The organism is Mesorhizobium waimense, from assembly GCF_003601975.1.
Lineage (GTDB): Bacteria > Pseudomonadota > Alphaproteobacteria > Rhizobiales > Rhizobiaceae > Mesorhizobium > Mesorhizobium waimense.
This window is the reverse complement of sequence record NZ_QZWZ01000019.1, coordinates 1-56,026: the sequence shown is the minus strand read 5'-3', so window position 1 is coordinate 56,026 and position 56,026 is coordinate 1. Positions and strand designations below refer to the sequence as shown.

The window sequence follows — 56,026 nt, the reverse complement described above, 5'->3', positions numbered from 1 at the left end:
AAGAGCATCAAAGTGCCGGGCGACAAGGTGCTGCCGGTCATCCTCGCCGTCGTGCTCTACGTCCTACTGCTGATGACTTACCCCTGGTATACGCTGACCGCGTCGGTCGCCGGCTACCTAGCCTTCCTTCCGTTTAGCGTGCGCGCCTATTCCAGGCGCGCCAAGCGTGAGGGCGAGAAGGTGCCGCCTTCGGATATCGGCTGAGCCGCTATAGAGCGGTTCTGCGCTTCAGCGAAACGATAAACCGCTTAAGGCCGCAGGCTTCGAAGCAACAAATCACACCAGGCCGCCGCAAAGCGTTCGTCGCTGATGTCGATGGCGCGCTCGCCCCAGATCGCTTCGAAGACGCGGAACATGGCGACGCTGCCGACGATGACGGCGGCGACCGCCTGGCTGTCATGTGCACGCAACTCGCCTTGCCGCTCGTGCTCCTGCAGCCATTTGGCGATGGCAAGGTATGTGCTTTGCATGATCTCGCCGCGCGCCGCGCCCTCCAGCTCCGGGAAATGCTCGAGATCGCGCCACAGGATCCTGAGCACATCGCGGTTGGCTCCGAGCCTTTCCAGCATGCTTTCTACGAGTCGCCGCGAGCCCTCATCCACCGGCAGCATCATCTCGCCGAGCTCGGCCCGACTTTCCCGCGCCTCTCCGACGAACCGTTCGACCGCCGCGGCAAGCAGCGCTTCCTTGGAGGGGAAGTGCTTGTAGAGCGCGCCGGAGCCGCGCGAGAGGCCCGCGGCTTCCTGGATGTCGGGAACGCTGGTGCGGTCGTAGCCGCGTTTGGCAAAGAGCCGAATGGCTTCGCGCAATATTCGCTCGCGTCCGGTGGATGGCGGTTTCATGGTTGCTCCTGGCTCAGTCGAAAACAGCGACGCGGGTTCGCAACGGACGATAGCATCGGATTGATTAGGCCTTTGCGGACCGCGCATGCCAACCTTGCTCGGAAAGCCACGCCTTCCAGGTCCTTTCGCCAAGCCGCTGGTCGGTTTCGACCAGGCCCATGTTGCGGCTCATCTTCCGGCTTACCGGCAGCGGCAGGACGAGACGCCTCAACCCAAGCGCATCGCGGTATTGCCGGGCGAAACTCGAGAATGGCATCACCTCGGGGCCACCGATCTCCGTGCGCACGCCACGCTGCCCGTCGTTGACGGCCTCAGCCAGATAGCTGGCGACATCGCGCGTATCGACGGGATTTGAGAGCGAGGTCGGCAGCGGCCAGACCGGCAGCCATTTCAACCCGCCAAGCATCTGCGCCAGAAGGTAATAGAACGGCGTCGCGCGGATGACCGACCACGACAGCGATGACTCCCGCACAAGCTGCTCGCCCGCAAGTTTTACGCGAGCATAGGGCAGGGCGCTGAATTCAAGGCCGACGATCGACACGAAGATGAAATGGCCAATGCCAGCGCGGTGCGATGCAGCGAGAAGGCGTCGCGTGCCCTCGACATCCACGCTTGCCGGGCTGGAGAAGAAATCGACCGGCCTCATACCGCGCCTGGCGATCGGCGAGAGCGTTGCAGCATGGACGACGGTATCGACACCGAGAAGGGCGTCATCGATTCCTTCGCCCGTTGCGAGATCGCCCACTGCCCATTCCACCGAGCTGTCCTGCCCGGCTTTTCTGGCAAACAACCTGACTGTGTGGCCAGTTTCTGTCAGCGTCGGCACGAGATCATGGCCGAGATGTCCAGTCCCGCCGGTAACAAGGATTTTTGTCATCGAGGTTCTCCTAGCTGTGCAGGAGCGGCGAGGTCAGGACGTCATTACCACGCGGCGCGCCTGCTCGAGATGCAGCGTTCAGGCTGCTCATCTAAGGTAGGGAGTGAATACTCTCTCACCACTGGTTTGTCTATTCGCATTGCGCGCGGCACGACCGCGCACCTCTTGCACCTCGGAGGCTGTGGATCGGCAATGCAATAGCCCGCTGGGCGGCACCATGCCGCCGGCGGACGCGTGTTCGAGATTGGTTGCTGGCGGGGAGGCCGAAATTACGCCGCAGCGCTCAGCCCCAGCCGGTCGATCGCCAGCCTGCGGGTCGAGACATAGTCGGTCTTGCCCGAGCCCAGCACCGGGATCTCCTCGACCTTGACGATGTCGTTGGGCACCATCAGCTCGGCCGCGCCCGCCTGCTTGCCGAACTTGCGCAGTTCCTCCGGGTCGGCATCGTCGGCGGTGGTGACCAGCACGATGCGCTCGCCGCGCCTTTTGTCCGGCACCGCCACTGCCGCATGGCGCTCCTCCGGCCACAGCGACTGCACCAGCATCTCGACCGCGCCCAGCGACACCATCTCGCCGGCGATCTTGGCGAAGCGCTTGGCGCGGCCGCGAATGGTGATGAAGCCATCGCGGTCGACCGAGACGATGTCGCCGGTGTCGTGCCAGCCGTCCAGCGGCTGCAATTCGCCGGGGCGATCAGCGGTCATGTAGCCCATCATCAGGTTCGGCCCGTCGAGCCAGAGACGGCCGGCATCATCGATGCCTTCGACCGGCTCGAGCTTCATGCGCATCGCCGGCAGCGGCCTTCCGACCGTGCCATCGCGGCCATGGATGGCGGTGTTGACGGCAACCACCGGGGCTGCCTCCGTCAGGCCGAAGCCTTCGATGATCGCCGCCTGGAAACGCTCGCGGTAGACGCGCCGCGTCTCCGGCTTCACCGCCTCGGCGCCGGCAACGACGAAGCGCAGGCTGGAGAAATCACCGTCCTTGGCGGTGCGCGCATAATTGGCGAGGAAGGTGTCGGTGCCGAACATGATTGTCGGTTTCACCTTGCGGGCGATCTCGGGGATGATCTTGTAGTGCAGCGGCGACGGGTAGAGGAACAGTTTCACCCCGGTGACCAAAGGCAGGATGGTGCCGCCCGTCAGCCCGAAGGAGTGGAACACCGGCAGCACGTTGAGCAGAATGTCGGCCGGCGAGATGGTGATGCGGGCCTCGGCCTGCATGGCGTTGGCGTGGAGGTTGCGGTGCGACAGCACCACCGCTTTCGGCGTGCCTTCCGAGCCCGAAGTGAACAGGATCACCGCCGGCTTTGCCGCATCGTGCGGCTGCAGCGGAAAACGCCACAGCACTGCTGCGGCCAACTTGTCCAGCGCCGTAACGCTTTCGCGCACGTCCTCCAACCACAGCAACCTGGCGCCGCCCGCCTCGACCGCTTTGACGATGTCGTCCAGCCCGGCCTTTTCGATGAAGGCGCGAGAGGAGACGACAGTGCGGATGACGGCCGTACGCACGGCAGCGGTGACGCTGGCCGGCCCGGCGGTGTAGTTGATCATCGCCGCCACCCGGCCGGCCGACAAAAGACCGACGAAGGACAGCACCACGCCATTGGCGTTGGGCAAAAGCAGGCCGACCGCTTCACCCGGCGCCGTCACCGCTTCGAAGCGGCGGCCAAGCACGCGCGCGCCGATGAACATTTTTCTGTAGCTCATCGCGCCCGAGATGACGTCCTCAATGATTGGATGCGAGGCGCCGACACGGTCAGCAGCGTCGCGCATCGCCAGGAACAGGCCGCGATCGAGATTGCTGCCGAACAGCCGCGCCTCGGCGACACGGTCGAACAGCGCGTTGGTGTTCGAGGCCTGGTCGGGGTTGCGCGCCACGAGTTCGGCGATCGTCATCGGCTCCAGCACGCTTATCGACAGGCGCGGAAACCAGTGGCGCGGCGCCCTGTCCGCCGGCGTCAGCGACACCGGCAGGTCGCGCGCGCCGGCAACGAAGATCGGTACGATCCTGGCATCGGCCTGCATGGCGATGCGCGTGATGGCGCGAAACAGTCGGAACGCCTTGACGTCGGGCTCGACCGCTTCGGGCAGATAGACGGCAAGGCGGCCCTTGCCCTTCAGCACCCGCACCAGCCGGCGGCTGACGAAGACATGTTCGGCATTGAAGGCAATGGTGCGGCCAAGCTCGCGCCACGGCTCCAGCCAGGGCGACCTTGCCGAGGCATCGTCGAGGATGTGCAGCGTGTCTTCAGGCAGCAGCGACAGCATCAGCGCCGGCTCGAAACGCGACTGGTGCGAGACCACATAGATCACCGGCGCCGACGCGTTGCGGGCGATCCTGATGCGCTCGTCGGCGACCCGGTAGGCGAGCTTGAACGGCACGTAGAGCAGCGCCTGGGCGAAACGCAGGCCAAGGCGGAATTTTTCCACCACGCCGATCAGCAACCAGGCCACAACGAGGCCCGCAAGCAGCGCCAGTGTCAGGACCATGCCGCGTCTCTCCCAACGTCCTCCATGCCGCGGCTCTTTGACGGCCGCTTCGGGGGCAGAGCCTAGCGGAAGTGGGGGCGGCGTCAATGTGGACTGAGTGCCCTCTGACCTTCTCCTCGTGGGGTCCGAAGGACGGGGCGAGACCCGCGGCTCGCCCCGGGGCGGTGGCCGAGCGAAAGCTCGGTCGGATGAGGGGTGTCGGAAGGATCGCTGCTTTGAAGTCGTAAGCGCCTAAAATCACTTGATTCTTTGACGCTGCGTTTCTTCCAGCACCTCTCATCCGTCTCGGCGCTGCGCGCCGATCCACATTCTCCCACAGGGGGAGAAGGGAAGAGGTGTTACGCCGCCTTCAGCCTCCCGCTAATAAACCGAAACTCCTGCGTCTTGCCGCCATAGCCATAGGCGGCCGCCGGCACTTCGTGGACGAAGGCGTAGCTTTCTTCGTGCACGGCACCGAGCAAGCGGCCGAAGGCGGCGAAGATCGCCTGGAGATAGGCCTCCAGCTCGAGCTTGGTGTTGGTGCCGTCGACCACCTTGATGTCGAGCCAGAAGGTGTTGGCGCCGTACTCGGCCAGCGACTTGCCGCCGGCGAACCAGTGCTGCGGGTCGAGATAGGAGATGGCGACCGCGGTGATGGTCGGGTCCTTGCGCAGATGCGTGGCCGTCAGTTCGGTGACTTCCTTGGCGATTGCCGCGGACAGTTTGGCGTCGGGCTTGCCGGTGACGCTGACATTGATGATTGGCATTGTTTTTCTCCTCGGGTTGCTGCGGCGTCGTTCGCCGTTGAGAAAACCATGTCACGATCATTGAATCAAAAAAATCGAATTGTTTTCAATTGAAGATTCGATAAAGTCGAATTATGCAGACACTCGACCCCGACATTCTCAAAACCTTCCTCGCCTTCGTCGACGGCGGCTCCCTGGCGCAGGCGGCGTCTGTCGTCGGCCGCTCGCCCTCCGCTGTGACGGCGCAGATGCAGCGGCTGGAGGAGATCGTCGGCGAGCCACTGCTTCTCGCGCAGGGGCGGGGGCGTGGCCTGACGCCGGCCGGCGAGGATCTGGTCGGCCATGCCAGGCGCATTCTCGCCGCCCACACCGAAGCCTGGCTGGCGCTGAAGGGCGCGCGCGCCGATGGCCGCGTCGCCATCGGCACCACGCAGGATTTTGCCGACAGCGGCCTGCCGGAACTGCTGCGGGCCTTCGCCGTCAGTCATTGGCGGGTCAGGATCGAGCTGCGCGTCGGCCGCTCCGCCGAACTCACGCATGCGCTGCAGGCCGGACAGCTCGATCTGGCCATCACCATGCGCCAGGCCCCGGCGCCGGACGAGGTCGGCGTGCTACGCGAGCCGATGCTGTGGCTGTGCTCGCAAAAGGGGTTGGCCGCGCGGGAGGAAGAGGTACCCCTGGCGCTGCTCGACCCGAATTGCGGCTTTCGCGAAGCGGCCCTCGCGGCGCTAGATACCGTCGGCCGCCGCTACCGCATAGCCGCCGGCAGCGCCAGCCTCGCCGGCCTGCGCACGGCGGTCAATGCCGGCATCGCGCTGACCTTGCGCACCGCGCGCTTTGCCCATTCCGGTATCGTCGAAGCGCCGCGCGAATTCGGCCTGCCGCCGGTTCCATTAGCCGAATTCGCCATCCGGCTGCGCCAGGGCGCCGATCTGCCAGCGCGGGATCTGGCCGAGCTGCTCGTTGGCAATCTCGCCCTGACAGGTGTTGGAGGCTAATCCCCAAAGAAAAAGCCGACCTTACGATCGGCTTTAAGTAGGACGGGTCGAGGGGTTTGGGGGGACTTGGGGGTGACCCGTCGCAGCAACAATGCCCGAGTCGGATGATGGTTCCGTGACTGCGAAAATATTTTAGCCGTCGGCTGCGCGCCGCCTGGCCACCAGCCAATCGCGTCCAGCATGGGCAAACACCGCGCACAGCACGATAGCACCGCCGATCATGCTTGCGGCCGGCGGAATCTCGGCCAGGAACAGGAAGGCAAACAGGATTGCAAACGGCACTTCGGCCGAACCGAGCAGGCCGGATTCGGGCGCCGGGATCAGCCGCGAGCCCTCTGTCCACAGGATCGAGGCCATCGCGAAGGAGGCGCCGAACGTGGCAAGCAGTACGGCGTCCCGGACCGAGACGGCCAGCGGATCGGTGACGAACCAGCCGAACACGAACAGCAGGAAGGCCGACACAGCACCAGCCCAGACCACCGGTGTGTCGCGGAAGGCGCGCACCATGATCATGTAGAGCGCGCTGCCGGCGGTCATCAGCAGCGCCAGACCATCGCCAAGCAGATGGCCGGTGCCGAAGCCGGAACCGACCATGATCGCCACGCCGCACAGCGACACTGCGGCGGCGGCCAGCGTTTGCATGCGGAACGGCTCGCGCACCAGGATGAAGGCAAGCAGCGCGGTGGTGAACGGCGCCGTCGCATATATGACCGCGACATTGGCGACATAGGTGAACTTGAAGGCGGCGATGAAGGCGATGCTGGCAAGCGCCCCTTCGACCGCCAGCAGCCAGCCGCGCCAGCCGAGCCGCAGGCTTTCGCGCCCGCCCGAGCGACGGCGTTGCCACAGCACATAGACGGTGATCAGGATCGAGCCGACAAAGCCACGCCAACAGGTGATGGTCAGCGGGTCGGCATGGATCGATTTGGTGAGAACCCCGGTAAGCGCAAAGAAGGCCGCCGAGGCCGACACCAACATGATGCCGAGCGTGCGCTCGGCGGCGGTGTCTGTGGGTGGCATGCTCAGAACCTCTGTCATTTCAGGAGACTACGCCGTCTTGTCCTGACACCATCCTGTCAGCAGCGATGCTTTGCCCCACATTTCTGAGCCATATCCTACAGCCGCTTGCGGAAATGCTCGTTGCCGACGATCAGCAGGCCGGCACCGATGATCAGCGCCGCCCCCAAAAACACTTCGCGGCGCGGCACGTCGCCCCAGATGGCGAAGCCGAGCGCGAAGGCCCAGACCAGCGACGTGTATTCGAACGGCGCCACGATCGACACTGGCGCCCGCTTCACGCCTTCGAACAGCAGGTACTGCGCGACGCCGCCGAGCGCGCCGACGCTGATGAGAAGCAGCAGCTGGCCGCCATCGGGCGTCTGCCACCATATGAGCGCCGGCACTGCCGAAAACAGCAGGAAATAGAAATTGTTGAGGACGAGCTGGATCATCGTCCGCTCCTGCATGGCCGTCTTGCGCAGCAGCACCACGGCGATGCCCCACAGCAGCGCGGCCGCCAGCACCATCAGGATCGGTATGGACAGGCCGAGATGGGTGGGGTCGCAAGCTACGAACACCCCGGCAAAGCCGATCAGCACCGCCACCCAGCGCAGCAGCGGTACCTTTTCGCCGAGCATGAACACCGACAGCACGGTGACGATGATCGGGGCGGCATAGTAGATGGTGGTGAGCTCGGCCAGCTGAAGAGTGCGGGCGGCGTTGTAGTAGCAAAGCCAGGCAGCAAGCGTGAAGGCGCTGCGCACCAGCATCGGCCGTCTGATGGGCGAGCGCGCAGTGTCGGCGAACACGCGCCGCCCGCCGATCACCGCGCAGCCGGCCAGCACGGTGATGCTGCGGAAGAACATGATCTGCCAGACGCTGATGCCGACGACGAGCAGCTTGATCGCAGCGTCCTGCGTCGAAAACAGGAAATAGGCGCCGCCGGTGAACAGGATGCCGGCAAGCACCCTTTCGCGGGTTTCCAGAATGGCGATGTCGGCCATGCGACGGGTCCGGCGGCTGTCGAGAGAAGGAAGCCTGCCCAATCAAGCCCCGCGCTGCAGGCTATACGGGCGAGACCCAGCGCGGCGCTACGCCAGCGGCGGGGGGTTGCTTGGCGAACCGCGCTGTCGCGATGCTCACTGAGTTGCCTGATAAAGCTCCGAAGCGGCCTCCTTCAGCGCACGCCGTCCGTCAGGCTTGAAATACATCATGTGCCCGCCCTCGATGACATCGAGACGGATGGGTTTGGCATTGGCGAGCGACGGAATCTGGTTCACCAGGTAGCGCGAGGCGAGATAGGGCGTGACGAGGTCGGTGTAGCCGTTGACGATGACGATGCCGAGCGCCGGGTTCAGCGAGCGCGCCCGCTGCAGATCGTCCATCACGCCTACATAGCCTTGTCGCGAGGTACCATAGTCCCAATTGTGGCTGATCTCGCCATTGAGCAGCCGATAGCTGACATCGGTGCGAAAGTTCAGCTCGTCGCGGGCATAGGCGACGAAGGCCGAGGTCAGCACCGGCACGCTGCGGTCGAGCACCGGATCCGGGCCGGCGATGCGGGCGCTTTCGGGCGCAATGTCGGCCGTCGCGATCGTGCCGTCATAGGGACTGAGCACCTTGCCGCTGGCGCGGGCAAACTCCCTTGCGAACAGGCCGGTCGGGATACGGGCGAAATTCCGCTGGACGAGTTCGAGCGGCAGTCCGGTTATCTCCGCCACGCGCTGGCTTGCCAGCCGCCCGCCCTGCTCCAGCCCGCTGGCCAAAGCCGTAAGGTAGTCGCCCATCGCATAGTGCTCGACTTCGGCGAGCTTCTCGCGCAGCGCATCGCCGCTGACGCCTTCGGCGCGCAGGCGCACCGCCGCGAGCGAAGGGAGTTCGAGCGCCCAATGCAGCGGCTCGAATTCGTCCGGCTGCACAAGCATGAATTCCAGCGCCGGCGAGATCAGCACGATGCCGTTCGGGCTGATGCCGATATCCTCTTGCAGGGTCCTGGCGAGCAGTGCCGCGCGGAACCCGCCATAGCTTTCCCCGGCGAGGAAGAGCGGCGATCCGGTGCGGCCGTTCTGCGCAAGAAAGAGCCGGATGAAGGCGCCTATCGAACTGGCATCCTGGTTGACGCCCCAGAAGTCGTGCGTGTCCTGGCCCGGAGCCTCGCGGCTGTATCCGGTTCCGACCGGATCGACGAAGACGAGGTCGCTCATGTCGAGCCAGCTGTCCGGATTGTCGATGAGTTTTTGCGGCGAGGGCAGGAACTCCCCGTTGGCGCCGGTCGCGATGACGCGTGGGCCGAGCGCACCGATATGCAGATAGGCGGACGCCGCTCCCGGGCCACCGTTGAACAAGAAGGTGATGGGCCGCTGCGGCTGCTCCGCTGCGTTGTCGGGCGACCGCAGCGTGTAGGCGACATAGAAGATCTCCGCCGTGGCCTCGCCCTTGCCGGAAAGCAGCGACAGCGTGCCGGCCTTCGCCTGATAGTCCAGCTTGCGCCCGGCAATGGTAATCGAATGGTCGGTGGTCTGCGGTGCCGGCAGCAGCGACAGCACGCCGCCCGTTGGTGCCGGCCGCTCCGCTGTTTCAGCCAGGACAGGCTGCGCACCGATGGCAAGAAGCAGAAGGATGAGAGGTAGCAGTTTCAGCTTGAACGGCATGACACCTCCGGGAACGGCTCCCGCATAGGTATGTTCGGAGCGATCGAAGTCAAAGGGCACCGGCCAGAAGATTTCCGCTCGCTCATTGGTTGACCGACTTGTTTACAATTGTCCGGCAATATGCCGGCAATTGTCCGATATTGTTTCGCTCACGGCATGAGGCCTGGGCTTTCGGCGCGCCGCTTGCATGAGGGCTAAAACGCGGGCGCCGCCAGGAGCAGTGATGATCTCGTCCGTCAATTCCGCAGTCCTGCTGACCTCGCGGTCGGCACTGCCCACATCGGCAGGGAAAACCGCTTCTGCCGGTCTAGATCTTATCGCAATGGCAAATGGCCGCTCCGGCCCGAACACCGACGAGGCCGCCGGGCAGATGGCGCAGCTTCGGCCAAAATTTTCCGACTCCATGTTCAGCGTGAACAGCCTCGACAGCAACAAGCTGAAGATCGATCTGTTCGGCAGGGTGGGCAAGGTGTTCAAAGTCGATCGGGCTGACTATGGATCGTTCAATTCCTATGCCCCCGCCGTCAAGCAAGCCATCGCCGCGATAAAATCGCAGGCCGGCGGCGCTCAGACGATCGCCATGATTGAAAAGAGCCTGGGGCTTGATAAGCTCGGCGTGTCGCTGGAAACGGTCGTCGATGCGATGGGTGACCCTGGCGGCGACGCCGATGACAAGCTGGATGCGGCGCTGAGGAAGCAGACTGGGGAAGCAGCGGAGGTCAAGCCAAGCGCTACCCAGCCCGAGATCCATTTTGATGAACTTGGCATCTACGCCTTTCACAACGATCCAGTGTAGACGAACTCAATCCTTCCCGAACGCTTTCTCCAACTCCGCAATATCTATCTTGACCATGCCGAGCATGGCTTCGGTGGCGCGCTTGGCGCGTTCGCGATCGGGATGCGAGACCATGTCGCCGAGCAGGCTGGGCACGATCTGCCACGACAGGCCCCAGCGGTCTTTCAGCCAGCCGCATTGCTCGGTCTGGCCGCCATTGTCGAGGAACGCGTTCCAGATGCTATCGATCTCGACCTGGCTGTCACACTCGACCTGGATCGAGAACGAATGGTTGAACGGATCGAGCGGGCCGGCTTCGAGCGCGGTGAAGTTCTGGTCGTCGAGCACGAATTCGATGACCTTGACACTGCCGGCAGGGCCGCTCGGCGTCTCGGCCGGAATTGTCGTCGTGCGGCCGATCGCCGAGTTGGGCATGGTCGCGACATAAAACCCCACCGCTTCCCGCGCGTCCTTTTCAAACCACAGATGTGAGGTGATTTTGGCCATGTCGGAACCTCCTTCCTGTCCATCAACGACCAAAGGACGTTCCGGTTTCGCCGAATCCGACAACGCATCGGAGCATGGGGCAAAGCGCCGGGTTGCTTCGCACCGCCGTATCCAAGGGGCCAGCAGCCACTTTGGATTCGCTCACATGCAGCGGCAGACAGTGCTATCAAGACTGTCGGAAAGGGAGCAAAATGGACGCGACCTCACTCAAGGCTATGCAGGCGCCGCTCAAGGAAGCCTATCGCGATGATGCCTCGCAGGCGCTGATCACGCTTCGGGCCAGAGGCTCCATCGACGACCAGTCGATCGCCTGCAAGGTGGAGACGGGCAGGGCGTTGGCCATTGCCGGCCTGCACCCGGCCACGGGCGGCTCGGGCCTGGAATTATGCTCCGGCGACATGCTGCTGGAGGCGCTGGTGGCTTGCGCTGGAGTGACGCTGAAGGCGGTGGCTACGGCGCTGGAATTCAGGCTTGGAGCCGCAACCGTCGAGGCCGAAGGCGACCTCGACTTTCGCGGCACGCTCGGCGTGGCTAAGGATGCGCCGGTCGGCTTCCGCACCATCCGGCTCAATTTCAGTCTCGACACCGACGAGCCGCAGGAGCGCATCGATGCGCTGCTGAAGCTGACCGAGCGCTACTGCGTGGTGTTCCAGACGATCAGCAACAAGCCGGAGCTGACGGTTTCAGCGCGGCGCTGACGCTGCAATCTCGCCCCCTTGTGGGGGAGATGCCTGGCAAGGCAGAGGGGGGCGCTGTCCCGCCAGCGTCTCAGCCCTGTTCAATCAAACCAAATCGCTTCGCAACGGATAGGTCAAGTGAAGGTCAGCGATCCTTTGCGCCCCCCTGTCCTGCCGGACACCTCCCCACGAGGGGGGAGATCACGCTCTCCCTACTGCGCTGCCGGTTCTTCGGCATCGCCTTCGTCGGTGAACGGCGAGGCGCTAGGCACGCAGTTCACCGCCCAGCCGGCCGGCGTCGGCTGCTTCTGGTATTCGGTGATGGCGTTGATGCACTGGTCCCGGGTGTCGAAGGTGCTGGGCAGTACCACCATGCCGCCCTGCGGGCCGGCGATCACCAGATACCAAACAAGTGCGACGCTGGGAGCAGCCATGGGAATTCCTCGCTTTGCTGTTGTGGGAGTCGCCGCGACCCTAGCAACTCCAGCCGGGTGGCGGAAGCGCGTGTCGTGCGCGTCGTTCCGCCACGGCATCACAGCCGCGTGATGTCAGCCGTTCCCGAGCGCCGCTCAGTTCACGGCAAAGCAGTAATAAAGCCCATCGCCGCCGGTGCCCTGCAGCGCCTCCTGGCTGCAGCCGCCGCGCGAGGCATGCGAGGAATTCCACGACTTGGCCGCCGCCGAATCGTCGAGCCCGGTGCGGTCGTGATGGCCGACCATCGCCACCCCTTCCGCGCCGCTCATCGTCCAGTCGCCGCAGGTCTGGTCGGCGACCTTGGTGCCGTCTGGCTTCGAGCCGGTCAGCACATCATGCCGGTTCGGCTTGTCGCCGCGGCCGTTGACCACTTCGCCTTTTTCATTGAGCGCCGTCTCCTTGCTGATGGCGTTGGTGTCGCCGTGCAGCGAGGCGACGTCGTCGGCGATCTTGACGCCCTTGGCATTGACCCATGGGCCCTTGCCGATGCGGTCGCGCGCATCGGCATCGCTGGCCGAGAGATAGGCAGCCCAGGTCTTGCCGGTAACCCCTGCAGCCTCGGCCAGCGAGGCGCAATGCGCATCGGCGCCCTTGAGGCCGCCAAGGTCGGCGCCCTTGCCGGAGCCGACGCTGGTGACGAAGAAACTCATCGTCGCGCCCTGTGAATAGGCGACGCCGGCGGCTGCAAGCAAAGTGGCGGCGGTGGCGAGAAGCAATCTGCGCATGGTGGTCCTCCGTTCTTCGGGTTTCGAATGTCTCTACATTCGAAGAACGTCGCCGAGCGCGGAATTCTTCCGCCTGAATTGCCTGTTTATTCCGGCTGCCGGTAGGCGACGAAGCGGTTGTGCTTCGCCTGGAAGATCAGCCCGGTCTCTTTCAGGTCCGGGCTCGCCAACGGCACGATGCGTTTTGCGATCTCCGAGGGATGCGGCAGCGTTTCCGGATCCTCGCCTGGCACCGCCTGCGCGCGCATCGCTGTGCGGGTGGCGCCGGGGTCGGCGGCATTGACCCGCAGCGGCAGGCTCTGCGTCTCATGCGCCCAGGAGCGCATCATCGTCTCGACCGCTGCCTTCGAGGCCGCGTAGGGCGCCCAGAAGGCGCGCGCCGAGTGCGCCGCGTTGGAGGACAGGATGATGGCGCGGCCGGCATCGGAAAGCCGAAGCAGCGGGTCGACAGAGCGGATCAGCCGCCAGGTCGAGGTGACGTTGATGGTCATCACCTTCTCGAAGGTTTTTGCCTCGACGTGGCCGATCGGCGAAATGACGCCGAGCACGCCCGCATTGGCGACGAGGATGTCGAGCTTGCCCCAGCGCTCATGGATGGCGCCGCCCAGCCGGTCGATGCCGGCCATGTCAGAGAGGTCGAGCGGCACCAGCGTCGCTTCGCCCTTGCCGGTTTTGGCGCGTTCGGCCTTGATCTGGTCGTCAAGCTCTTCCAGTCCGCCGACGGTGCGCGCGACAGCAATCACATGCGCGCCGGCGGCGGCAAGTTCCTTGGCGATGAAATAGCCAATGCCGCGCGAGGCGCCGGTAACAACGGCGGTGCGGCCGGAGAGGTCGAGGGTCATGCGATAATTTCCGTGAAGTGCCTACGCCCCGCTCGTCGCCAGCAGCGACAGCGTGCGCACATTGTCGTGGCCTTCGAAGTCGAGCAGGCGCGTCGGGTACTGGCCGGTGAAGCAGGCGTCGCAGAATTGCGGCTGCTCATTGTCGCGGCTGGCCTCGCCGACGGCGCGGTAGAGGCCGTCGATCGACAGGAAGCCGAGCGAATCGACACGGATGAACTCGGCCATCTCCTGGATGGACATGCGCGAGGCGAGCAGCTTCGACTTCTCCGGCGTATCGACGCCGTAGAAGCAGGAGGCGCTGGTCGGCGGCGAGGCGATGCGCATATGCACCTCCTTGGCGCCGGCATCGCGCACCATCTGCACGATCTTCTGGCTGGTGGTACCGCGCACGATACTGTCGTCGACCAGCACCACGCGCTTGCCCTCGATCATGCGGCGGTTGGCGTTGTGCTTGAGCTTGACGCCCATATGGCGGATCGAATCGCCGGGCTGGATGAAGGTACGGCCGACATAATGGTTCCGGATGATGCCGAGCTCGAAGGGAATGCCCGCGGCCTGGGAAAAGCCAATCGCCGCCGGGGTGCCGGAATCCGGCACCGGCACGATGATGTCGGCATCGACCGGGCTTTCCTGGGCGAGTTCCGCGCCAATGCGCTTGCGCACCTCATAGACGTTGCGGCCTTCGACCGAAGAGTCCGGCCGCGCGAAATAGACATATTCGAAGATGCAGAAGCGGGTCTTCTGCTGCTCGAAGGGGAACAGGCTCTCGATGCCCTTGGCGGTGACGACGACCATTTCGCCAGGCTTCAGGTCGCGCACGAAGCGGGCGCCGATGATGTCGAGGGCGCATGTTTCGGAAGCGAGAATCCAGGCGCCGTCGAGGTCGCCCAGCACCAGCGGGCGGATGCCCAGCGGATCGCGGCAGCCGATCATCTTCTTGGCCGTCATCGCCACCAGCGAGAAGGCGCCTTCGACCTGTCGCACCGCATCGATGAAGCGCGAATTGAGATCACGCTCCTTGCTGGTGGCGACCAGATGCAGCAGCGTCTCGGTGTCGGAGGTGGACGAGAAGATAGCGCCCTGCTTCTGCAGCGCGCGTTGCACGGTCATGGCGTTGGTCAGATTGCCGTTATGGGCGACGGCAAAGCCGCCATCGGCAAGCTCGGCGAAGAAGGGCTGGATGTTGCGCAGGCCGGCGCCGCCGGTGGTGGCATAGCGGGTATGGCCGATGGCGCGGTTGCCTTGCAGGCTGTCGATCACGCGCTGCTTGGTGAAAGTGTCGCCGATCAGGCCGACATGACGTTCGACATGAAACTGGCTGCCGTCATAGGAGACGATGCCGGCGGCTTCCTGGCCGCGATGCTGCAGCGCATGCAGGCCGAGCGTGACGATAGCGGCGGCATCCTGCCGGCCGAATATGCCGAACACGCCGCATTCGTCGTGGAAATGGTCGTCGGCCTCGGCGGAAAGCACGTCGTCTGCGTCTGCCATGTGGGGCTCAAGCTCCGCTAAAATCGCCATATAAGGTGATAGCGCGTCGAAAGCAACGCATGCCGCGCGGCGTTCACATCATCGTCAGGCCCGGCCCTCGTTAGCCAGGCGTCAGTTTGCCGGCGCCGCGGGCGGGGGATTGGCGGGTTGGGCCGGTGCATTGTCGGCCGGCGCATCGCTCTCGCTGTCGTCGGGCGCCGGGGCATCGTCGCCGGCTGCCGGCGCTTCCGTTGTCGGCGCGGCGGGGGCTTCGGTGCCGGCCTCGGGTGCGGCCGGCTGATTCGGGTTCAGCTTCTTCAGGATGGCGTTTTCCGGATCCTCGGGCAGCAGGCTTTCCAGCTTGGCGCCGATCTGCTCCAGCAGCGGCCGCGACTTGGCGTTGGCGACCCAGGCCGGAGCCTTGGCGCCGGCCAGCCAGTTGAAGAACAAAAGCGCCACAGCGACGACCAGGATGCCGCGCGCCGCGCCGTAGAGGAAACCCAGCGTGCGGTCGAGCGCGCCGATCCTGGAATCGATGATCCAGTCGGCGAGCTTCATGGTGATGACCGAAACGACGATCAGGGCGATGATGAAGACGATGCCGGCGGCCGCCGCCATGGCGATCTTGTCATTGTCGACATAGGGTTGAACGTAGGGCAGAACCGGTTTGTAGAAGAAGAAGGCCGCTGCCGCCGCCGCTGCCCAGGAAACCACGGACAACACCTCGCGGGAGAAGCCGCGAACCATGGCCAGCATCGCCGAGACCAGGGTGAAGCCGACGAGAATTCCGTCAAGCAGCGTAATCGGCATGTCTTTCGCCCCTGTCTTTTTTCACGGCTCGACGAGCCGCGTCACTCTTCCTCGTCGGCGCGGCTGCGCCGTGAGCCGGCTATGCGCGCCACGAGATCGGCAAGCTCGGTGGGCTGGAAAGCGTTGGCTCCGATCCCCCCGGCCCCATTACCACCAACAAGTTCCTCACTGCCCAAGGGCAGAACCGCGCTTCCAAAACCCAGCTTTTCGGCCTCCTTAAGGCGCTGTTGCGCATGCGCAACCGGCCTCACCGAGCCCGACAGGCTGATTTCGCCGAAATAGACGCAATCGGCCGGAAGGGCAAGACCGGTGAGCGACGAAACCAGTGCTGCCGCCACCGCGAGATCGGCGGCCGGCTCCGAAATCCGGTAGCCGCCGGCGACGTTGAGATAGACATCGTGGGTGCCGAAGCGCACCCCGCAATGGGCTTCCAGCACGGCAAGCACCATCGACAGCCGCGCGCCGTCCCAGCCGACGACCGCGCGGCGCGGCGTGCCGAGCGAGGAGGGCGCGACCAGCGCCTGGATCTCGACCAGCACGGGACGCGTGCCCTCCATGCCGGCGAAAACCGCGGCGCCTGGCGATTTCGCATGGCGTTCGCCGAGGAACAGCTCCGACGGGTTGGCAACCTCGCGCAGGCCCTTGTCCGACATTTCGAAGACGCCGATCTCGTCGGTCGGTCCAAAACGGTTCTTCACCGTGCGCAGGATGCGGTAGTGATGGCCGCCTTCACCCTCGAAATAGAGCACTGCGTCGACCATGTGCTCGACGACGCGGGGACCGGCGATCTGGCCTTCCTTGGTGACGTGGCCGACCAGCACGATCGCCGCGCCTGTGGATTTCGCATAGCGGATCATCGCCTGGGCGGCGGCGCGCACCTGGGTGACGGTGCCCGGCGCCGAATCGGCCATGTCCGTCCACAGCGTCTGGATCGAATCGAGGATGACCAGGTCCGGCCGCTTGCCGTCGGCGATCGTTGCCAGGATGTCCTCGACATTGGTCTCGGCGGCAAGCTCGACGGGTGTGTCGGCGACGCCGAGCCGCTGGGCGCGCAGCCTGATCTGGGCGACGGCTTCCTCGCCCGAGACATAGACGATGCGGTGGCCCTTGGCCGCCAGCGCCGCCGCCGCCTGCGTGAGCAGCGTCGACTTGCCGATGCCGGGATCGCCGCCGACCAAAAGTGCCGAGCCGCGGACAAAACCGCCGCCGGTGGCGCGGTCGAGCTCGCCGATGCCGGACACGATGCGCGGCGCGTCCTCGATGTCGCCGGACAGGCTGGTCAGCACCACCGCACGGCCCTTGCGGGCATTGCGCGTGTTGGCCGGGCCGGAACCGATGCCGCCGGCCGTGCCCTCCTCGACGAGCGTGTTCCACTCGCCGCAGGCATCGCATTTGCCGGCCCAGCGCTGATGCGCCGAACCGCAATTCTGGCAGATGAACTGGACGCGCGATTTAGCCAAGGAGCCGCACCCAGTTTTGAACGAAGGCCGACCGCGACTGTCCGCGTTTCCGAGCGTGGTTTGGGGAGCGTGGATGCAATTCAGTTCTTCTTGGCGAGGGCGCGAACGTCGGCAAGTGCCTCATCGAGCACCTTGGGATCGGGCGGTAGCATCTGTGTGTCGTAAATGGAGATCATGCCTTGTGTCTGGCCGGCAAGTTCAGGCATTTCTTTCCGTGTCGTCTCATCAATCCCGTTCACATAAAACAGGAAATGCTGCCCGGCCAGAACGGGTACACCGCATCCTCCCATGATCAGCGTGGTCGTAGAGATTGCACCATTCGCTTCAGGCTTGCCCTTGAACACCTCTGCTATCTCGTAGCGCACGTTGACCAGTATCCGGCCATCGCCCATATCGGCTGGGGGACCTCCATCCTTTGTTGAGCTAAGCTCCGTCGCCGTCACCAGGCCATGGAACACCAGGGCGGCTTCTGCAAACGCTCGCTGTGGCGTCCAGCCTGCAGGCATGGAACAGGCGGAAGCGATCCCGGGCAGCGCAACCGCGCCGAACAGCGCGAGTGACAAAGAAAGAGAAAGCCTGAAACGCTCGCCCATGCCTACTCAAACCTGTCCGGCAGGTGGTGTTCCTCGGCAAGGTCGGAGAAGCGGGTGAACTCGCCGTGGAAGGCGAGGCTGACCGAGCCGGTCGGGCCGTGGCGCTGCTTGGCGACGATGACCTCGGCCTTGCCGCGCATTTCGTCCATGTCGTGTTGCCACTTGAGGTGCTCGTCGGTGCCGGGCTTCGGCTCGCGGTTCTTCAGGTAGTATTCCTCGCGATAGACGAACATCACCACGTCGGCGTCCTGCTCGATCGAGCCTGATTCACGCAAATCCGACAGTTGCGGGCGCTTGTCGTCGCGGCTTTCGACCTGACGCGACAGCTGCGACAGCGCGATGATCGGCACGCTGAGTTCCTTGGCCAAAGCTTTCAGGCCGGTGGTGATCTCGGTGATTTCCTGCACGCGGTTCTGCGAAGACTTGGCGCTCGATCCCTGCATCAGCTGGATATAGTCGATGACGATGAGGTCGAGGCCGCGCTGACGCTTCAGGCGGCGGGCGCGAGCGGACAACTGGGCAATGGAGATACCGCCGGTCTGGTCGATGAACAGCGGGATCTTCTGCATGGTCTGCGAACAGGCAACCAGCTTCTCGAAATCCATCTCGGAAATCTCGCCGCGGCGGATTTTTGACGACGGGATTTCCGTCTGCTCGGAAATGATACGGGTGGCGAGCTGCTCCGACGACATTTCCAGCGAGAAGAAGCCGACGACGCCGCCATTGGCGGCCTTGAACGAACCGTCGGCCTGCTGCGCCGGCACATAGGCCTCCGCGATGTTGAAGGCCATGTTGGTGGCTAAAGACGTCTTGCCCATGCCCGGACGGCCGGCGATGATGATCAGGTCGGACGGCTGCAGGCCGCCCATGCGGCGGTCGAGGTCGCGCAGGCCGGTGGCGACGCCCGACAGATGCCCGTCGCGCATATAGGCGGCATTGGCCATGTCGACGGCGGTCTTGACCGCATCGGTGAAGCTTTCGAAGCCGCCATCGTAGCGGCCGGTCTCGGCCAGCTCGAACAGACGTCGTTCGGCATCCTCGATCTGCTCGGAGGGCGCCATGTCGACCGGCGCGTCATAGGCGATGTTGACCATGTCCTCGCCGACGGTGATCAGCGCGCGGCGCGTCGCGAGGTCATAGATGGCGCGGCCATAATCGGTGGCGTTGACGACGGTGACCGCTTCAACCGCCAGCCGCACGACATATTGCGCCACCGTCATGTCGCCGACCTTTTCGTCGGCCGGCAGGAAGGTTTTCAGCGTGATCGGCGTCGCCACCTTGCCCATGCGGATGAGCTCGGACGCGACCTCGAAGATTTTCCTGTGCAGCGGCTCGTAGAAATGGCCGGCCTTGAGGAAGTCGGAGACGCGGTAGAAGGCATCGTTGTTGACGAGGATGGCGCCGAGCAGCGCCTGCTCGGCCTCGATGTTATTAGGTGCCTCGCGATAAAGCGGTGTTTCCGCCACGCCGAATTTGCGTGCTGCCTCAGCCATGATGTCCCCGAATTTCGATCCCGCATTCTCGATATCAGAACGGACAAAAGCCGGTGCTGACTTATCTGCAACAGTCCCTGTCCAACCGGCTTTGATGCCCACTGTTCACAGGAGAACCACACCGTCCACAGGACAGAACCCCCGCGCTCCGATTCCTGTTGACTCAGCAAGGTCGTGATTCTGCACATGGTAGAACAAATAAAGAACGAAATCAACTTGCGGACGAATTCAGCCGCTAGACGGGATCGCCCCAGTCCAGCCGCCGCGCCACCTTGAAGGTGTCGCCGTCGCGCTTGGTGAAGAGCTTCTCGCCGGCGCGGCCGTCCGGCTCGCATAGCTTGAGCACAACTTTGCCGGAGCCGGATTTCGGCGGTGCAATGACCCGCGCGGCGCGCAAAGGCGCTGGCTGCCGCGAGGCCGCGACGTAAATAAATTTCTCGTCCTCCCACGGCACGTCGGCGTCCTTGGCCCGCCTGTGCAGCCGCGAGCGCGCGACGCGGCGGGAAAAGTGGCACCAGTCGGGCTGGGCAAGCGGGCAGGGTGCCTCATGCGGGCACGGCGCCAGAACATGCGCGCCGACTTCGATCAATTGCCGGCGCGCCGCAAGGATGCGCTGCCAGCCGGCTGGCGTGCCCGGCTCGACGATCAGCAGCGTGTCGGCGGTCAGTTGCCAGAGCCGGTCGATGAGTTTAGGCAGCGATGCCGGCGTGATCTCGTCCAGAACGTAGGCGCAGCTGACCAGATCGGCCGGTTTGAGGTCGACAAGGTCGATGGTGACGTCGCCGGCAATCCACGAAGCCTTGGCGGTGACCGCGTCGACGGCCAGCGTCTCGCCGACCTTGCGCACCGCGGCGCTGGCTTCCAGCAGCACCGCCGCTTCGAGGTTAGGCCAGAGATCGGTCGTGGCCCAAAGCACCGTCCCAGGGCCGGCGCCGATATCGAGCAGGCTCTTCGGCGCGAAGTCGGGGCGGGCGTCCGCCAGCGCATCGAGGCTGGCGCGCACGGCGGCGTAGGTCGCCGGCAGCCGCGTCGCCAGATAGGCCCTGACCGCCATCTCCTCGGCCATGTGCAGGCGGCCGTCGCGCAGTTCCGCGCGGTAGCGGTCGGACAGCGTCTTCGCCGCCTGCTTGAGGACCGGCAACGGCACCTTGTCGAGCAGGCGCTCGACGCCTTGGCGCAACTGAGCAGGCAGTTCCACGGCTCAGGCTTCCCTGTGCGCTAAAAGAATGACCGAGGCGCCGATGATGCAGAGTGCCGCCCCTCCAAGATCCCAGCGGTCGGGACGCACGCCTTCCACCAGCCACAGCCATCCAAGCGACGCCGCCATGTAGATGCCGCCATAGGCGGCATAGGCGCGGCCCGCGGCATTCGTGTCGACCAGCGCCAGCAGGAAACCGAACAGCGCCAGCGAGACGAGGCCGGGCGCCAGCCACAACGGCGACCTCTCCAGCCGCCACCACGCCCAGAACGAAAAACAGCCAGCGATCTCGGCAAGCGCGGCAGCGATGTAGATGAGGTAGGTCATCAAAAAAGGTCTCGCAATGACGAGACCTTTTCCATGCTTGGGCAGGTAATGGCAAGACCAATGGTCGCCGGGCTGGCGCCCTTCTACTCGCGGTCCGCAACCTTGCGGCGGCGGGTCGGTTTGGCGACAGGCGCCTGTTGGCGATGGCCCATGTCGCGCATTTCAAGGGCCTTCTCGCATTTGCCCATGTAGTCGCGCGTCATCGGCAGCGTGTCGTTCTTCTTGGCGAGCTGGATCTGGAAGATTACCAGGTCCTGCCAGCGGAAGGCGGCCTCCGAGGCGGCCAGATAGAACTCCCACATGCGACAGAAGCGCTCGTCATAGATCGCCTTGGCCTTGTCGCGATTGGCGGCGAAGCGCTCGCCCCAATGCTTCAGCGTGTCGGCGTAGTGCAGCCTGAGCATCTCGATGTCGGTGACGACGAGGCCGGACTTCTCGATCGCCGGCATCACCTCGGAGAGTGCGGGAATGTAGCCGCCCGGGAAAATGTATCTGCGGACGAAGGCGCTGGTCGCCCACGGCACGCCGGAGCGGCCGATCGTGTGCAAGAGCATGACGCCGTCCGGCTTCAAAAGCGTCGCCGACTTTTCGAAGAAGGTGCGGTAGTGGTTGACGCCGACATGCTCGAACATGCCGACCGAGACGATACGGTCGAAGCGCTCGTTGAGCTCGCGATAGTCCTTCAGGTCGAAATGGACGCGGTTTTGCAGGCCTAGCGCGTGCGCCCGGTCTGTGGCGACACCGTGCTGTTCGGTCGACAGGGTGACACCTTGGACATCGACGTCGAAGGATTTCGCCAGAAAGAGTCCGAGCCCGCCCCAGCCGGAGCCGATGTCGAGCACGGTCTGTCCGGCCTTCAGCCTGAGCTTGGCGGCAATGTGGCGCTTCTTGGCGGCCTGCGCCTCGTCGAGCGTCATGTCGGGCTGCTCGAAATAGGCGCAGGAATACTGCATGTCCTCGTCGAGGAAGAGCCGGTAGAGATCGCCCGAAAGATCATAGTGGCGCTGCACGTTGCGGCGCGCGCGGGAAGCGGTGTTGATCTGCTGCAGGCGGCGGAAGGCATGGCGCAAACCCTCGATCGCCTTCGACCAGGTGGCGTCGATGCCGCCGCTGCCCATGTTCTGGAAAGCGATGCGCATCACGCCGAGCACGCCGCCTTCGATTATGTCGAGTTCGCCGTCCATGTAGGCTTCCGGCACCGCCAGCATCGGATCGAAGGTGATGGCGCGTTCGGCATGCCTGGTCTTGATGTGCATGTGGACCGGCTCGCCGCTGCCGTCGCCGAAAACCACGGTCAAACCCTTGGGGCCTGTTACCTTGAGATTGCCGGTACGCACAAGACGGTCGAGAACGCGCTTCAACAGAATATTCATGACCAAATGTCCCCTCACGGTCAGACAGGCTGTCCTATTCTGCTACAAGATATAGGGGCTCGAAAAGTTCCTTTTGGCATAAAAAAGCCCGGGCGCGAGGCCCGGGCATTGGTCCAGAAATCCTGGAAGCCGACAAAACGTACGGAGCGCCGCCTGGGCGCGCCGTCGCGCGTGATCAGGCGTTTTCTTCGCCGCCTTCGAACTCGGCGTTCGGGTCGAAGAAGTTCTCCGGCCGCGCATTGTCGTTGATGTCTTCGCCATAGATGGCTTCGGCGGTGGTCAGCGTCTCGCCCTTGGCCTGACGCTCCGCTTCGTCCGCCGTGCGGGCGATGTTCAGCGTGATGGTGACCTCGACTTCCGGATGCAGCGCGATCGCCACATTGGTCACCCCGATCGTCTTGATCGGCTGGTTGAGCTGGATCTGGTTGCGGTTGACCGTAAAACCTTCCGCGGTCAGCAGGTCGGCGATGTCGCGGGTCGACACCGAACCGTACAGCTGGCCGGTCTCGCCGGCCGAACGCACGGCGATGAAGCTCTTGCCGTCGAGCTTCTCGGCAACCTGCGCGGCTTCCGACTTGCGCTCTAGGTTACGGGCTTCGAGCTGGGCGCGCTGGCCTTCGAACTTCTTCTTGTTGGCGTCGTTGGCGCGCAGCGCCTTGCCCTGCGGCAGCAGGAAATTGCGGGCAAAGCCGTCCTTGACCTTGACGGTGTCGCCCATCTGGCCGAGGCGGGAAACGCGTTCGAGAAGAATGACTTCCATGGTTTTGTTCCTTCGTTTGGGCGCCCATCGCAGGGGCTCGGCGCCGAATTGGTCTGGAACAGGTCAGGAAGCAAAAGGGGCGTTGCCGCCGGTGTCGCTGTCCTGCCTGTCGCGGCAGTTAGAGGCTTTTCACCTCAACCCGGGATTTGACGTTCAACCCTGCGGCGCCCGTCGCCGTGGGAAAAGAGCGGGCGGCGAGCCGCCCGCATCAGAGAGATTAGCGAACCACGTAGGGCAGCAGGCCGAGGAAGCGGGCGCGCTTGATCGCCTTGGCGAGTTCGCGCTGCTTCTTCTGGCTGACGGCGGTGATGCGCGACGGCACGATCTTGCCGCGCTCGGAAATGTAGCGCTGCAAAAGACGCACGTCCTTGTAGTCGATCTTGGGCGCGTTGGCGCCGGAGAACGGGCAGGTCTTGCGGCGGCGATGGAACGGGCGCCGGGTCGGGATCTGATTGATGTCGACCATTATTCTGCACCCCCTTCAAGGCCTTCGCGCGGACGGCGCGGACCACGATCGCCACCGGCGTCGCCGAACGAGCGCGGCGGACGATCGCCACGGTCGCCGCGATCGCGGTCGCCGAACGAGCGCGGACCACGATCGCCACGGTCGCGGTCGCCGAAGCCGCCGCGTTCCGAGCGCTCTTCGCGCTTCTGCATCATGGCCGACGGGCCTTCCTCATGCGCCTCGACCTTGACGGTCAGGAAGCGCAGCACGTCCTCGGACAGGCCCATCTGGCGCTCCATCTCGTTGAGCGCTGCCGGCGGGCAGTTGAGGTCCATAAGCGTGTAGTATGCCTTCCGGTTCTTGTTGACCCGGTAGGTGAGGGACTTCAGTCCCCAGTTCTCGACCCGGCCGATGGACCCGCCATTCGCGGAGATGACGCCCTTGTACTGTTCGACAAGCGCATCGACCTGCTGCTGCGAGAGGTCCTGCCGGGCAAGGAACACATGTTCGTAAAGAGCCATAGTGTATCAGTGCCTTTCTTCGTTTCTCTCCCGGATCCTCGCGGCAAAAGCCTCTGCAACTTCTCTGGCCGCTGATCCCCGGTAAAGGGGGGGCGGGAAGAAAGGAGCATTTCGAGACGGTCGAGAGCGGAGACACGGGAGGCGGAAGCGCTTCTGGCTTCACACACCGCTTTTCGAAAAAAGCAACGGCCCTCCGTTCAGCCCCCAGCAAGGACCGGCAGATTGCGGGCGTCTATACAGCAATTCCCGGGGAAGGCAAGGCCGGGCGGCGTTGTGTGTCGTAAGCACATGAGTTGTCCGGATTAGGTAGCACATGAGTTGTCCGGTTTTATCTGCAGCCCGATGGAGGCTGAGGATGAGACGGACAGCATGGCTACAGGGCCGGAGAATGCAGAAGTTTCGGGACGTTTTGAGCCGTTGGAATGGCGGCGATCTTTCGATGATGGAGGCTGGTGAGTTGCTTGGCATGTCGGAACGGCAGTTTCGGCGTTATCGCGACCGCTACGAAGAGGCTGGGGAAGCTGGGTTGCTTGATCGGCGTTTGGGCAAGATTTCGACGCGTCGGGTGCCTGCGGAAGCGCTTGAAGAGATGCTGGAACTTTATCGTCATCGTTACCTTGGGTGGAATGTGAAGCATTTCCACGAGCACCTGCTGCGCGATCACAACTTCAGCTGGGGCTACACCTTCATCAAGACGCAGCTTCACGCGGCGGGCCTTGTGGAACGGGCCAAGCGGCGCGGTGCTCACCGGCGCAAGCGCGAAAGGAAGCCATGCGAGGGGATGATGCTGCATCAGGCTGGCAGCCGGCATGCCTGGCTTGAAAGCCAGCCGATGCTCGACCTGATCGTGACGCTGGACGACGCGACGAGCACGATCTATTCGGCCTTCCTGATTGAGGAGGAAGGCACGGCGTCGAGCTTGCAGGGCCTTCTGGAGACCTTTGTCGCCAAGGGATTGCCGTCGAGCCTCTACACCGATCGCGGCAGCCATTATTTCGTGACGCTCAAGGCCGGCGAGGCGGTCGACAAGAGCCGGCTGACCCAAGTCGGGCGGGCGCTGCGGCACCTGGGCATCGAGCATATCGCGGCCTATTCGCCTGAAGCCAGACGCTCCGAGCGGATGTTCTCCACCTTGCAGGACCGGCTGCCCAAGGAGCTGGCACTAGCCGGCATTGCTGATATCCAGGCCGCCAACCACTTCATCGCACAGACCTATCTGCCGGCTCACAACGCCCGCTTCGCCAGGCCGGCCACGGTTGAAGACAGCGCCTTTGTCGCCGCCGACCCGCAGCAACTGGCGCAGATCCTGTGCATCGAGGAGGAGCGCGTTGTTGCCCGCGACAACACAGTCGCCTTCGCGCGGCTGCGATTGCAGCTCCCGCACAGCCCGATCCGACATCACTTCGTCAAAGCAACGGTCAAGATCAGGCACTACCCGGATGGGACGCTCGCGGTCTTCCATGGGCCACGCTGCATTGCTCGATACATGCCCGACGGCGCCGCAATCCAAGAGCCACGCTGTACCGGCAAAGCCGCGTGAACCGCTTCGACGCAAAACTGAAGCGGACAAATGATGTGCTACCAAACCGGACAACTTGACTAGCTCCCGACAGGCCGGGCGGCGTTGCAGACCGCGTCCTTGGCGTCGCAGGGCCGAAGACACCAGGCTCAGCTGGTGTGGGCGACCGCCTTGTCGACCGTTTCGGGGAAGAAGTCGGGCGCCGCGCGGCGCTTGCCGAACATCATGTCGTATTGCAGCAGGCGGAAATCGTTGATCGCCGGGTCGATCTTCTTCTGTCGCGCCCAGTCGGGCGTCGCCTCGCCGGCCGGCGTCAAGAGAAGGTTGCGGTCGACGACGCGGTAGCGTTCGCGCAGCGCGCCGAGGAAGCCGGTGTAATAGGGGTGCGTGATGCCGGCCGTGGTCAGGATGTGATAGGGCAGGAAGGCCGGGCTGACCGCGCCCATGTCCTCGGCCGGACCGGTGCGGTTCGACCAGATGATCAACGGCGTCTGGTGATGCTCCAGCATCTGGTCGGCCGGTTCCTTGCGCGGCGCGACATTGTCTTTCATGAATCCCGTCTCGACATAGACCGGTCCGAGCGGCGGCAGATGGTCGCCAAAAAAGGCGATCACCGTCGGCCGCTCGCGTTTCCTGGCCCACTCGATCAGGCGCTCTAGGCCGCGGTCTGCATCGGCGGAGCCTTCGGTGTAGCTGAGCAGCGATTCCCGCGCCCAAGTGCTGATCGGCGCCTGCACCTTGTGGGTCGGATTGTAATAGCGATACGGCTCGTAGGGGCCGTGGTTCTGCAGGCTGACGGCGAAGAAGAAGACCGGGTCTTCGCTGGCATCGGCCTCGCGGATGATCTCGTCTGTCATTGCTGCATCGGAAGCCAGCGGTCCGCGCTTCTGCATCGGCGGCAGCGTCTCTTCCGAGCGGAAATCGTTGAAGCCGAAATCGGCATAGACCGCGCCACGGTTCCAGAACCAGTTGGTGCCGGGGTGAATGGCGCGCGCCCTGTAGCCTTCGCTCTTCAGGAAGGTGGCCAGCGAAGGCGTCGGCGAGCGCACATATTGCTGGTAGGGGATGCTGCCGGCCGGCAGGAAGGCATTGGAAAAGCCGGTCAACGCCTCGAACTCGATGTTTGCGGTCATGCCGCCGAATTCAGGCGAGAACATGTAGCCCGAGCGCAGCGCCCGCACATTGGGGATCGGATCCGGCGTGATGGTGACGCCGGGCAGCTTGGTCGGATCCCAGAAGGATTCGCTCATGACGATGATGATGTCGGGCTTCTCGGCCGGCACCGATGCCGTCACTCCGGGCCTGTCGATCGCCGCGATCGCCTTGTCGGAGTAGCCCGCCGGCGCCGAGACATGCGCCATCGGCACATTGAGCGCGAAGGCCAGCGCGAACCCGTTGGACGCGTAGTTTTCCTTCTGGTCCCACATGATCGGGATGATCTGCAGCCGGTCGCGGGTCCACGAGAAGGTGGCGTAGTCCATGATCGAGACGAAGAAGGCGAGCAGCGGCACGGTCAGCGTCAGCCTGGCGAGACGGCCCTTGCGGCTGAGGATCGGAACCCGGCGCCGCCACTGCCGCCAGCCATAGACGAGCAACGACAGGCCGCCGACGATGCCGATCGCGATGGCGAGAGCAGTCATCGGCCGCTCGCGCACCAATAGCGGCATCAGCGACATGATCTGCCTGGAATACAGGAAATCGGTCGGATAGAGCGGGTCGCCGAGATAGTGCGATTTCTGATGACCGACAAAGGCCAGCACCAGCGTCAGCGGCGCCACGATCATCAGGCTCTGGTGGCTGCGGCCGAGTACGGCATCGAGACCGACCAGCACCAGCGCGAAGACGATGATGGTGGTCCAGCCCGGTTTGAAGGGCTGCAGGAAGAAGCCGACCGTGCCGTAAAAGTCGCCGCGCACGATCCATTCGATGGCAAAAACCAGTATGGCGGAGGCGAGCAGGCTGATCAGGCCATAGCGGACGACGGGCCACTTCCGCCCCGGCAGATAGCCGGTGGACGGATCGCCTTCCAGAAACTGTGGCGCGGGTTTGGTCACGCCTTTCCTGATCCTTGCCACTTCACTTCCCCCGGCCCACGCAACGCGTCTTTCCACTCGCGTCACTGATCTGTCATAGAACTGTCATGCAAAAGCTAGCGGCTGTGGCGAAAATAAGAAGAGCCAGCAAACGATTCGTGAGCGGTTTTCATCAGGTGTGATCGCCAAAAAGGCTTTCGGAACAGGGACTCGGCCGGTTTTTCCGGCCGCAACGAAGGCTGAAACGCTGCCCGCGGGCTTGACTTGGCCGTCCGCCTTGCGTCACAGGCAGGGAAAAACCAGCCTCTGGAGAAGCCAAAATGGCCGTCGCATTCACCTTTCCGGGACAGGGCAGCCAGGCTGTCGGCATGGGCAAGGACCTGGCGGATGCCTTTCCCGAAGCGCGCAAGGTCTTCGAGGAAGTCGACGACGCGCTCGGCGAAAAGCTGTCGAAATTGATCTGGGAGGGCCCGGAAGAGACGCTGACGCTGACCGCTAACGCCCAGCCGGCGCTGATGGCGGTGTCGCTGGCCGCTATCCGGGCGCTGGAGGCGCGCGGCTTTTCGCTGAAGGACAAGGTGTCTTACGTAGCCGGACATTCGCTCGGCGAATATTCCGCCCTTGCCGCCGCCGGCTTCGTTTCGGTGGCCGATGCGGCGCGGCTGCTGCGCGTACGCGGCAACGCCATGCAGGCGGCGGTGCCGGCCGGCGAGGGCGCCATGGCGGCGATCATCGGCCTGGAGCAAGCCGTTGTCGAAGCTGCCTGCACTGAAGCCGCCAAAGACTCAGTCTGCCAGATCGCCAATGACAATGGCGGCGGCCAGCTGGTGATTTCGGGAGCCAGGGCCGCGGTCGAACTGGCGGCGAAACTGTGCACCGAGAAGGGCGCCAAGCGTGCGCTGATGCTGCAGGTCTCGGCCCCCTTCCATTCGGCGCTGATGGCGCCGGCGGCCGAGATCATGCGCGAGGCGCTGGCCGGCGTGGCGAAGAACGCGCCGGTTGTTCCCGTCGTCTCCAATGTCACGGTCACGCCGACCAGCGACCCCGACGAGATCGCGCGCCGCCTGGTCGAACAGGTGACCGGCCGCGTGCGCTGGCGTGAAACAGTGGAATGGTTCGGCGCCAACGGCGTTGCGATGCTCTACGAAGTCGGCGCCGGCAAGGTGCTGTCGGGACTGGCACGACGCATCAACCGCGATGTCGCCACCGCCGCCGTCGGCACGGCGGCAGACGTCGAGGCGGCGCTGGCGACGCTTGCATAATCCACTGGCGATTTGACCCCACCCATGTGAAGGGTGTCCTCTGAGATTCAGGAGACAAAAATGTTCGAACTGACCGGCCGCAAGGCGCTTGTCACCGGCGCAACCGGAGGCATCGGCGAGGCGATCGCCCGCGTGCTGCATGCGCAGGGCGCCATCGTCGGCCTGCACGGCACGCGCGTCGAGAAGCTGGAGACGCTGGCCGCCGAGCTCGGCGACCGGGTCAAACTGTTTCCGGCCAATCTGTCCGACCGCGACGAGGTCAAGGCGCTCGGCCAGAAGGCGGAGGCCGATCTCGAAGGCGTCGACATCCTGGTCAACAATGCCGGCATCACCAAGGACGGCCTGTTCGTGCGCATGTCGGATGCCGACTGGGATGCGGTGCTGGAGGTCAACCTCACCGCCGTGTTCCGGCTGACGCGCGAGCTCACCCATCCGATGATGCGCCGCAGGCATGGCCGCATCATCAACATCACCTCGGTGGTCGGGGTGACAGGCAATCCCGGCCAGACCAACTACTGCGCGTCCAAGGCCGGCATGATCGGCTTTTCCAAGTCGCTGGCGCAGGAGATCGCCACCCGCAACATCACCGTCAACTGCGTCGCCCCGGGCTTCATCGAATCGGCCATGACCGACAAGCTCAACGACAAACAGAAGGAGACGATCATGGCGGCGATCCCGACCCGGCGCATGGGCACCAGCGCCGAAGTCGCCTCCGCGGTCGCCTATCTCGCTTCCAACGAAGCGGCCTATGTGACTGGCCAAACCATTCATGTGAATGGCGGCATGGCCATGATCTGACGGACCAAGGTCCGGCGGTTGTGAAAACAGCCATTTCGGCTTGGACCTCGGCCATTTTTCGTGTAATGCGGCCCGCAACCCGGCGGTTCGGGCAAAAACCGGTCCTGTTTGTTGTGTTTCCGGCGGGACCATCTTTCAGCTTGATTAGCGGCATTCCGCCCGCTAACGAAGACAGACAACCAAAAGACGAGGATGCCCCAAATGAGTGACACCGCAGAGCGCGTCAAGAAGATCGTCATCGAGCATCTTGGCGTCGACGCCGACAAGGTGACGGAGCAGGCGAGCTTCATCGACGATCTGGGCGCTGACAGCCTCGACACGGTCGAACTCGTCATGGCGTTCGAAGAAGAATTCGGCGTCGAGATCCCGGACGATGCGGCCGAGACCATCCTGACCGTCGGCGATGCCGTGAAGTACATCGACAAGGCCTCGGCCTGAGGCTTTTCGCAGGCATCACCGGGGAGGACCTGCGATGAGGCGTGTCGTCGTCACGGGCCTTGGCCTGGTTTCGCCGTTTGGCATGGGCTTCGAGCATAGCTGGAAGGAACTGCTGACCGGCCGCAGCGCCGCCAAGCGCGTCACCGAGTTCGAAGTGGAGGATCTTGCCTGCAAGGTCGCCCACGTCATTCCGCGCGGTGACGGCTCCAATGGCACGCTCAATCCCGAAGCCGTGCTCGAGCCGAAGGAGCTGCGCAAGATCGGCGACTTCATCCTGTACGGGATCGCGGCCGCCGACGAAGCGCTGAAAGATTCCGGGTGGGAGCCCCAGACCGATCCGGAGCGTTGCGCCACGGGCGTCATGATCGGCTCCGGCATCGGCGGCCTCGCGGGCATCGCCGAGAACGCGCTGATCCTGCACGAGCGCGGACCGCGCCGCATCAGCCCGTTCTTCATTCCGGGAAACATCATCAACCTGGTGTCCGGGCAAGTGTCGATCCGGCACGGGCTGAAGGGCCCCAATCACGCCGTCGTCACAGCCTGCTCGACCGGCGCGCATGCCATCGGCGATGCTGCTCGGCTGATCATCTTCGGCGATGCCGACGTGATGCTTGCCGGTGGCGCCGAGTCGCCGGTGACCCGGCTTTCGCTTGCCGGCTTCGCCGCCTGCCGGGCGCTGTCGACCGAGCGCAACGAGACACCGGAAAAAGCCTCCCGTCCCTATGACCGCGACCGCGACGGCTTCGTCATGGGCGAGGGCGCCGGTGTCGTCGTTCTCGAAGAGCTCGAACACGCCAAGGCGCGCGGCGCGAAAATCTATGCCGAGGTCACCGGCTACGGCCTGACTGGTGACGCCTACCACATCACGGCACCGGCCGAGGATGGCGATGGCGCGTTCCGCTGCATGACGGCGGCGCTGAACCGGGCCAAGCTGTCGCCCGCCGACATCGACTACATCAACGCGCACGGCACCTCGACCATGGCCGACACGATCGAGCTCGGCGCCGTCGAGCGGTTGGTCGGCAACGCGGCGTCGAAAATCTCGATGTCGTCGACCAAGTCGTCGATCGGCCATCTGCTGGGTGCAGCGGGTGCGGCTGAGGCCATCTTTTCGATCCTCGCCATCAGGGACAACGTTGCGCCGGCCACCATCAATCTCGACAACCCGGAACGCGAGACGGCGATCGACCTTGTGCCGAACACGCCGCGTTCCAGACAGATCGACGTGGCGCTATCCAATTCCTTCGGTTTTGGCGGCACCAACGCCTCGCTCGTCTTCCAACGCTACAATGGCTGAACGACGGGCCGGCAGGCGCTCCCGCGCCCTGTCGTCAATTTTGCCATATTCGCCCCTACTCTGCCCCAGGGGATTCGTCGAAATGACAGATGGTAGGGCGCTATGAACACAAATCCGGGCGACGGAGAATTCGGACAGCAGCAGGCCGCATCCGGTCCGATCGTACCGAAGACGGCCGCCGAGGCGCTGCGGCCCGAGGTCGGCACGCCGCCGCCGAAGCGCTCGCGCGCCTCGCGCAGCCAGGTCGTCGTGTTTATGAACTTCGTCATCTCGATGGTGATGTTGATCGTTCTGGCTGCTGGCGCCGCGCTCTATTTCGGCAAGCAGGCCTTCAACGAGCCCGGCCCGTCGGCCGCCGGCGATACCTTCCTGGTCAAGCCGAACACGCCCGTCCAGGACATCGCCGAGCAGCTCGAGCGGCGCGAACTGATCAGCGACGCCCGGATCTTCCGTCTCGGCGTGCGCGCCTATGGCAATGATGCGGTGCTCAAGCCCGGCGAGTACGAGATCAAGCCCAGGGCTTCGATGCGAGACATCATGGAGCTTTTGAAGAGCGGCAAGTCGGTGATGTATTCGCTGACCATTCCCGAGGGGCTGACGGTCGAGCAGGCACTGCTGCGCGTTGCCCAAGAGGATACGCTGAGCGGCGACATGCCCAAGACCATTCCGCCCGAAGGCAGTCTTGCCACCGACACGCTGCGCTTTACGCGCGGCTACTCGCGCCAGCAGATTGTGGACAAGCTGCTTGCCGACCAGAAGAAGCTTGTCGAGGAGGTCTGGCAGCGGCGCGCGCCTGACCTGCCTTTGGCCAATATCGACGACTTCGTCACGCTGGCCTCGATCGTCGAAAAGGAGACGGGCAAGGGTGACGAGCGTTCGCGCGTTGCCGCCGTCTTCCTCAACCGGCTGGCCAAGGGCATGCGGCTGCAGTCCGATCCGACGATCATCTACGGCTTGTTCGGCGGCAAGGGCAAACCCGCCGACCGCCCGATCTACCAGTCGGACATCGACAAGCAGACGCCCTACAACACCTATCTGATCAACGGCCTGCCGCCGACGCCGATCGCCAATCCGGGCCGTGCGGCACTCGAGGCGGTCGCCAACCCGTCCAAGACCGACGACCTCTATTTCGTCGCCGACGGCACCGGCGGCCACGTCTTTGCCTCGACGCTGGAAGAGCACAACCAGAACGTCGCCCGCTACCGGGCACTGCAGAAGAAGCAGGCCGATGACGCCGCCAAGGCGGGAGCCGCCAAGGTGGAAGGCCAGACCGATGCGCCCGCCGATGCTGGCGATAGCGGCGACGCCGGCGGCGATGCGGGGGCCGCCCAGTAGCGCCGGGTGGTTTTTGAAATCGTCCGTTGCGGGTTTTTAACGCAAGCGATGCGCTGATTTTTGAAGAAAACGTGCAGCGCCGGCTTGAAGGCATTGGACGTTTCGGCATTTTGTAGCCGCGCGTGGTTTGATCGGGAATGGGTTCCTGGATCACGCGCCAAGGGGCGTACGGGCATCATGAATTTGCAGAGTATGACCGGTTTTGCGCGGGCGGTAGCCGAACACCAGGGCACCTCGATCGCCTGGGAGGTCAAGTCGGTTAACGGCAAGAGCGTCGAGGTCAGGTTGCGGCTGCCGCAAGGTTTTGAGCGGCTGGAGCCGGCCGTCAGGCAGACGATGCAGAAGCGATTTTCGCGCGGCAACTTTCAGGCGACGCTGACCGTCGGCCGTGCGGCCGGCGCGCAGGTGCAGCCGGTGGTCAACGAGGCCTTCCTGAAGGACCTGGCGGGGCTGGCCAAGCGGCTGCAGGAGCAGTTCGGCGTGGCCCCTGCGACAGCCGACGGGCTGCTCGCGCTGCGTGGCGTGCTCGACATTCCCGAAGCCATCGAGACCGACGAGGCGCGGGCTGCGCTCGATGCGGCAATCCTGTCGGCGCTGGACGTGGCGCTCGCCGGGCTGGAGCAGGCGCGCCAGAGCGAGGGCGATGCACTTCGTTCGCTGCTCAGCGGCCACATCGACGCCATCGAGGCGCTGACGCTGAGAGCAGAGGCCGATCCGTCGCGCGAGCCGGCGGCGATCCGTGAGCGCATCGCCGAGCAGGTCCGCCTGCTGCTGGATGCCTCCGCCAATCTCGATGCCAGCCGGCTGCATCAGGAAGCGGCTTTCCTCGCCACCAAGGCCGACATACGCGAAGAGATCGATCGGCTGAAGACGCATGTCGCCTCGGGTCGGGTGCTGCTCGCCAATGGCGGCGCCATCGGCCGCAAGCTCGATTTTCTGGCGCAGGAATTCAACCGCGAATCGAATACGCTGTGCTCCAAGTCGAATGCCGCGACGGTGACCGCCATAGGGCTCGAACTGAAGGCGGTCGTCGATCAGTTTCGCGAACAGGTCCAGAATCTGGAGTAGCCCGAATGGTCGCCAGGGATTTGGGTTCCCGCATCCGCCGCCGCGGGCTGATGCTGGTTCTGTCGTCGCCATCCGGCGCCGGCAAGTCGACGATCGCGCGCAATCTTCTGGAAAGCGATTCAAGCCTGGAACTGTCGGTTTCCGTCACCACCAGGCCGCGCCGTGGCAGCGAGATCGAGGGTGTTCACTACCATTTCCGCACCATGCGCGAGTTCGAACGGCTGCGCGATACCGATGCGCTGCTCGAATGGGCGGAGGTGCACGGCAATTGCTACGCGACGCCTCGCGAGCCCGCGGAGCTGGCGCTGGCACAAGGCCGTGACATGCTGTTCGACATCGACTGGCAGGGCGCGCAGCAGCTCAAGGAGAAGATGCGCGCCGACATCGTCTCGATCTTCATCCTGCCGCCGTCGATGAAGGAGTTGAAGGCGCGGCTGAAGCGCCGCGCCGAGGACCAGGAATCTGTGATCGAGACCAGGCTGAAGAACGCCCGCAACGAGATCGAGCACTGGAAGGAATATGATTTCGTCATCGTCAACGACGATCTCGATCGCGCCTTCGCCGAAGTGCGCGGCATCGTCATCGCCGAGCGGCTGAGACGCGACCGCCGGCCCGGTCTCTTCGACTTCGTCTCGGGGCTGCTGGACGAGAAGACCGAGTAAGCCAACTCGCTTACAGAGCGATCCCTTCGACCAGAATGAGGTTCCGGCTGAGCGCGGCATCGCGCAATTCCAGCGCTGCCGCATATTCAGCCGAGAGGTACCAGCGCCGCGCCCGCTCCATGTCGGGGAATTCGACAATGATCAGCGGTCCGGGATCCCAGTTGCCTTCCAGTCGTTCCACCGCGCCGCCACGCACCAGATACCGCCCGCCATGCAGGGCGATGGAGGCCGCGGCGCGTGTTCGGTAGCCCTCGAACGCGTCTCGGTCGCGGACTGTGACATCGGAAACAACATAGGCAGGCATCGGGCGCTCCAGGCACGTTTGCCGCACTATCTATGCCTCAGTCGCAAAGATTCCAGTCGAGGCGAGTCGGCATCAACCCGTATTCGTCAGCCGCACGAATTCCTCGACGTTGAGCGTCTCGGCGCGCCGCGTCGGGTCGATGCCCGCACGGATCAGGAGTGCTTCCCCTCCGAGGCTTTTCACGCTCTGCCTTAGCATCTTGCGGCGCTGGCCGAAGGCGGCTTCGGTGACGCGGCCGAGTTTCTTCACGTCGGCCGGCAAGGGGCTGGCGCGCGGCACCAGATGCACCACCGACGACGTCACCTTGGGTGGCGGCGTGAACGCCTGCGGCGGCACGTCGAAGGCGATCCTCGCCTCGGTGCGCCAGCCGGCGAGCACGCCAAGCCGGCCATAGGCGTCGCTGCCAGGGCTAGCGACAATGCGCTCGGCCACCTCGCGCTGGAACATCAGCGTCATCGAAGCATAGAAGGGCGGCCATGCCGTCACCGTCAGCCAGCGGATCAACAGTTCGGTGCCGATATTGTAGGGCAGGTTGGCGACGATCTTTACCGGGCCGCCTTCCGAGGCGCCCTCGGCAAGAGCGGAAAAATCCGTCTTCAGCGCGTCGCCGGCAATGATCTCGAGCCGGCCTGGATAGTGGTTCGAGACCTGTGCCAGCGCCTCGAGGCAGCGCTCGTCCCGCTCGATAGCGACGACCCGCCTGGCGCCGCTGAAAAGCAGCGCCCGCGTCAGCCCGCCTGGGCCGGGGCCGACCTCGATCACCGTGGTCTCGGTGAGGTCGCCAGCGGCACGCGCGATCTTGCCGGTCAGGTTCAGGTCGAGCAGGAAATTCTGGCCAAGCGCCTTCTTCGCCTGCAGCCCATGGCGCTCGATCACCTCGCGCAGCGGCGGCAGCCCGTCGATGCTCATGCAGATGCGCTCATGCGGCCGCTGCTTCCGCCCCGCTATCGGCAAGCCTGCGGGCAAGCCGCAGCGCCGCAATCAGGCTGTCGGCGCGCGCGATGCCCTGGCCGGCGATGTCGAAGGCGGTGCCGTGGTCGGGCGAAGTGCGGATGAAGGGCAGGCCGAGCGTGACGTTGACCGCCTCGTCGAAGGCCAGCGCCTTGGCCGGGATCAGCGCCTGGTCGTGATACATGCACAGCGCCACGTCATAGCTGGCGCGCGCGTGGGCATGAAACAGCGTATCGGCCGGCAGCGGCCCGAAGGCGTCGATGCCTTCCGCCCTCAACTGGTCGACCGCCGGACGGATGATGCGCTGGTCCTCCAGGCCCATCGAGCCGCCTTCGCCGGCATGCGGGTTGAGACCGGCAATCGCCAGCCTCGGCCTGGCAATGCCGAAGCGGCTTTCGAGGTCGGCGGCGGTGATGCGGGCCGTGGCGACGATCAGCTCGGTCGTCAGCGCCTTCGGCACTTCCGAAAGCGGGATATGGATGGTGACCGGAACGGTGCGCAATTCGGGGCCGGCAAGCAGCATCACCGGCGTCACCTCGACGCCGGTGTGGAGCGTGGCCAGATGCGCCAGATATTCGGTGTGGCCGGGAAAGCGGAAGCCGGCGTCGTAGAGCGGCTTCTTGGCGATCGGACATGTGACGACCGCCGCGGCGCGGCCACCGAGGCAGTCGGCCACGGCGCGGTCGATAGCCTCGATCGTGCCGGCGGCGTTGGCCTTGTCAGGCCTGCCGGGCCTGTCGATCTGGGTGGCATCGAGCGGCACGACCGGCAGCACGCGGTGAAAGATCCGCGCTGCTTGCTCCGGCATGGTTTCCGCGATCGCCACGTTGGCGCCGATCTGGCGCGCCCGTGCCGCAATCAGCGCTGGATCGGCAAGCAGATAGAAGGGCGGCACGCCGGCGCTGTCACCGGCCTGCCATGCGGCGATGGCGATCTCCGGGCCGACACCGGACGGATCGCCGACGCTCAAGGCCAGCGGGGCATCTGTCCGGCGCATGTCTATGCTGCTTCGCCGGCCGACCCGTTCGGACCGAGAGAGGGCAGGACTCTGTCTTGTCCGAGCACGGCCTAGCGCTCGACGATGCGGGCTTTCTTCCGCAGCTCCTCGACGTACTTCTTGCTGAGATCGTCGGCGTTCTTGTCGTTGTTGCCTTCGCTCTGGAACACCATCTGCGCGGCCTTGTCGTCGGAGACCTCGCGCGACGAGCAGATGCCGATGAACTCGACGCCACGCTCCGTCTCGCGCGTGGCGGTGGCGCCGCCGACCTTGGTGGCCTTGATCTGGTCGGCCCATTCCGCCGGCAATTGCGGCGCCAGCACCCGGCCGAGATCGCGAACGGTGACGTCGATCAGGCCCTTGGCGAATTCGCGCGTGGTGTTGCAGCCGTTGAAGCGGGCGCGCATGGCATCGGCCTCGCGCTTGCGCTTGCCAAGGGTTGCGCTGCGCTCCGAAGCCGGCACCACGAAGATGACCTGCTGCAGCATGTATTCCATGGCAGTCGGCTTGGAGCCGCCCTTATCGAGCATGCGCCTGACGGCGTCCTGTTCGGTCACGGAGCCGCCGTCACCCGAACGATAACGGGCCGAAAGCGCCTGGTTCCAGGCCATCTGGGCGCGGATGAATTCCTTGAAATGCTCCTTGCCGACACCCGACTGCGCCATGACGCCGTCGAGCTGCTTGAGCTGCATCTTGTTGTTCGTGGCGAAGCGCTGGTAGGCGGCGTCGACCTGCTCATCGGTGACCCGGATGCCAAGGCGCTTGACCTCGGCCATGCGCAGCGTCTGGTCGATCATTTCCTGGGCGGCGTTGCCCTTCTTGCGCTGCAGTTTCAGAAACGCGGCCCGGTGCGCGATGTCGCCGGAGGTGATCGGCACGTTGTTGACGACGTACTTGATCTCGCTGGCGAAAGCCGGCGGCGTCATGACCGTAATCGAGATCGAGGTTGCCGCGATCAGCAGCGCGAATCCTGCCGAAAACAGATATTTCCTCATCGAAAGCATCCCAAATATTCCATCCCGCTCCTACAGCGCCGCGCGTTCCTCGGACGCGCAAAGGACGCTGTAGCATCTTAACTTTGCGCATGATGCTTTCCGAAAATCGATCTCGATTTTCGGGGTCGTGCGCTGTGATCGAAACCCGTGCCCGCTCTATACGGCGAAACGATGTCACCAGCGCATGACCCCGTCTGCTACTGGCCCGTGTCTACTGGCCCGTCTCTACTGGATGGTGTCGATCGAGCTCTGTGACGTGCCGAAATCGCCGAGCGTGCGGAACGACAGGTTGAAGCCGACATTCTGCGACACTTCCTTGGTGATCGAGTCACGGGATTCGGAGAACGTCATCAGATAGGTGAAGCAGGAGTCGTTATAGGCAAAGCCGACACCGTCCTTGACCAGCACGTTTTGCTCCAGATTGTAGGTGCCGGTGCCGAAGACGCGCCAGTTCTCGGCAAGGTGCGTCGAGGCGCCGAGCGTGACTTCGTGGCGATCGTTGGTGAAGCCGTAGAGCGGCTGCGCCTGAATGAAGGCATATTTGGCACTGAGCGAAATCGGCAGCCCGGAATAGGCGGCCTTCACCTCGGCACGCCTGACGTCGAAGCTCTGTTCGTCGAAACGGCCGCTGAGCGAGCCGGAGAAGCCGCTCGGGCTGTTGAAGCCGATCAGGCCGACATAGTCGGAAGTCGGCTTGTCCAGTCCGGAATAGGCGCCGACATTGACGAGGTCGGGCGCCGAGAACGAATTCTGGCCGGCCAGCTGGTAGGATTGGCCGAAGATCGCGTTGGTGCTCCAGCCATTGTCGTAGGCGCCGGAGTAGCGGAACCCGACATTGGCGCGGGTGCCGCCTTCCATGCGGTCATAGCCTGAGAACTTGTCGCGCTCGAACAGTGTCGAGGCGTCGAAGACGAAGCTCTGCGCGTCCTCGTTGGGCACGGCGAGACCGCCGACATATTGCTCGTTCGGGCGCACGAACACTTGCGCCATCGGCTCGACGATATGGCTGGAACTCGGCATCGAGAACAGCACCGGCCAGCGCATTTCGAGCCCGGCGGTCGCCATGTAGCGCGACAGCGAGGTGCGCATGTTGTCGTCTACGCCAAGATTCGTCGCCATCTCGTTGATGGCGGCGAGCGAGTTCGAGGTCGCGCTGACATAGCCGGCGTCACCGCGCAGCGCCAGCAGCGGCGTCAGCTGCAGGCCGCCATCGGTGGTGAAGGTGCGCTTCCATTCTGCTTCGGCGGTAAGGCGGCTCGACTGGCCTTCGATGCCGCGCACCCGCTCGACGGGCGTGCTGTCGTCATAGGCAGTCTCGAAGGCTTGATCCAGCCGGTCGCGGCTGATGACCCGCGCATTGACGTTGAACGACAACTGCCCGCCGGCGACAGACATGTCTGGGATATAGGCATAGTCGAGCGACGGCAGCACCCATGGCTGCTGGGCAGCACGCGCGGACGGGTCGCTCGCCAGCGTGTTCTCCTGGACCTCGAAGCGCATGGCGCGCACATCGAAGTAATTGCGGCCGTCGAGGCCGGTCAGGTAGATCGTCGACTGGTGCGTGACGTCGCTGAAGCCGTCGATGGAGTAGGTGCGCGAAAAATTCTTGTCGCTCTGCAGCAGCACGTCCCAGCCGAAATTCCAGCGCGGATTGATGGCGAACTGGCCCTTGGTGCCCATCATGCCACGGAACTTGTTCGGATCGCCGTCAGCACCCGAATCGACATTGAAGCCGCTGCTGTTGATGAACTCTTCCGGGTTCTCCTGCCGGATGCCGGCCATCTTCAGCGTGTACTCGCCATTGTTGAAGCGCTGGCGCCACTCGGCCTCGCCGAGGAAGCCCTGCTTGGTGTAGCCGGTCCCGGTGACGGTGAGGTCGTAGGTCGGCGACAATGCGAAGTAATAGGGGACTTTGACGCCGAAGCCGAGGTCGGTCTTGTAGTTGATGCCGGGGATCAGGAAGCCGCTCTTGCGTTTGACCGTCGGGTCGGCGATCTCGAATGCCGGCAAATAGGCAAGCGGAAAGCCGAAGAACTCGAAATTCGCGTTCTCGAAGCGAACCGTCTTTTTCTCGCCGTTCCAGATGATCTTGCGCGCCTTGACGCGCCAGGTCGGCGCCTTGTCCGGCTTGTCCTCGCAGGGTTCGCAGGCCGTGTAGACGCCGTTATGGAAGGTCGTCAGCACGCCGCCCATGCGCTCGGCGCTTTCGGCGGCGAAGTAGGCCTTTTCCGGGGTTTCGACACGCAGCGCGTTGACGAAGCCGTCGGCGAAATCGTCGGTGATGTCGATATGCTCGGAATTGATCTTGGTGCCGTCGCTGTTGATGATCTCGACGGCGCCGCTGGCGACCATGCGCTTGGTGTTGCGGTTGTACACGACACGCTGGGCGACGAGCTTGTTGCCGCCATAGTCGATCTGCACGGCACCGACGGCGGTTACGGTCTGATCGTCGTTGTTGTAGACAAGCGTATCGGCGGCAAGCAGCATCTGCGAGCCGGAAGGAACGTTCGTCGCCATGTCCGTGACGTCCTGCGCCAGCGCAGGGGCCAGCGGGACAGCGCAGGCGAACAGGCATACCAAGGCGCTCGCCCCATAAAGGCGTGCCAAACCGGCCTGCCTATGGCTGCGCAAAACCGCCTCCCTCACTAGCCGTCTTCCTTGTAAAGCAGGAACGTCACCCCGAAGAACATAGCCACGACAACCGGAACCCATGCAGCCACGGCTGTGGGCACGAATCCCGCCACGCCGAATGCCTTGACCAATACCGAAACGACATAAAGCAGAAAGCCGGCGAGGACGCCACCCAGAATCATCGTCGCCGACTGCCCCATCCTTGCAAATCGCATTGATACTGTTGCCGCAATCAGCGTCATGGCGACGAGAAGGAACGGCAACGCCACCAGCGAATCAAACTGCATGGCGAAGGCATTTGCCTTGAGGCCGAAGGAACGGGCAACCTCGATCTTGCCCGGCAGGTCGTAGAAGGGGATCGTTTCCGGGCGGGCAAGGCGCTCCTGCACGAATTCCGGCTTCAGATTGGTGTCCACTCGGTCGGTTGCTTCCGAGCGGATGGTGCCGTCCTTGAACACCTTGACGTCCTGCAATTCCCAATAGCCGTCGCGCAGGAAGGCCCGCGCCGCGTCCTTGCGCTCGACGATGTTGCCTTGCTGATCGAGCACGAAGAAGACGGTATCCGCCATCTCCAGGCCTTGGTTGAGAATGGCGCGGGCACCGATGATGGTGTCGCCGGAGGCGGTCTTCTGCCGGATCCAAGGCGTCGAGTCGGCCGAAACGGTGTTGGATTTGCCGGCGCGCAGCTGGTTCTCCATCCGCTCGGACCAGGAGAAGGCATGCGCCGCCACCGGGTTGAGCACGCCGACCGACAGCATGCCGACCATCAGCGCCCCGATGCAGCACGGCAACAGGAACTGCCAGGCCGAGACGCCGGCCGAGCGGGCAATGACCAGCTCGTATTTGCGGTTGAGCGACACCAGCGTCGCCATCGCCGAGAACAGGCCGACGAACGGCACTGTCTGCAGCATAATCATCGGCATCCTGAGCGCCGAAATGGCGAATGCCGTGCCATAGGTGAAGCCGGGCAGGCCGGTCGTGCGGCCGGACAGCTCGGTGAAGTCGATCAGGAACACCAGCGCCAAAAGGCCGAGGAAGAACCACACCGTGATCGACACGTAGCGGAAGAAGAAATAGCGGCCCAGAGTCCAGCCCATCAGCGTGTCCAGCCCATCAGCCGGCTCCCTGGCCGGAGGCGCCGCGCTTGGCGAAGCGCAGCTTGAGGGCCGTCCAGGTTTCGCTGGCGCGGCCGGCGACGTTCGTCATCCAGTCCGCCCAGGCGACCGGCAGTTCCATGGTCCTCGAGGAGAGGATGAACCAGCCGGAGATCGCCGAGGCCACGATCGGCACGCCGAAGACCATATAGGCATATTGCGGAACCTTGTCGGCCTTGCCGGCGGCGAAGAAACCAAGCCAGCGCACGAACAGCGCAATGACGATTGCGGTGATCAGCGGGTGGATGCGCGCCTCGCGATGCGAACGCGCGTCGCCCGCCACCGCCAGCGCGATCAGCGCGAACACCAGCGAGTAGGACCATTCGGAAAAACGCTGCTCGAGTTCGGCCGAGTAGCCGCCCGGATTGCGCTGGAACATCTTGTCGTTCGGGCTCGGGTTGAGCAGGTACTGGGTCGTGCGGTCCTTCGGCAGAAGCGTGATTTCGTTGGCGGCCGACATGAAGGCCGAGAGGTCGAAGGCGTAGGAGGTGAAGCGGATGACCGAGAGGTCGCCGGTCAGCGTCTTGCGATGGATGACGCCGTCATTCATCATCAGCACCTTCTCGTCGCCCTTTTCGACGATGCTGCCGCTCTTGGCGTAATAGATCAGGTTGGCGCCTTCCTCGCGCGAATCGGCGACGAAGATGCCGCCCAGCCTGTTGTCGGGCAGCCGTTCGCCGACCTGCAGGAACAGGCCGTCGTCGATCTTGCGGAACGTGCCTTCCTGGATGATCAGCGACACCAGGTCGGCGCGCGAAGCCGCCACCAGCTGCCGGTTCTTCTGCCTGGCATAGGGGTCGACGCCATTGTCGACGACGAAGGAAAAGACGCTCGCCGCCAGCGCCAGCAGCAAGATCGGCCGCGCGATGGTCCAGCGCGAGGCGCCGGCGGCATTGATCACGGCCAGTTCCGAATCGGTGTTCATGACGCTGAGCGTCTGGGCGACCGCCACCACCAGCGCGAACGGCACGACGATCGGGATGATCGACGGGATGATCAGCGCCGCGACCTCGAAGAAGGTCAGCGCCGACTGGCCGCTGTCGGTGACGAGGTCGATCTTGGCCAGCACCTGCGTCGTCCACACGATCGCCAGCGTCCAGGTCAGCGCAGCCAGAAAGACCGCCGCTGTGCGACGCATGATGTAGCGTTCAACGACCTTCATGAAGGCTTTCTCGATTTTGCCGAACGGCATCATGCCCGCGGACAAGGTAGTCATCCGGCGACGCCTGCACAACTGGCTCCACTGGCGGCTCGATCCGGTTTCTCGTCCCACATCACTCGCCCCGGCGCGTGGAGTGTCGGCTCCAATAGATAAAAAATGCAAAACATTAATGGTTAACAATAGGTTGCGACAAGGGAGCGGGGTCATGCCGCGACGAATCCGATAATGGTCGAGGTGCGCTTATAGGCTGCGATTTCGGCCAAAGTCTTGCCAAATGCCGTAAAACGACCAAATGTCGCGCACTCTTGAAAGCCGTTGTCCGGCACCCAGCATCCCTGAAAGCAGCACCTGATGAATTCGAAACCTTCGATCGCCTTCGCCAAATTCGCCGCGCCCCAGACCGCAACGTCGAGGAAGGGCAGCGTCTTTGTGCTGGCGGCGGACGATGGCGGCGTCAGCGATGCCGCCAAGGCCTGCGACCCGGCCGGCACGCTTGCGCGGGCCTTTCCGGCGGCGGATTTCTCCGGCAAATTCGGCAGCGTCGTCGAGGTGTTCGCGCCGGAAGGAACTGCACTCGACCGTCTGGTGGCGGTCGGCGCCGGCAAGGCCTCCAGCCTCGACGATCATGCATGGCTAAGACTCGGCGGCAGCATCGCCGCGTCGCTGCGCAAGGCAGCCGAGGTCGCCGTCGTGCTCGACGTTCCGGGCGCCCAGGCCGGTGGCAGGCAAGCGGCGAGCGTGGCGGCGGGCATCCTTTTGCGCAGCTATGCCTTCGATAAATACAAGACGAAAAAGGACAAGGACAACGGCCAGCCGAAGAAGCCGGCAAAGGTGACCATCCATTGCGCCGATCCTTCCGCCGCGAAAAAGGCCTTCGCCGATGAGGTGGCGGTGATCGACGGCGTGCTTCTGGCGCGCGACCTAGTCAACGAGCCGGCCAATGCGCTGGGTCCGGTGGAATTCGCCGCCCGCGCCAAGGAACTCGAGGCTCTCGGCGTCACCGTCGAGATCCTGACCGAGAAGGAAATGAAGAAGCTCGGCATGGGCTCGCTGCTCGGCGTCGCTCAAGGGTCGCCGCGCGGCGCCCGCATGGCCGTCCTGCAGTGGAACGGCGGCAAGGCCAAGGCCACCCCCGTCGCCTTTGTCGGCAAGGGCGTCACCTTCGACACCGGCGGCAATTCGATGAAGCCGGCTTCCGGCATGGAGGACATGAAGGGCGACATGGGCGGTGCTGCTGCCGTCACCGGCCTGATGCATGCGCTGGCCGCGCGCAAGGCAAAGGCCAATGTCGTCGGTGTCATCGGCCTGGTCGAGAACGCGGTCGACGGACACGCCCAGCGCCCCGGCGACATCGTCACCTCGATGTCGGGCCAGACCATCGAGGTGCTCAACACCGACGCCGAAGGCCGCCTCGTGCTGGCGGATGCGCTCTGGTACTGCAACGACCGTTTCAAGCCGGCTTTCATGGTCAATCTGGCGACGCTGACCGGCGCCGTCATGGTGGCGCTCGGCCAGCACTATGCCGGCCTGTTCTCCAACAATGACGAACTGGCCGAGAGGCTGGCCAATGCCGGGCAGGCGACGCAGGAGAGGCTGTGGCGCATGCCGCTGGGATCCGAATACGACAAGCTGATCGATTCCAAGAACGCCGACATGAAGAACATCGGCGGCCGCTATGGTGGCGCCATCATCGCCGCGCAGTTCCTGCAGCGTTTCGTCAAGGAAACACCCTGGGCGCATCTCGACATTGCCGGCACCGCGATGGGCTCGCCGCCCAGCGAGATCAACCAGTCCTGGGGCTCCGGCTTCGGCGTCCGGCTGCTCGACCGGCTGGTGCGCGATCATTACGAAGGATGAGGCCTTGAGGCAAAGCCATGGCCGAAGTCCTGTTCTACCATCTGACCGAATCGACGCTGGAGGAGGCGTTGCCCGGCCTGCTCGAGCGCAGCGTCGACCGCGGCTGGCGCGCCGTGGTGCAGACCGGCACCGAGGAGCGGCGCGATGCGCTCGACCAGCATCTGTGGACCTTTCGCGACGATTCCTTCCTGGCGCATGCGACCGACCGCGAAGCCTATCCGGCCGAGCAGCCGATCCTGCTCACCACTGGGCAGGAGAATCGGAACCAGGCGCAGATACGCTTCCTCGTCGATGGCGCGGCGCCCGCGGATCTCGGTGGCTACGAGCGCGCCGTCTTCTTGTTCGACGGCCATGACACGGCGCAGCTCGAGGCCGCGCGTAGCCACTGGAAGACGATGAAGGATGCCGGCCACACCGTGACCTACTGGCAGCAGACATCGGACCGGCGCTGGGAGCGCAAGGCATAGAGGCGGACGTGGAAGGCAGCGAACCGGCCTGTCGGACCACGCTCTACCGGTTTGGCGCTTTGTCCGGCGCTTGCATCATCAGGGCAACGATGACGCCTGAGACAAATGTCAGCGCCGCTACCGATCCGATTGCCCAGGCGAAGCCGAAGAAGTCGGCGACAAGGCCTGCCGAAAGCGCGCCGATCGCGTAGCCGAGGTCGCGCCAGAAGCGATAGACGCTGAGCGAGCGCGCCCGCCACGAGGGGTGGGATGCATCGGACACGGCCGCGATCAGGCTCGGATAGACCATCGCGGTGCCGAGCCCAAGCAGCAGGCTTGCCGTCAGCCACCAGCGGAAGTCGCGGGTGAGAGCGGTCAGCAGCAAGGCTGCCGCCTGGACCCACATGCCCGCCACGATCAGGCCCTTGCGGCCCCATTTGTCGCTGAGCGGTCCGGTGGCGACCTGCAGCACCCCCCAAGTGCCGGGATAGACGGCTTTCAGAATTCCGATTCGCTCGACGCCGAGACCGTTCGCAGCGAAAAACAGCGGGAAGATGCCCCAGCTCATGCCGTCGTTGAGGTTGTTGACCAGCCCCGCCTGCGAGGCTGCGAACAGGTTCGGGTCGCGGAACGAGGTCAGGGCGAAGATCTCGCGGAAGGTGAGGGGAGAGGCCGCCTTCGCGGCGTTTGCCGCCTCCAGCTGGACATGCCCGCGCGTGTCCCGCACCAGCAGGATCGACAGCGCGGTCCCGGCGATCGCGTAGCCGATCCCGAGATAGATGGGGACCGGGCGAAGGCCATATTGCCCGGCCAGGTAGCCGGTCAGAAAAGCGGTGACGCCGACGGCGAAATAGCCGGCGAACTCATTCAGGCCGACCGCCAGTCCGCGCCCCTTCGGCCCGACAAGGTCGACCTTCATCAGCACCGTCATCGACCAGGCCAGCCCCTGGCTGACGCCGAGCAGGGCGTTGGCGGCAATGATCCAGCTCCAGCTCGGGGCCCACAGGATCATGAACGGCACCGGAAGGCCGAACATCCAGCCGAGCACAAGCACGCGCTTGCGGCCCCAGCTGTCGGCTAGCTGGCCGGAGACGAGGTTGGCGAAAGCCTTCACCACGCCGAAGCTGACGATGAAGGAAACGACCAATGTAGTCGAAGTAATGCCGAATTCCTTGGAGCCGATCAGCGGCACCACGGTTCGTTCGATGCCAACCATGCCACCGACGAAGGCGTTGATCAGGACCAGCAGGGCGAATTGCCGCCAGTTTGCCTTGAGACCGAGTGCGATGGAGGATGCGGCCACGGCCGCCGTCACCGCGCAGCGCCAGCGTTCAAGGCGCGGTTGCTGGCAGCTTCGGGCGGTGGTGGTGGAATATCGGCGGTCATGGCCTCGACGAACGCCGTCTCATCGTCGATGCGGAATGCCTTGTTGAAGCGTTTCTCGAAGCCGATCGTCGACGTCGGCTTGCCGCTCAGCGACCGTCCGCAGACCGAGCCCGAAAAGGCCCCGGGCAGCACCTCGATATGATCGGGCAGTTGTTTCAGCCGCCCGACGCTCGCAAACAGCGCCCTGGCGCCGTCCTCGGCGCTGGAGGCGAGTTCGGTGCGGCCGACGTCGCCTACCATCAGCGTATGGCCGGTCAGCGCGAACCACGGTTCCGGCGCGCGGGTGCGGTCGGTCACCAGCAGCGTTATGTGCTCCGGCGTATGGCCGGGCGTGTGCATGACCGTCGCGGTCACGTTGCCGAGTTCGAGGACATCGCCATCCTTGACCGCCCGGAACGGGAAGGCGGCTTGCGCGCCCTCGAACAGCACGTAGTCGGCGCCGGAGGCCGCGGCGAGCACGCGGCCCGCCGAAATATGGTCGGCGTGGATGTGGGTGTCGATGACGTAGAGGATGCGCATCCCGGTCGCTTGCGCGGCCTCGAGATAGGGGGCGATGTCGCCGATCGGATCGACGACGGCTGCGGCCGCCTTGCCGCCGCAGCCGAACAAATAGGACGCGCCGACCGGCTGCGAATGTAGGAATTGTCTCAGGATCATCGCCACGCTCCGGCGCGCCCGCGAACGGTCGAAAGCTTGACAGCTCGCGGGGAGGCTGTCATTCAATGATTATATTGAATGATGTATCGTGACCTGGAAGCCGATGTCAATCCGCAATCCGAAACAGAAGCTCTACGAGCAGTTCGCGATCGTCGCCAAGGCGCTCGGCCATCCGCAGAGACTGGAGCTGATCGAGCATTTGGCGCAGGGCCCGCGCAGCGTCGAGGCGCTGGCGATGAAGCTCGGCCTGCCGATCGCCAATGTTTCCCAGCATCTCCAGACACTTCGCCGCGCCGGACTGGTGTCGGCCGAGCGCGACGGCAAGTTCGTCAACTACCGTCTCGTCGATGACAGCGGGCTGGTGGCATTCGCTTCGGTGCGCACCGTCGCCGAGCATCATTTGGCGGAAGTCGACCGCATCGTACGCGGCTATTTCGAAGCCCGCGACGACATGGAGCCGGTCACGCGCCAGGAACTTGCGGATCGCATGCGCGACGGGCTGGTGACCGTGATCGATGTCCGCCCGCCAGACGAGTTTGCGCTCGGCCACGTGCCAGGCGCAATCAACGTTCCGCTTGGCGATCTTCCGGCCCGGCTTTCCGAATTCGGCAAGGACAGGGAAGTCGTCGCCTACTGCCGCGGTCCATGGTGTGTGATGTCCTTCGAGGCGGTGGCGGCACTTCGCAGCCACGGCTATGCAGCGCGCAGGCTCGCGGATGGCATGCCCGAGTGGAGGGCCGCGGGGATGCCGGTCGAGGTGGCGGCCTGATCCGGCACCTCGGTCGACGGAGCGCTATGCGCCGGAGCGGCATTTCGAGACACATCATTACCATCACACGCAATCCGGGTTATGGGTTAGATAGACGCGAACTCATTCGGCGGGTTGAGAATGCGGGTCAGGATTATCGGAACCGGCGGGGCGGTGCCGGCTTCATGCGTGACGTCGCGTACGCTCGAGGAAAAGCTTGGCCTCGGCCCGGGCACGCTCGAAGCCGCCACGGGCGTTGTCGAACGCTATGTCTGCGAGGCTGAATCCCAGATCGATCTCGCTTGCGCCGCCGCGCGTCTGGCGCTCGCCGATGCCGGAATAGAAGCCAACACTGTCGATCTCATCATCGGCGGCTGCGGCGTGCCTTACCAGCCGCTGCCGTCGACGGCGCCTTTGGTTATGCAGCGCCTCGGCCTGGCCGACGGCTCGGCCGCCGCCTTCGACGTCAACAGCACCTGCCTCGGTTTTCTCACCGCCTTCGAGACCGCTGCCCGCCTGATTGAAGCCGACCAATGCAAGACGGCGCTGGTGTTTTCTTCCGAGGTCGCCTCGCGGGCTCTGCCCTGGAAGGAGCAGCCGGAGGTCGCGGCACTGTTCGGCGATGGTGCCGGGGCCGCAGTGCTGCGGCGGGCCGGGCCGGGTGAGAGCAGGGTGGCGGCCAACCTGATGCGCACTTACCCGTCGGCCTGGGACGCCTGCGGTATCGGCTCCGGCGGCACGCGTTTCGATTTCGCTCGCCAGCCGGAAGAGTTTGCCCGTCACAGCCTGTTCCATATGGACGGCAAGGAATTGTTCCGCGTCACCTCGCGCCACTTCAACGGCTTCGTCACCGAATTGCTCGAGCGCGCCGGCTGGCGCCATGAGGATGTCGACCTCGTCGTGCCGCACCAGGCAAGCCCGTTCGCGCTCGCCCACATGGCGCGCCAGACCGGCTTTGCGCCGGACAAGCTCGTCGACATCTCGGCGCGCTACGGCAACCAGATCGCCGCCTCCATTCCCTTTGCGCTCGATGTCGCGCGACGACAGGGCCGGGTCGAAGCAGGCGCGAAGCTGCTGTTCCTGGGCACCTCGGCCGGCGTGTCCTTCGGCGGCATGGCTTTGGAGGCCTGAAGATGGCCGTGCTCGTCACCGGCGCCAGCGGCTTCCTCGGCGCTCATGTCATGGCGCGGCTGGCGGCGTCCGGCATCCCGGTGCTTGGCCTTGGTCGTGACGCGGCGCGGTGTGCCATGCTGGAGGCAGAGGGCCATCAAATCATCCGCCATGATCTGTCGGCGTCGTTCGACACGAAACTCGACCCGAGGCTCGCCAAGATCGACCGGATCGTTCATTGCGCCGCACTCTCGGCGCCGTTCGGCCGACTTGCGGATTTCGAGGCGGCCAATGTGACGGCGACCCGCAACCTCCTCGATTTCGCGACACGGCAAGGCATCGGCCGTTTCGTCCACATCTCCAGCCCTTCGGTGTGCTTCGCCTATCGCGACCAGCTCGATCTCACCGAAGACGCGGCCTTGCCCGACCCGGTCAACGACTATGCCCGCACCAAGCGCGAGGCCGAGCGGCTCGTGCTGGCCGCGCCCGCGATCCACCCGCTGGTGCTGAGACCGCGCGGCATCTACGGCGCCGGCGATCGCGCGCTGCTGCCGCGCCTGCTCAAGGCCGCAAAAAGCCGCCCGCTGCCGCTGTTTCGGGACGGCCAGGCGCGCATCGATCTCACTTATGTCGACGATGTCGTCGACGCGGTGTTGGCCGCCTTGTCGGCGCCGGGCGAAGCCGAAGGCCAGATCTTCAATGTGTCCGGCGGCGAGGTGCTGCCGGTGCGCCGCATCGCCGACGCGGCCTGCTCGCGGGTCGGTTTTACGGCGCGATGGCGCAAGATGCCGCTGTGGCCGGCGATGCTGGCGGCCGGCGCAATGGAGGCGGTGGCGCTGCGATTGCCCGGCCGTCCCGAACCGGCAGTGACGCGCTACGGCCTTGGCCTGTTCGCCTATGCCCAGAGCCTCGACCTCTCGAAGGCGAAACGCGTGCTCGGCTGGGCGCCGAAAACCTCCTTCGAGACAGGGCTCGACCGCACCTTCATCGGGGGCCTGGCGTGAGGATCGTCTTTGCCAACAGCGCCTGGGTGAATGCGGCCGAACGGCTCATCTTGCGCGGCGGCACCTGGAAGAGTATGCGGCTGCGCGTCCGCTACGGGCTGATCCTGCATCCCGTCGCCGGGCCTGTGCTGGTCGACACCGGCTACACGCCCGAAGCCGTGACCGGGCCGGGACGCGGCACGATGCTGCGCCTATACGGCGCGCTGCTGAAACCCGAACTCAATGCAGCCGAACAGGTGCTGCCGGTGCTGGCGCGCTTCGGCCTTGCGCCCGGCGACATCAGCGCCGTCATCGTCACCCATTTCCATGCCGACCACATCTCTGGCCTGTCCCTGTTTCCCAACGCGCGCTTCATCGCCAGCGACGCCGGCTGGTCGCGGCTGAAGGCACGGACAGCCTGGCAGAATTTGCGCCATGGTGTGTTCACCGAACTGTTTCCGGCGGATTTCGAGAACCAGCTCGATGGATTGTCGTCGAAGCAGCAGGTAGCACCCCATAATGGCGTGCCCGGCGGGGCCGACCTGTTCGGCGACGGCAGCGTGGTGGCGGTCGATCTTCCCGGCCATGCCGACGGCCAGTTCGGCCTGCTCTTCCCCGATATGGAGCGTCCGCTACTCTACGCCGTCGACGCGCAGTGGTTGCTCAGCGCACTGAAGGAGGAACGCACGCCGGGTTTTCCGGCAAGCCTGCTGGCCGAGGATTTTGCCGCCATCGAGCCGACCAGCACGATGCTGCGCCGTTTTCTGGCGGCCGGCGGCGAGGTGTTGTTCTGCCATGATCCGGAACTGACGCCGTACGATCTGGGCGGCGAGGGCGGATGAACGGGCTCGCCGAAGCGCTCTGGTCGTTTGCCGTCACCCGATGGGTGTCGCGCAAGAGCCGTCCCGCCTTCGAGCGCTGGCAGGCGCGCACCTTGCGCCGCTGGCTCGACCGCGACCTGCCGCTGGCGCCATTCTACGGCAAAGCGCCGCATCACCTCGGCGACCTGGCGGTGACTGACAAGGCGCTGCTGATGGCGAATTTCGAGCGCTTCAACATCGGCGGCGTGGCGGCCCGCGATGCGCGGGCCGCCGCTTCCGCCGATGGCCGCCTCGGCGACCTGACGGTCGGTGCCAGCACCGGGACATCGGGCAATCGCGGCCTGTTTGTCATTTCGGAGGCGGAGAAATATCGCTGGCTGGGCACGATCCTCGCCAAGGCGGTGCCGGACCTGCTCTGGCGCGGCATGCGCGTCGCCGTCATCCTGCCGCAGAATACCGGACTCTACGACAGTGCGCGCAAATCCCGTCGTATCGACTTGCGCTTCTTCGACCTGACGCTCGGGCCGGAACACTGGCGCGCCGCACTAGAGGATTTCGCGCCGACGGTGATCATCGCCCCACCCAAGATACTCCGGCATTTCGCCGCCACCGGCTTCCGGCTGTCGCCGCAGCGCGTCTTCTCCGCCGCCGAGACGCTGGATCCGGTCGACCGTCCTGTTGTCGAGAGCTTCTTCCGCTTGCCGCTCGACCAGATCTACATGGCGACGGAAGGGCTGTTCGCGGTGACCTGCCGGCAGGGCGGGCTGCATCTTGCGGAAGACTCGGTCTTCTTCGAATTCGAGCCGGCCGGCGACGATCTGGTCACGCCTCTGGTCACCGCCTTCCGCCGCCAGACCCAGATCATGGCGCGATACAGGATGAACGACCTGTTACGGCTCTCCGACAAACCCTGCCGTTGCGGCTCGCCGCTGCGCACCGTGGACGAGATCGTCGGCCGCATGGACGACGTCTTCCGGCTTGCGTCGGCGGATGGGCCGATCCTGCTGACACCCGACATCCTGCGCAACGCCGTGCTGAAGGCCGATCGGCGCATCGACGATTTCCGCCTGATCCAGACCGCGCCAGATGCGATCGAACTCAGGCTTGCACTGGAGCTCGCCGACGAAGCCGCAACCGCCGCGCATCAGGCGGTGCGCACGCTGCTTGCGGCGCGCAAGGCGACAGCGGGGGTCGCTCTCATTCGCGTGCCGCTGCCGCTGGAGACCGTCCGCAAGCTGCGCCGCGTCGAATGTCGGGTGCCTCCATGAGCCGGCCGGATGCTGCCTCGTTGGACGGCCCGCTTCAGCAGGCGGACCGGGTCGAGAACAGCCCCGCCAAAGTCCGGGCATTCGTCGAGCTTTTCAACGGCATCCCGGTGCATGATCTCGTTGCCAATCTAACAGTCTCGGTCGAGACGTTGGAGATCGTCGGCCGCGTCTTCCCGCTGACGCTGAACGATGCCAGCGAGGCGCCGAACTGCTACATCTGCTGCCCGTCCAGTGCCTACATCGACTACGCCGTCGACGAGACACGCAATTTCGTCGCGCATCCTTTGCTGCGGCGGGCGCTTCGAGCGCTGATCGGCGCCTGCGCGCCGCTGGTCAGGGCGAGCGGCCTCGACCATCAGGTACAGGTCAACAACTGGCTCTATTCGACCAATCCGGTGCCCATGCTCGACCGCGCCGCGGTCATCGCACTACGCGCCAACCTTGCTGCGCGGTTTCCCGACCGCGCCATCGTCATCCGTTCGCTGAACGAGATCGCCGACCCCGCGACCATCGCTGCGTTGAAGGTCAAAGGTTTTCGCATGCTGGCGGCGCGCCAGATCTACATCTTCGCCGACCGCAGCGCTGCGCCGGCCATGACCAACGACATGAAGCGCGACCGCAAGCGGCTGCGCACGACATCGTTCGAGATCGTCGGCGACGCTGATTTCGGCGAGACCGACTATGCGCGCAGCGAAGAGCTCTACCGCATGCTCTATCTCGACAAATACACGCCGCTCAATCCGCACTACACCGCCCGCTATATCGGAGAGATGCATCGCCGCGGAATAATCAGCCTGGCAGGCCTGCGCCGGCCCGGCGGCGAGCTTGTCGCCGTCACCGGCCTGTTCGAGAACGGCCGCACGCTGACCCAGCCGATCGTCGGCTACGACACCGGCCTGCCGATCGAGGAAGGCCTCTACCGCATGGTGATGGCGATGGCGCAGGACCATGCCACGGCACACGGCCTGTTCTTCAACATGAGCGCCGGCGCCTCCAACTTCAAACGCCGGCGCGGCGCCGTGCCGGCGATCGAATACAATGCCGTCTATGCGGGCCATCTGCCGCACCGCCGTCGCATGGCGATCCGCATGATGGAAACCGTGCTGGCGCGGATCGGCATTCCCCTGCTCAGGAGTTTCGAATTGTGAGCGAGCGCCCGAACCAGAAACGGCAGGACCATTGGCAGGCGGTGGCGCTGTCGACCGACATCAGGGGCAAGCCGAAGCGCATCCTGTTCGACGGCGCGCCGCTGGCGCTATTCCGCTCGGCGCAAGGCATTGCAGCGCTTTTCGATCGCTGCCCGCACCGGCTGGTCGAACTGTCCACCGGCAAGGTGGTCGGCGGCGAGATCGAATGCCCCTATCACGGCTGGCGCTACGATGGCGAGGGACGCTGCACCGCCATTCCCGGCCTTGTCGGCGACATGCCGCACTACCGGGTGCGCAGCTTTAGCGCAATCGAGCGCGACGGCGTCGTCTTCGTGTCGTCGGGCGCACCGCAGAGCGAACCCTATCTCCACTGCATGCAGGGCAAGGACATCGTCGTGCGGCGGGTGCGCTCCTCGACGCAATCGACGGTCATCGACGCGGCCGAGAACATCCTCGATGCCACCCACACCCACTTCACCCACAAGGCCCTGCTGCGCGGCCTGAGTTCGAAGCGTCATCTGGTCCGGGTCGAGATCACCGGCGGCGAGGGCTGGGTCGAGGCCTGCTACACCGGCGAGGAGCGTCAGCAAGGATTGATCAGCCGGTTGCTGGAGGGCGAGCGGACGAAAACCATCGGCCGCTTCCGCCACCCCGGCATCGCCGAGCTGGAATATTGGGGCAAGGGCGGGCTGGCGCTGGCGACGACCTTCCATTTGCGCCAGGCCGACGAGCGCACCGTCGAGGGCGTCGGCTGGCTGATCGGGCCGCGCCAGGGGTGGCTCGGCGAGATCAAGGCGCTCGCCTTCAAGCCGCTGTTCAACATCGCCCTCGAGCAGGATCGCCGCGTGCTGAAATCGGCGAGCGACAATGCCCGCTTCGAGCCGCCGGCGCGCCCGGCGATCGGTCCACTCGATTTCCTGCGCCGCGACATCGCCGCCATCATGGACGGCGAGATGCCGGCATCCGCGGCAAAGCCGCGCGTCCACCAGATCGAACTCTAGCGAAGCCGGCGCCTTTTTTCGCGTCTTGATCGGTGCGAGCTTCATTGACAAAGTCCGACTTCCTGGAGCCGCCCAAGACATGATCGATCACATAACCATCGCGGTCAGCGAACTGCAGACGAGCAAGCTCTTCTACGAGAGAGCGCTTGAGCCTTTGGGATATCGCCTCTCGTTCGGCAAGGAGGCCGTGTTCTGGGCCTTTGATGTTGGCGACGGGGCCCTGTTCGAGATCAGACATCGGACAGCAAACCACCTCTGACGCATCTGCACGTCGCTTTCCGGGTCAACAGCAAGGCAGAGGTCGACGCGTTTTATCGGGCTGCCCTCGACGCGGGCGGCGCCGACAATGGCGCACCCGGCCGGCGCCCGGATTATGGCGTGAACTACTATGCCTGCTTTGTTCTCGATCCAGATGGCTACAACATCGAAGCCATGGTCAATGAGACTGTGACGCCGGCGTAACCGGAAACGCAGGCGCCGGCTGCGGGCGCAGCCTGCGGAAAAGTCGAGTCCTGGCAATGGCATAGCCTGGTTTCCTGAATCAGATGATTCAAGTCTGGAGCGGGCCGTTCCATTCCATATCGCGGGTCGAGGCGGCCTGCAGGCTGATGCGCTCGCGCCATGCCAGGCCTGCGATCTCCGCCAGCGCCCGCCATTGCGCTTTCTTCGGCGCGGGGTCATCAGGCCAGTCGAGCAAGTCGTCGGCCTCGCGCATCGCATGGCGGAAGCCACGAAGCCCACCGGAACGCAGCGCCGCCGGCAACCCGTAGATCCACATGGCCAGCCGCACCGTCTGCGGCGTGGCGACATCGGGCGGCCTCACCTCCGCGCCGGTCCCAAGCAAAGCGTCGGCGAAGCGCAAGGGATCGCGGAAGAAATGCAGGCCGCTGACGGCGCGCGGATTGCACTCCAGCGGCAGCACGCGGCCATCCGCCTCGCGCATCAGGTCGAAGGAGATTTGCCCGCTCCAGCCTGTGGCCGCGACGATGCGTTCGACCAGATGCCGCGCGGCCGGGTCCTCGACGGGCTCGAAGTAGATGCTGGCACCCTTGCCGGCACGATAGAGCGAACGGTAGAGCGAGAACGCCTTGAGGGCACCGTCGCGCGCCACAGCATAGGCGCTGATCTCGTTGCCCGGCACGAAACGCTGCGCCACCCAGGGCGCGGCGGGCGACGGGCTGATGGCGTCGAGCGCGCCGGGCAAGGGGCGGAGCAGCACCTGGCTGGCGAAGCGCGACCAGACCGGTTTGAACACGAGGTCGCGGGAATGACTGCGCACCGCGTCGAGATCGGCAGCCGATTGCAGCAGGGTCGTTTCTGGTACTGCCAGGCCGAGGCTTTCGGCCAACCGGACGAAGGCGTGCTTGTCATGCACCTGTGCAAGTAGCTCGATGCCGGGTGCGAACAGGCGGGCAGGGATGGCACGCTCGCGCCAGGCAAGCGCGAGGTAAAACACCTCCTCGCAGGTCGGGATGACGAGGTCGATGCTTTCGGCGCGCACCAGCGCCTCGACCGCTTCGGCATAGGCCGCCGGCTCGAAGCGCGGCGGCGGCAGGCGGCGGTAGCGCGCGCAGGCGGTGCTGGCGGCGGCGATCGGGCGGGCTGGGCTGTCAGCCAGGATCACCCGGCGTCCGGCGCCATGCAACAGCCGCGCCAGATGCAGCGCCACCGGCGCGCGAGCCCCGGTGACGAGTATGGTGTTATCGGGCCCCGGCATCGGCAGCAATTCGCAAATCGTTACGGTCGCCGCGAGGCTTGCTCGAAATCCGAGCGCTTGGCAACGGAGGTAGTGGCGTGCCGGTTCAAGCCGTCGCGCGATGCCATCATCCACTAGTCATCTGGAACTGAAGTTCGTTACATTGTATGCTACGTCGCTTCTGGAGAGGAGCGCATTATGGCGAACGCGAATGGCCGCCCAACCGCGCCGTTGGTTCTGAGCGCAGACGAGCAGGATTATCTCG

At 64.7% G+C, this 56,026-nt stretch carries 55 protein-coding genes and 1 pseudogene (1 of these 56 cut by a window edge); 22 read left to right on the top strand and 34 right to left on the bottom strand.

What is annotated here, in order from left to right; translation table 11 throughout:
• Positions 1-204, top strand: partial view of a CDP-diacylglycerol--serine O-phosphatidyltransferase gene (gene pssA, locus D3227_RS22915; RefSeq protein WP_120016567.1) — the end only. Its footprint begins 612 nt before the window's first position; the window shows 204 of its 816 coding nt (coding positions 613-816); its start codon lies beyond the left edge, outside the window; its stop codon occupies positions 202-204.
• Positions 205-248: 44 nt separating this feature from the next.
• On the opposite strand, the gene D3227_RS22910 is transcribed toward pssA, so the two are convergent.
• The 4 genes from D3227_RS22910 to D3227_RS22895 all read right to left on the bottom strand — a co-directional run bounded on the left by D3227_RS22910 (position 249) and on the right by D3227_RS22895 (position 4,957).
• Positions 249-842: a TetR/AcrR family transcriptional regulator gene (locus D3227_RS22910; RefSeq protein WP_167480806.1), complete on the bottom strand. Its 594-nt coding sequence runs from the start codon at positions 840-842 to the stop codon at positions 249-251.
• Positions 843-906: 64 nt separating this feature from the next.
• Positions 907-1,719, bottom strand: a complete 813-nt coding sequence (locus tag D3227_RS22905; protein WP_120016565.1) for an SDR family oxidoreductase — start codon at positions 1,717-1,719, stop codon at positions 907-909.
• 269 nt (positions 1,720-1,988) lie between these two features.
• On the bottom strand, positions 1,989-4,211 hold the full coding sequence (locus D3227_RS22900; protein ID WP_120016564.1) for an AMP-binding protein: 2,223 nt from the start codon (positions 4,209-4,211) through the stop codon (positions 1,989-1,991).
• 338 nt (positions 4,212-4,549) lie between these two features.
• Positions 4,550-4,957 carry a tautomerase family protein gene (locus D3227_RS22895; RefSeq protein ID WP_120016563.1) on the bottom strand — a complete coding sequence of 136 codons (408 nt, stop codon included), beginning with the start codon at positions 4,955-4,957 and terminating at the stop codon, positions 4,550-4,552.
• 113 nt (positions 4,958-5,070) lie between these two features.
• Between D3227_RS22895 and D3227_RS22890 the strand changes: the two genes are divergently transcribed.
• Positions 5,071-5,934 (top strand): LysR substrate-binding domain-containing protein, encoded by an 864-nt coding sequence (locus D3227_RS22890; protein ID WP_120016562.1) that lies wholly within the window; start codon positions 5,071-5,073, stop codon positions 5,932-5,934.
• A 132-nt stretch (positions 5,935-6,066) separates the two neighbouring features.
• Here the strand turns inward: D3227_RS22890 and D3227_RS22885 are convergent, their stop codons facing one another.
• From D3227_RS22885 to D3227_RS22875, 3 genes are all read right to left on the bottom strand, one after another.
• On the bottom strand, positions 6,067-6,954 hold the full coding sequence (locus D3227_RS22885; protein WP_167480805.1) for a DMT family transporter: 888 nt from the start codon (positions 6,952-6,954) through the stop codon (positions 6,067-6,069).
• Between the two features lie 95 nt (positions 6,955-7,049).
• Positions 7,050-7,937 carry a DMT family transporter gene (locus D3227_RS22880; RefSeq protein ID WP_120016560.1) on the bottom strand — a complete coding sequence of 296 codons (888 nt, stop codon included), beginning with the start codon at positions 7,935-7,937 and terminating at the stop codon, positions 7,050-7,052.
• A gap of 135 nt (positions 7,938-8,072) precedes the next feature.
• Complete coding sequence (locus D3227_RS22875; RefSeq protein WP_120016559.1) at positions 8,073-9,584, bottom strand: S10 family peptidase; 1,512 nt, start codon at positions 9,582-9,584, stop codon at positions 8,073-8,075.
• Positions 9,585-9,807: 223 nt separating this feature from the next.
• Between D3227_RS22875 and D3227_RS22870 the strand changes: the two genes are divergently transcribed.
• Positions 9,808-10,380 carry a hypothetical protein gene (locus tag D3227_RS22870; RefSeq protein WP_147377656.1) on the top strand — a complete coding sequence of 191 codons (573 nt, stop codon included), beginning with the start codon at positions 9,808-9,810 and terminating at the stop codon, positions 10,378-10,380.
• Positions 10,381-10,386: 6 nt separating this feature from the next.
• On the opposite strand, the gene D3227_RS22865 is transcribed toward D3227_RS22870, so the two are convergent.
• Entirely contained in the window at positions 10,387-10,866 is a 480-nt protein-coding gene (locus D3227_RS22865) for a VOC family protein (protein WP_120016557.1), read from the bottom strand.
• Between the two features lie 191 nt (positions 10,867-11,057).
• Between D3227_RS22865 and D3227_RS22860 the strand changes: the two genes are divergently transcribed.
• On the top strand, positions 11,058-11,564 hold the full coding sequence (locus D3227_RS22860; RefSeq protein ID WP_120016556.1) for an OsmC family protein: 507 nt from the start codon (positions 11,058-11,060) through the stop codon (positions 11,562-11,564).
• Between the two features lie 191 nt (positions 11,565-11,755).
• Here D3227_RS22860 and D3227_RS22855 read toward each other — a convergent pair whose 3' ends face one another.
• From D3227_RS22855 to rpsF, 14 genes are all read right to left on the bottom strand, one after another.
• The gene (locus D3227_RS22855; protein ID WP_120016555.1) at positions 11,756-11,977 is read right to left on the bottom strand and encodes a hypothetical protein; all 222 of its coding nucleotides are present in this window, start codon (positions 11,975-11,977) and stop codon (positions 11,756-11,758) included.
• Positions 11,978-12,112: 135 nt separating this feature from the next.
• Entirely contained in the window at positions 12,113-12,742 is a 630-nt protein-coding gene (locus D3227_RS22850; protein WP_120016554.1) for a hypothetical protein, read from the bottom strand.
• 86 nt (positions 12,743-12,828) lie between these two features.
• Positions 12,829-13,584, bottom strand: coding sequence for an SDR family NAD(P)-dependent oxidoreductase (locus D3227_RS22845; protein ID WP_120016553.1), 756 nt, complete (start codon positions 13,582-13,584; stop codon positions 12,829-12,831).
• A gap of 21 nt (positions 13,585-13,605) precedes the next feature.
• Positions 13,606-15,075, bottom strand: coding sequence for an amidophosphoribosyltransferase (gene purF, locus D3227_RS22840; RefSeq protein ID WP_120016552.1), 1,470 nt, complete (start codon positions 15,073-15,075; stop codon positions 13,606-13,608).
• Between the two features lie 111 nt (positions 15,076-15,186).
• On the bottom strand, positions 15,187-15,864 hold the full coding sequence (locus D3227_RS22835) for a CvpA family protein (protein ID WP_120016551.1): 678 nt from the start codon (positions 15,862-15,864) through the stop codon (positions 15,187-15,189).
• Positions 15,865-15,905: 41 nt separating this feature from the next.
• Entirely contained in the window at positions 15,906-17,324 is a 1,419-nt protein-coding gene (gene radA / locus D3227_RS22830) for a DNA repair protein RadA (RefSeq protein ID WP_120016550.1), read from the bottom strand.
• An 80-nt stretch (positions 17,325-17,404) separates the two neighbouring features.
• Positions 17,405-17,917: a hypothetical protein gene (locus D3227_RS22825; RefSeq protein WP_120016549.1), complete on the bottom strand. Its 513-nt coding sequence runs from the start codon at positions 17,915-17,917 to the stop codon at positions 17,405-17,407.
• Between the two features lie 2 nt (positions 17,918-17,919).
• Positions 17,920-19,410 (bottom strand): replicative DNA helicase, encoded by a 1,491-nt coding sequence (locus tag D3227_RS22820; RefSeq protein WP_120016548.1) that lies wholly within the window; start codon positions 19,408-19,410, stop codon positions 17,920-17,922.
• A 235-nt stretch (positions 19,411-19,645) separates the two neighbouring features.
• Positions 19,646-20,608 carry a small ribosomal subunit Rsm22 family protein gene (locus tag D3227_RS22815; protein WP_120016547.1) on the bottom strand — a complete coding sequence of 321 codons (963 nt, stop codon included), beginning with the start codon at positions 20,606-20,608 and terminating at the stop codon, positions 19,646-19,648.
• A gap of 3 nt (positions 20,609-20,611) precedes the next feature.
• Entirely contained in the window at positions 20,612-20,935 is a 324-nt protein-coding gene (locus tag D3227_RS22810; RefSeq protein WP_120016546.1) for a YnfA family protein, read from the bottom strand.
• 83 nt (positions 20,936-21,018) lie between these two features.
• A complete protein-coding gene (locus tag D3227_RS22805) occupies positions 21,019-22,308 on the bottom strand; it encodes a cyclopropane fatty acid synthase (RefSeq protein WP_120016545.1) in 1,290 nt (429 codons plus the stop codon).
• Between the two features lie 175 nt (positions 22,309-22,483).
• Positions 22,484-23,068 carry a 50S ribosomal protein L9 gene (rplI, locus tag D3227_RS22800; protein ID WP_120016544.1) on the bottom strand — a complete coding sequence of 195 codons (585 nt, stop codon included), beginning with the start codon at positions 23,066-23,068 and terminating at the stop codon, positions 22,484-22,486.
• A gap of 217 nt (positions 23,069-23,285) precedes the next feature.
• Positions 23,286-23,534, bottom strand: coding sequence for a 30S ribosomal protein S18 (rpsR, locus tag D3227_RS22795; protein WP_006203718.1), 249 nt, complete (start codon positions 23,532-23,534; stop codon positions 23,286-23,288).
• Complete coding sequence (gene rpsF / locus D3227_RS22790) at positions 23,534-24,034, bottom strand: 30S ribosomal protein S6 (RefSeq protein ID WP_120016543.1); 501 nt, start codon at positions 24,032-24,034, stop codon at positions 23,534-23,536. Before rpsF ends, rpsR begins: the two co-directional genes overlap by 1 nt.
• A gap of 313 nt (positions 24,035-24,347) precedes the next feature.
• On the opposite strand from rpsF, the gene D3227_RS22785 reads away from it, so the two are divergent.
• Positions 24,348-25,574 (top strand): ISNCY family transposase, encoded by a 1,227-nt coding sequence (locus D3227_RS22785; protein ID WP_342634007.1) that lies wholly within the window; start codon positions 24,348-24,350, stop codon positions 25,572-25,574.
• A gap of 128 nt (positions 25,575-25,702) precedes the next feature.
• Here the strand turns inward: D3227_RS22785 and D3227_RS22780 are convergent, their stop codons facing one another.
• Positions 25,703-27,628: an LTA synthase family protein gene (locus D3227_RS22780; RefSeq protein WP_120016541.1), complete on the bottom strand. Its 1,926-nt coding sequence runs from the start codon at positions 27,626-27,628 to the stop codon at positions 25,703-25,705.
• Positions 27,629-27,906: 278 nt separating this feature from the next.
• Between D3227_RS22780 and fabD the strand changes: the two genes are divergently transcribed.
• The 7 genes from fabD (at position 27,907) to gmk (ending at position 34,446) form a co-directional block, all read left to right on the top strand.
• A complete protein-coding gene (gene fabD, locus D3227_RS22775) occupies positions 27,907-28,848 on the top strand; it encodes an ACP S-malonyltransferase (RefSeq protein WP_120016540.1) in 942 nt (313 codons plus the stop codon).
• 60 nt (positions 28,849-28,908) lie between these two features.
• A complete protein-coding gene (gene fabG, locus D3227_RS22770; RefSeq protein ID WP_120016539.1) occupies positions 28,909-29,646 on the top strand; it encodes a 3-oxoacyl-[acyl-carrier-protein] reductase in 738 nt (245 codons plus the stop codon).
• A 201-nt stretch (positions 29,647-29,847) separates the two neighbouring features.
• Positions 29,848-30,084, top strand: a complete 237-nt coding sequence (locus D3227_RS22765; RefSeq protein ID WP_006203723.1) for an acyl carrier protein — start codon at positions 29,848-29,850, stop codon at positions 30,082-30,084.
• Positions 30,085-30,118: 34 nt separating this feature from the next.
• Complete coding sequence (fabF, locus tag D3227_RS22760) at positions 30,119-31,381, top strand: beta-ketoacyl-ACP synthase II (protein WP_120016538.1); 1,263 nt, start codon at positions 30,119-30,121, stop codon at positions 31,379-31,381.
• 102 nt (positions 31,382-31,483) lie between these two features.
• Positions 31,484-32,716, top strand: coding sequence for an endolytic transglycosylase MltG (mltG, locus tag D3227_RS22755; RefSeq protein ID WP_120016537.1), 1,233 nt, complete (start codon positions 31,484-31,486; stop codon positions 32,714-32,716).
• A 177-nt stretch (positions 32,717-32,893) separates the two neighbouring features.
• Positions 32,894-33,784, top strand: coding sequence for a YicC/YloC family endoribonuclease (locus D3227_RS22750; protein WP_120016536.1), 891 nt, complete (start codon positions 32,894-32,896; stop codon positions 33,782-33,784).
• A 5-nt stretch (positions 33,785-33,789) separates the two neighbouring features.
• On the top strand, positions 33,790-34,446 hold the full coding sequence (gene gmk / locus D3227_RS22745) for a guanylate kinase (protein ID WP_120016535.1): 657 nt from the start codon (positions 33,790-33,792) through the stop codon (positions 34,444-34,446).
• Positions 34,447-34,456: 10 nt separating this feature from the next.
• On the opposite strand, the gene D3227_RS22740 is transcribed toward gmk, so the two are convergent.
• The 8 genes from D3227_RS22740 to D3227_RS43815 all read right to left on the bottom strand — a co-directional run bounded on the left by D3227_RS22740 (position 34,457) and on the right by D3227_RS43815 (position 42,966).
• Entirely contained in the window at positions 34,457-34,750 is a 294-nt protein-coding gene (locus D3227_RS22740) for a DUF1330 domain-containing protein (protein WP_120016534.1), read from the bottom strand.
• A 72-nt stretch (positions 34,751-34,822) separates the two neighbouring features.
• Positions 34,823-35,659 carry a 16S rRNA (adenine(1518)-N(6)/adenine(1519)-N(6))-dimethyltransferase RsmA gene (gene rsmA / locus D3227_RS22735; protein ID WP_120016533.1) on the bottom strand — a complete coding sequence of 279 codons (837 nt, stop codon included), beginning with the start codon at positions 35,657-35,659 and terminating at the stop codon, positions 34,823-34,825.
• A 10-nt stretch (positions 35,660-35,669) separates the two neighbouring features.
• A complete protein-coding gene (pdxA, locus tag D3227_RS22730) occupies positions 35,670-36,698 on the bottom strand; it encodes a 4-hydroxythreonine-4-phosphate dehydrogenase PdxA (RefSeq protein WP_120016532.1) in 1,029 nt (342 codons plus the stop codon).
• A gap of 71 nt (positions 36,699-36,769) precedes the next feature.
• The gene (locus D3227_RS22725) at positions 36,770-37,702 is read right to left on the bottom strand and encodes a peptidylprolyl isomerase (RefSeq protein WP_167480804.1); all 933 of its coding nucleotides are present in this window, start codon (positions 37,700-37,702) and stop codon (positions 36,770-36,772) included.
• 216 nt (positions 37,703-37,918) lie between these two features.
• Positions 37,919-40,339 (bottom strand): LPS-assembly protein LptD, encoded by a 2,421-nt coding sequence (locus tag D3227_RS22720; protein WP_167480803.1) that lies wholly within the window; start codon positions 40,337-40,339, stop codon positions 37,919-37,921.
• The gene (gene lptG, locus D3227_RS22715; protein WP_208646417.1) at positions 40,339-41,424 is read right to left on the bottom strand and encodes an LPS export ABC transporter permease LptG; all 1,086 of its coding nucleotides are present in this window, start codon (positions 41,422-41,424) and stop codon (positions 40,339-40,341) included. The genes D3227_RS22720 and lptG overlap by 1 nt, the downstream gene beginning before the upstream one ends.
• 13 nt (positions 41,425-41,437) lie before the next feature.
• Positions 41,438-42,640 carry an LPS export ABC transporter permease LptF gene (gene lptF / locus D3227_RS22710; RefSeq protein WP_120016628.1) on the bottom strand — a complete coding sequence of 401 codons (1,203 nt, stop codon included), beginning with the start codon at positions 42,638-42,640 and terminating at the stop codon, positions 41,438-41,440.
• Between the two features lie 203 nt (positions 42,641-42,843).
• Entirely contained in the window at positions 42,844-42,966 is a 123-nt protein-coding gene (locus D3227_RS43815; protein ID WP_281034939.1) for a hypothetical protein, read from the bottom strand.
• A 25-nt stretch (positions 42,967-42,991) separates the two neighbouring features.
• Between D3227_RS43815 and D3227_RS22705 the strand changes: the two genes are divergently transcribed.
• Both D3227_RS22705 and D3227_RS22700 read left to right on the top strand, forming a co-directional pair.
• A complete protein-coding gene (locus tag D3227_RS22705) occupies positions 42,992-44,497 on the top strand; it encodes a leucyl aminopeptidase (protein ID WP_120016530.1) in 1,506 nt (501 codons plus the stop codon).
• 17 nt (positions 44,498-44,514) lie between these two features.
• The gene (locus D3227_RS22700) at positions 44,515-44,964 is read left to right on the top strand and encodes a DNA polymerase III subunit chi (RefSeq protein WP_120016529.1); all 450 of its coding nucleotides are present in this window, start codon (positions 44,515-44,517) and stop codon (positions 44,962-44,964) included.
• Between the two features lie 43 nt (positions 44,965-45,007).
• Here D3227_RS22700 and D3227_RS22695 read toward each other — a convergent pair whose 3' ends face one another.
• Positions 45,008-46,246: an MFS transporter gene (locus D3227_RS22695; RefSeq protein ID WP_167480802.1), complete on the bottom strand. Its 1,239-nt coding sequence runs from the start codon at positions 46,244-46,246 to the stop codon at positions 45,008-45,010.
• 8 nt (positions 46,247-46,254) lie between these two features.
• On the bottom strand, positions 46,255-46,986 hold the full coding sequence (locus D3227_RS22690) for an MBL fold metallo-hydrolase (RefSeq protein WP_120016527.1): 732 nt from the start codon (positions 46,984-46,986) through the stop codon (positions 46,255-46,257).
• Between the two features lie 103 nt (positions 46,987-47,089).
• Here D3227_RS22690 and D3227_RS22685 point away from each other — a divergent pair, with 103 nt between their 5' ends.
• From D3227_RS22685 to D3227_RS22650, 8 genes and pseudogenes are all read left to right on the top strand, one after another.
• A complete protein-coding gene (locus D3227_RS22685) occupies positions 47,090-47,755 on the top strand; it encodes an ArsR/SmtB family transcription factor (RefSeq protein ID WP_120016627.1) in 666 nt (221 codons plus the stop codon).
• 120 nt (positions 47,756-47,875) lie between these two features.
• A complete protein-coding gene (locus tag D3227_RS22680; protein WP_120016526.1) occupies positions 47,876-48,865 on the top strand; it encodes a 3-oxoacyl-ACP synthase III family protein in 990 nt (329 codons plus the stop codon).
• A 2-nt stretch (positions 48,866-48,867) separates the two neighbouring features.
• On the top strand, positions 48,868-49,848 hold the full coding sequence (locus D3227_RS22675; protein ID WP_120016525.1) for an NAD-dependent epimerase/dehydratase family protein: 981 nt from the start codon (positions 48,868-48,870) through the stop codon (positions 49,846-49,848).
• Positions 49,845-50,669 carry an MBL fold metallo-hydrolase gene (locus tag D3227_RS22670; RefSeq protein WP_120016524.1) on the top strand — a complete coding sequence of 275 codons (825 nt, stop codon included), beginning with the start codon at positions 49,845-49,847 and terminating at the stop codon, positions 50,667-50,669. Before D3227_RS22675 ends, D3227_RS22670 begins: the two co-directional genes overlap by 4 nt.
• A complete protein-coding gene (locus D3227_RS22665) occupies positions 50,666-51,916 on the top strand; it encodes a F390 synthetase-related protein (RefSeq protein WP_120016523.1) in 1,251 nt (416 codons plus the stop codon). Before D3227_RS22670 ends, D3227_RS22665 begins: the two co-directional genes overlap by 4 nt.
• The gene (locus D3227_RS22660; RefSeq protein ID WP_245451837.1) at positions 51,913-53,064 is read left to right on the top strand and encodes a GNAT family N-acetyltransferase; all 1,152 of its coding nucleotides are present in this window, start codon (positions 51,913-51,915) and stop codon (positions 53,062-53,064) included. The genes D3227_RS22665 and D3227_RS22660 overlap by 4 nt, the downstream gene beginning before the upstream one ends.
• A complete protein-coding gene (locus D3227_RS22655) occupies positions 53,061-54,065 on the top strand; it encodes a Rieske 2Fe-2S domain-containing protein (RefSeq protein WP_120016521.1) in 1,005 nt (334 codons plus the stop codon). Before D3227_RS22660 ends, D3227_RS22655 begins: the two co-directional genes overlap by 4 nt.
• A 79-nt stretch (positions 54,066-54,144) precedes the next feature.
• A pseudogene (locus D3227_RS22650) lies at positions 54,145-54,527 on the top strand (VOC family protein).
• Positions 54,528-54,615: 88 nt separating this feature from the next.
• Here the strand turns inward: D3227_RS22650 and D3227_RS22645 are convergent.
• Positions 54,616-55,782 carry an ATP-grasp domain-containing protein gene (locus tag D3227_RS22645; RefSeq protein ID WP_120016626.1) on the bottom strand — a complete coding sequence of 389 codons (1,167 nt, stop codon included), beginning with the start codon at positions 55,780-55,782 and terminating at the stop codon, positions 54,616-54,618.
• Between the last annotated feature and the right edge of the window lie 244 nt (positions 55,783-56,026).

What these genes read in the sequence shown, in the direction of transcription:
- D3227_RS22910 (WP_167480806.1), bottom strand. Translation starts at nt 842, where the DNA reads ATGAAACCGCCATCCACCGGACGCGAGCGAATATTGCGCGAAGCCATT.
- D3227_RS22905 (WP_120016565.1), bottom strand. Translation starts at nt 1,719, where the DNA reads ATGACAAAAATCCTTGTTACCGGCGGGACTGGACATCTCGGCCATGAT.
- D3227_RS22900 (WP_120016564.1), bottom strand. Translation starts at nt 4,211, where the DNA reads ATGGTCCTGACACTGGCGCTGCTTGCGGGCCTCGTTGTGGCCTGGTTG.
- D3227_RS22895 (WP_120016563.1), bottom strand. Translation starts at nt 4,957, where the DNA reads ATGCCAATCATCAATGTCAGCGTCACCGGCAAGCCCGACGCCAAACTG.
- D3227_RS22890 (WP_120016562.1), top strand. Translation starts at nt 5,071, where the DNA reads ATGCAGACACTCGACCCCGACATTCTCAAAACCTTCCTCGCCTTCGTC.
- D3227_RS22885 (WP_167480805.1), bottom strand. Translation starts at nt 6,954, where the DNA reads ATGCCACCCACAGACACCGCCGCCGAGCGCACGCTCGGCATCATGTTG.
- D3227_RS22880 (WP_120016560.1), bottom strand. Translation starts at nt 7,937, where the DNA reads ATGGCCGACATCGCCATTCTGGAAACCCGCGAAAGGGTGCTTGCCGGC.
- D3227_RS22875 (WP_120016559.1), bottom strand. Translation starts at nt 9,584, where the DNA reads ATGCCGTTCAAGCTGAAACTGCTACCTCTCATCCTTCTGCTTCTTGCC.
- D3227_RS22870 (WP_147377656.1), top strand. Translation starts at nt 9,808, where the DNA reads ATGATCTCGTCCGTCAATTCCGCAGTCCTGCTGACCTCGCGGTCGGCA.
- D3227_RS22865 (WP_120016557.1), bottom strand. Translation starts at nt 10,866, where the DNA reads ATGGCCAAAATCACCTCACATCTGTGGTTTGAAAAGGACGCGCGGGAA.
- D3227_RS22860 (WP_120016556.1), top strand. Translation starts at nt 11,058, where the DNA reads ATGGACGCGACCTCACTCAAGGCTATGCAGGCGCCGCTCAAGGAAGCC.
- D3227_RS22855 (WP_120016555.1), bottom strand. Translation starts at nt 11,977, where the DNA reads ATGGCTGCTCCCAGCGTCGCACTTGTTTGGTATCTGGTGATCGCCGGC.
- D3227_RS22850 (WP_120016554.1), bottom strand. Translation starts at nt 12,742, where the DNA reads ATGCGCAGATTGCTTCTCGCCACCGCCGCCACTTTGCTTGCAGCCGCC.
- D3227_RS22845 (WP_120016553.1), bottom strand. Translation starts at nt 13,584, where the DNA reads ATGACCCTCGACCTCTCCGGCCGCACCGCCGTTGTTACCGGCGCCTCG.
- purF (WP_120016552.1), bottom strand. Translation starts at nt 15,075, where the DNA reads ATGGCAGACGCAGACGACGTGCTTTCCGCCGAGGCCGACGACCATTTC.
- D3227_RS22835 (WP_120016551.1), bottom strand. Translation starts at nt 15,864, where the DNA reads ATGCCGATTACGCTGCTTGACGGAATTCTCGTCGGCTTCACCCTGGTC.
- D3227_RS22825 (WP_120016549.1), bottom strand. Translation starts at nt 17,917, where the DNA reads ATGGGCGAGCGTTTCAGGCTTTCTCTTTCTTTGTCACTCGCGCTGTTC.
- D3227_RS22820 (WP_120016548.1), bottom strand. Translation starts at nt 19,410, where the DNA reads ATGGCTGAGGCAGCACGCAAATTCGGCGTGGCGGAAACACCGCTTTAT.
- D3227_RS22810 (WP_120016546.1), bottom strand. Translation starts at nt 20,935, where the DNA reads ATGACCTACCTCATCTACATCGCTGCCGCGCTTGCCGAGATCGCTGGC.
- D3227_RS22805 (WP_120016545.1), bottom strand. Translation starts at nt 22,308, where the DNA reads ATGAATATTCTGTTGAAGCGCGTTCTCGACCGTCTTGTGCGTACCGGC.
- rplI (WP_120016544.1), bottom strand. Translation starts at nt 23,068, where the DNA reads ATGGAAGTCATTCTTCTCGAACGCGTTTCCCGCCTCGGCCAGATGGGC.
- rpsR (WP_006203718.1), bottom strand. Translation starts at nt 23,534, where the DNA reads ATGGTCGACATCAATCAGATCCCGACCCGGCGCCCGTTCCATCGCCGC.
- rpsF (WP_120016543.1), bottom strand. Translation starts at nt 24,034, where the DNA reads ATGGCTCTTTACGAACATGTGTTCCTTGCCCGGCAGGACCTCTCGCAG.
- D3227_RS22785 (WP_342634007.1), top strand. Translation starts at nt 24,348, where the DNA reads ATGAGTTGTCCGGTTTTATCTGCAGCCCGATGGAGGCTGAGGATGAGA.
- fabD (WP_120016540.1), top strand. Translation starts at nt 27,907, where the DNA reads ATGGCCGTCGCATTCACCTTTCCGGGACAGGGCAGCCAGGCTGTCGGC.
- fabG (WP_120016539.1), top strand. Translation starts at nt 28,909, where the DNA reads ATGTTCGAACTGACCGGCCGCAAGGCGCTTGTCACCGGCGCAACCGGA.
- D3227_RS22765 (WP_006203723.1), top strand. Translation starts at nt 29,848, where the DNA reads ATGAGTGACACCGCAGAGCGCGTCAAGAAGATCGTCATCGAGCATCTT.
- fabF (WP_120016538.1), top strand. Translation starts at nt 30,119, where the DNA reads ATGAGGCGTGTCGTCGTCACGGGCCTTGGCCTGGTTTCGCCGTTTGGC.
- mltG (WP_120016537.1), top strand. Translation starts at nt 31,484, where the DNA reads ATGAACACAAATCCGGGCGACGGAGAATTCGGACAGCAGCAGGCCGCA.
- D3227_RS22750 (WP_120016536.1), top strand. Translation starts at nt 32,894, where the DNA reads ATGAATTTGCAGAGTATGACCGGTTTTGCGCGGGCGGTAGCCGAACAC.
- gmk (WP_120016535.1), top strand. Translation starts at nt 33,790, where the DNA reads ATGGTCGCCAGGGATTTGGGTTCCCGCATCCGCCGCCGCGGGCTGATG.
- D3227_RS22740 (WP_120016534.1), bottom strand. Translation starts at nt 34,750, where the DNA reads ATGCCTGCCTATGTTGTTTCCGATGTCACAGTCCGCGACCGAGACGCG.
- rsmA (WP_120016533.1), bottom strand. Translation starts at nt 35,659, where the DNA reads ATGAGCATCGACGGGCTGCCGCCGCTGCGCGAGGTGATCGAGCGCCAT.
- pdxA (WP_120016532.1), bottom strand. Translation starts at nt 36,698, where the DNA reads ATGCGCCGGACAGATGCCCCGCTGGCCTTGAGCGTCGGCGATCCGTCC.
- D3227_RS22725 (WP_167480804.1), bottom strand. Translation starts at nt 37,702, where the DNA reads ATGCTTTCGATGAGGAAATATCTGTTTTCGGCAGGATTCGCGCTGCTG.
- lptF (WP_120016628.1), bottom strand. Translation starts at nt 42,640, where the DNA reads ATGAAGGTCGTTGAACGCTACATCATGCGTCGCACAGCGGCGGTCTTT.
- D3227_RS22705 (WP_120016530.1), top strand. Translation starts at nt 42,992, where the DNA reads ATGAATTCGAAACCTTCGATCGCCTTCGCCAAATTCGCCGCGCCCCAG.
- D3227_RS22700 (WP_120016529.1), top strand. Translation starts at nt 44,515, where the DNA reads ATGGCCGAAGTCCTGTTCTACCATCTGACCGAATCGACGCTGGAGGAG.
- D3227_RS22690 (WP_120016527.1), bottom strand. Translation starts at nt 46,986, where the DNA reads ATGATCCTGAGACAATTCCTACATTCGCAGCCGGTCGGCGCGTCCTAT.
- D3227_RS22685 (WP_120016627.1), top strand. Translation starts at nt 47,090, where the DNA reads ATGTCAATCCGCAATCCGAAACAGAAGCTCTACGAGCAGTTCGCGATC.
- D3227_RS22680 (WP_120016526.1), top strand. Translation starts at nt 47,876, where the DNA reads ATGCGGGTCAGGATTATCGGAACCGGCGGGGCGGTGCCGGCTTCATGC.
- D3227_RS22675 (WP_120016525.1), top strand. Translation starts at nt 48,868, where the DNA reads ATGGCCGTGCTCGTCACCGGCGCCAGCGGCTTCCTCGGCGCTCATGTC.
- D3227_RS22665 (WP_120016523.1), top strand. Translation starts at nt 50,666, where the DNA reads ATGAACGGGCTCGCCGAAGCGCTCTGGTCGTTTGCCGTCACCCGATGG.
- D3227_RS22660 (WP_245451837.1), top strand. Translation starts at nt 51,913, where the DNA reads ATGAGCCGGCCGGATGCTGCCTCGTTGGACGGCCCGCTTCAGCAGGCG.
- D3227_RS22645 (WP_120016626.1), bottom strand. Translation starts at nt 55,782, where the DNA reads ATGCCGGGGCCCGATAACACCATACTCGTCACCGGGGCTCGCGCGCCG.